Below are 57,671 nucleotides of genomic sequence, written 5' to 3' on the forward strand. Positions count from 1 at the left end.
CTTTGTCAACTGGTTTGGCTTGAATTCTTTTGTCGTCTTTGACGCTTAAACCTCTTGGTTTGCGCCCGACGACAGTTATTTATACTAGCAACTATTTCTTCCTTTTGCAAGTCTTTTTTCCGATTTTATTAGTGTGACTTAGTCTTTTTTTCGTGCTAAAGTTGTTAACAGCAAGGTTTAGAAAGGAGTTTTTAAAATTAAAAATTTTGACGTAGCTATTATTGGCGCAGGTCCTGTTGGACTTTTTTGTGCTAACTTTGCACATCTGCATGGTCTAAAGACAGTTACATTTGATTCGTTAAAAGAAGTTGGAGGGCAACCTAAATTACTTTATCCATTCAAGAAGATTTTTGATATTCCGGTTTTTGACCAGATTACTGGTGCTGAATTAGTTAAACGTCTAAAAGAATCAACTGCTGGCAAAACTACATTTGCATTAAATCACTCGGTATCAAAAATTATCAAGAATAATCAGGGCTTTCTTGTAGATAGTGAATACCAGGTCAAAAGTATTGTCTTAGCAACCGGGACCGGTTCTTTTACACCCAAGAAATTTCCACTACCCATGAATGATGAAATTAAAAAAAGAGTTCACTACTTCATAAAAGATCCAAAAACTTTTTCAAATCAAACAATTGGTATTTTTGGTGGCGGTGATTCCGCACTTGATTGGGCACTTGAACTTGCAGAGCAAAAGAATACCACAATCAAGGTGATTCATCGACGTGATGAATTTCGCGGTCTTGAGTCAACGATACAAAAACTAAAATGTTTAAAAAATGTTGAAATTCTGACACCGTATCTTCCTAAAACAATTGAGTTAAGGAATAATCAACTTAATGTTGGTCTAAAACCAATGGGAAAAAAGTCAATCACCTGCAAGCAATTTGATCAAATTGTAGTTGCTTACGGTTTTCGTGCAAATAACAACTTTGTTCGCAAATGGGGCGTTGATATAGTTAATAGCCAAATTAACGTTTCGCGGGAAATGCAAACTAATGTCCCAGGAATTTATGCCGTTGGCGACGCTGCTATTTACAATGGGCGTGTTCCAGTAATCGGTCTTGGCTTTGGTGAAGCTCAAATTGCAATCACTGCGATTATGCGATCACTTTTCCCAGAAAAAAACTTAACAATTCATTCAACCAGTATTTAGGAGAACTTTATGTCAATAATCAACTTTATTCTTCACATTGATCACCACCTGATTGAAATAGTCAACCAGTTTGGCAACTGGACCTACTTAATTATTTTCGGCATTATTTTTATCGAAACGGGATTAGTGATTTTTCCCTTTTTACCTGGAGATTCATTAATTTTTGCTGCTAGTTCAATGGCCGTTAATCCCAAGTATCACTTGAACATCTGGTTAGTTTACTTTGCTGTCGTACTCGCCGCAATATTAGGAGATGCCTGCAACTACGAAATCGGTGCACGTTCAGTTAATGCCGGAGAAAAATATTCTTGGTTTAATAGACTGATTAATCAAAAAAACCGCGTAGCGGCAGAAAAATTTTTCGATCGACATGGGCCTATCACGATTGTAATCGGCCGGTTTATTCCTTTTATTAGGACTTTCGTTCCGTTTATCTCAGGTGGTAGTAAAATGCACTACGGCAAATTTGCGATTTATAACATATTTGGTGGAGTTATCTGGAGCGGACTATTTACAATTATTGGGGCCTTTTTTGGAAACATCCCCTTTGTTAAAAACCACTTCTCAATGTTGATCCTTGGCATTATTATAATTTCGGTTTTACCAATTTTAATTGTCGCATTAAGAAAACGAATAACACAAAAAAAGGAGCTCCGTTAATGGAACTCCTTTTTTAGCGCTGTAATAACTGATTAGCAAAATAAAGTTCATAAATGATGCCAGCAACAGCAAAACATGAAGCGAAAAAGCCTTCAGTTAAAACATTGATAATTGGATCAGTTGCCGGATCAAATAGCCAAGTGTTACTGCCGGCAAAGAATAAATGATGAAAAGTGATAAAAAAGCTATCAAAATTCGCCAGCGCAAACGGCAAGATTGCTATTGGCAACAGTAGAAAAAGCAAGGCCCAAACCTTATCAAGCTTGAGAATTTTCTTTTTTTGGCTTTTATTCCAGAAGAAGATTAGCAAGCAACATAGAAATGCTAAAATTGCTAAAACGAACAATCTCTTAACATCCGCAAAGTGCTCAGCTGCAGTTTGCGAAGTTGGCAGATTACTCATCTTTAACTTCTGTTCAAACGGCCATATTAGATACCACATTAGCTGGTTGTAGTTATGCAAGACTTGTCCAACCGTTAAATTGACTGTTTTATAACTTTTTTGGACTATCATAAAAACTACTAGTAATGGCCAACTAGCTAATAAAGCGCCCACCACGCTACTAGTAATTCCAAAAATAAAATGATATATCACTGTCAAAATATTACTTTTTTTACTCATAATTCAACTCTATCCAAATTATCGACTAAGATTGTTGGCGGTCTTTTACCAATAATCTCTTTTTTCTGGGTAACTCCGGTTGTGACCATTAACTGATCAACTTGACTATTAAAACCTGCTTTAATATCAGTTTCATAATTATCGCCAACAATTAAGGTTTCATCTTTTCGATAGTGTAGTTTTGCCAGCAAAATCTCGATAATGACAGCAGATGGCTTACCTATAAAAAATGGTTCTCTCCCACTTGCTGCAGCAATCATCGCACATTGGGAACCATTACCAGGCAGCAAACCATTCTCACTTGGTAGATTCATGTCCGCATTAGTTCCAATAAAGGTTGCTCCGTTTCTAATCGCATTTGTGGCGACTTGAACTTTATGGTAGGTCAAATCAGTATCCATTCCTACTACAACATAATCAGGATTTTTGTCATTCAGTTCAAACTCCGGATGGGTTAGAAATTCGTGCCACAAACCAATTTGACCAATCAAGTAAACCCCAATTTTAGTGTTTTTGGTTTTTTCGCGTGCCAAAATATAGCTAGTTGTGGCCATACACGGTGTATATACGTGACTGACATCTGTCTTAACACCATGCTTTAATAGCTTATCCACAACCATTTGCGGAGTTCTGGTAGTATTATTAGTCAAAAAAATATAATCTTTTTTGGCTTTTTTTAGTCGATTAATAAACCGAACTCCAGATTCGATTGTATTCTTTCCAAGATAAATAGTGCCATCAAGATCAATTAAAAATAAACGGTAGTTTTTCACCTAATTACCACCCTTTCTTTTCTTGATTATAAAGGTATGGTTATTGGTCTGTTCTTTCTTTACTGCAACAGTTGGGGATTTTTTAAACTGTGCAGATTGAACGCGAGTTTTCTTAAATGAAGCGCCAGTTTCTTTGCCTTGATAACTTAGCTTAGACCGTTTAAATGACTTGTTCCATTTTTTTCGGTTACTGTTGCGATAGTGGTGAACTGGTTTTAAAAGTTGCAAAATAAAGTACGCTCCGCCCGGATTGCAATATTCCATCAGGTAATCAGCAATTGTTTGCTCTTTGCGGTCAATTGCAGTTTGCGCATTATCTTTGTAAAAGCCTTTTAACCGTAAATGCTCACTCGAAACATCACCTACCAAAAAATCATATTGATCAAGATAGGGATCATATTTTTGACTCAACATTTCTGGATCTAAAGCTTCTTGCTTGTTTACAATAATTTGATACAGCTGCTTGTTGATTTTCAGGCAATCGCCATCCAAAACCACTACTGCTAACGGATGGCGAAGTGGCTGCTCTTTTTCAAACTTATTTTCTTTATCATTATTTTTATTACTCTCAGTTTCACTGCCTTTTTCCGTCATTAGTTTCACTTCCTGTTAATTGGATACAATTTTGACAAATAATTGCCAATTACTTCACGTAAAAATTGCGGGAATAAAAATTCGTTATCGCCAACAATCGCAAGAGTTGGAAAGAATGGTACCAGAACATAGTGGTCCAGCACAGCAATTTCATATTCTTTATTCGGATTAAGTTCTTTTCCTCTTACATAAACTACTCGATTAACAGGATCAAATTTTATGCCGCGATAATGCATTTGCCCGAAAACACTGCCTCGAAAGCTCATTCCCTGTAAATGAAAGTGATCTAAATAGTGACGATTTTTTTCAACTTCCATTATCAAACGCCACAAATCATAACCCTTTAAGGAAGAACGCACTACATGCATGGAATGCGGAAGGGCTTTTTGCAAATCGTATTTTGTCAAAATCCCTTTTTTAAAGGGCTCTAAGAAAAGGCCTGTGCTTAACATTGCTAAATCTGTGCCAGCAAAATCCGCAATTGCATCCATTGAAATATTGATTGCAGCTTCCGGATCATCGTCATATTTTTCAGGTAAATAAGCTACCCGCTCTTGACTGAGAATTTCTTTTCCGCATTCAACATAACCTAAAACTGTTTCTACGTCTCCTTCATGCTCTGGCATTAACTTAGTTGGCTCAACTTGTGGCACGATCTTTTTTATACGATGCTTGTGGTCAATTTCTAAGTATATATTGCCAACATAATTACCCCACTTACCAGTTTGAGCAATCCATACGCCATTAACTTCCTTGCCATGTTTTAGTAAATCATGGGTGTGTCCCCCAATTATTATGTCGATTTGGGGATAGTTTTTAGCTAAAAAAATATCCATATTAAGACCAACATGGGTTAACAGAATCAAAATGTCATACTTACCCGCAATTTTTGGTAAAACTTCATCCATAGTTTCCCTTAACATCTTAACGTGCCAATGATTTGGTTCATAAGACAATGGATAAGCAGCCGTTAATCCAATTAAGGCAATTCTGGTGCCCTTTTTAGTCGTGAAAATTTTGTCCTGCACCGCCCAATGCGGCATCGTACCGTCTTCTTCACGCAAATTCGCTAAAATTACCGGAAACTTAGCATGATCAAATAAATGCTCAACTACCTCATGAGAATTAGAGATTCCTTCATTATTGCCAATTGTAATTGCATCATAATGAAATGAGTTCATTAATTTAATATTTGCTTGACCAAATGTCGCATCAGTCAGAGGATGCGAACGATCCATAAAATCGCCAGCATCAAAAGTAAAAACTTGGTCAACAGTTTCATCTTTTTGAGTTGCCCGCAAATAACGTCCAATCTTGGGAAAGTGTTCGAAATGGGAATGTAAATCATTGGTATGTAAAATGCGAATTTTTTCCATTTTTCCACTTTCTATCCAATTTGGTTGGATTTCAAAATCATTTGATAAGCTTCTAAAATTTTACCTTTTGGTTTTTTCCATTCAACCCATTCCGGATTTTTCCAGTCGTCTTCATTAGTCAGTGTCTCAAGGTGATAGGTTTTGTTGATATAATCTTCATAAGTAACTAGTGCTTTGGTACGCGGAATATTCAACTGAAGGATGCGTACTTTTTTAATCATGCCATGATCAACGGCCAATTCGGCAATTCCATTTTGATCAATATTGGCAATTTCGAAGTACTTACTACCATCGTTGCGAGTAATTTCTTCAATTAAATCTAATTCTTCGTTTTGTTTGTCCATTAATTTATTCCTATGAATTTAAAGCTGTGACATATAGCAAAAAATGTGCAACCATGCTATTGTAATAGACGATAGGGGTGTACACATGAAACGTAAAAGCCATTTAATTGCGGCTCTCTTTTTTAGCATAATTTTCTTAATAGCAAGTGGTTTTACTGTTGTTGGACACCGCGGTGACCCCACCAAATACCCTGAAGAAACCATACAGAGTGATAATTCAGCTTTTAACTCAGGTGCCGATTATGTTGAACTCGATCTTCATCTATCTTCAGATGGCGAGCCGATTGTCTCACATGATGATGATTTATTTCGAGTTACTCATACACATGCAATTGTATCACAAAATACTTGGCAAGCACTTGGTCAATTGACATATGATAATGGAGAGCATGTGATTAGTTTAGCTGAATTGTTTGAATATTACCAAAAGCGCCCTAATACCAAGTTTGTTTTAGAGACAAAAGTTGATCACTCAGTTGACCCATCATACGAATTAGAAGATAAGGTAGCAGCTATCATTAAAAAATATCATATGGAAAAGCGGGTCATGATCCATTCGTTTTCCGCCGCGAGTTTGTTTCACTTTCGCGAAATAATGCCGGATGCATATTTAATTTTAATTGTTGGCAGTCTTAAGCGGATCAATTTTAGTAACTTACCTCAAATTAATGCAGTTAATGTTTCGTCTGATTTAATTTTAAACCATGCTTGGCTAATTCATTGGCTTCACCAACTTAATAAACAAGTTTTTGTCTGGACGGAAATGGACGAATCGCCAGAATTGTGGCATTGGTTAATTAACAAAAACATTGATGGCGTTGTGACCAATTTCCCAAGTACTGGTTTTAAATATAAGCTAGCTAAAGAAGGTACCAAAAAGTATGATATTCACCGTAGCGGTATTTACTTTGGCAAAACCAAGACGGCAACGATGATGAATCCATACGTACGCATCAAGCAGAAAAAGTATGTCCAACCTGAGCAGAAACTAGATGTTATGTATGGGGTACGAGCTCACAATCGCCTTTATTATCAAATTGGTAATCAAACTTTTATTTCTGCTGAATTTGTTAATCTAGACTTAAAACCACACGATATTGCACCATACCAAGATAAACAGATTATTGCTAAGCCCGGCAAAAGTGTACAAATCTATAACTTTCCAGAAAATCAGGCCAAAACTGAGAAAAAACTGCCTATAAATACACTTTATAAAATTCGCAACTTTAATGGTAGTCCTAAAAGCATGTGGTTATACACTTCATTGGGCTGGGTCAAAGCTCGAGATGTTCTTTTTTATGGCTTTTTTGACGAAGGAAGTTGGAAAAACTATCAAAATTTACCACGCATGAATCAATATACCAACATTGCACTTGCCGAGTTTATTCCTCTTCAAGCACCTCAAATAGCTACATTTACTCAACAAGTTAAAACAACCGCACAGATAATGAATCATAATATTCAACCATAAAAAAGATTCGCATCAATTAATAATGCGAATCTTTTTTAGCAGTTTTTATTCGTTAGAAGTACTTTGCTTTTTTACTAATTCATATGGCAGCTCAATTTGCATGTTGTCAATTTTCTCATTATTCATCAGTTTGGTCAGCATTCTCATTGCTACCGCACCAATATCATAAAGTGGTTGGCGAATCGCCGTTAAAGCTGGCCGCACAACTGAAGCAATCTGCGTTGCACTAGCGGTAATAATTTCAAGATCTTCTGGAACACTCTTACCAGCATCAACGACAGAATTCAAAATACCTACAGCTGTGATATCACGGGTTACGACTACTCCATCAATGCCATCTTGTTGCAGTTGAGAATATAGGTTATAGCCATCCGAATGGTCTTTAATATTGCTGTATATGTGTCCCTCGCCAAGTTTGTGATCCTTCATAAACTTTTTGTAAGCCGGAATTCTGTTTTCCGCATTAACTACTGTTTCCGGATTGTCTAAAACCAAAGCCAAGTTCTTTTTACCGTCATTATAAAGTAAATTTAGCGCTTCAGTATCGGCTTTTTTGTAATCAATGGCAACGGAAGGAAATTCTTGATGGTTATCTTTAGTACCAGCCAAAACAACCGGCGTATCGGTTCTCTTAAAAGCTTCAACTGCCTCTTCTGGCAGATTATCCGACATATAAATAACTCCATCAACTTGCTTATTAAGCAGACCTTGGATTGCCTGATCTTCTCTCATTAAGCGGTTTTCAATACTGGTAATGATGATATTATATTTATACAAAAGTGCAATATCATCAATTCCTTTTGAAAGCTCGGCAAAATAAAGGTTGGTCAAGTCCGGTACAATCAAACCGACTGTAGTTGTTCTTTTAGAGGCCAGCCCTTGCGCTACTGCATTTGGCTGGTAGTGCAACCGGTTAATCACTTTCATTACACGGTCACGTGTGTCCTTGCGCACGTTAGTGTTACCATTAACAACTCGTGAAACTGTAGCCATCGAGACTTTTGCCTCGCGAGCAACATCATAAATTGTAATATCTTGTTTACGCATCTTAATTCCCCTATCTAATTTTTACTAGTATAAAATCTATCACGATTTTTTAAAAAGTGCAAACGTTTACAGCTATTCTTTCATTTTTTCAACTCCATAACATGATATACTTTTCTAATAAACACTTAATCTGAAAGGAACAGTAAATGAATTTAACAAAATTACAAGAATGGCTGCAAAGTTCAGAAAACGATGTAGCATATATTTCTAATCCAACTACTATCGCCTACTTTACCGGTTATGACATGGAACCTCATGAACGTATCTTTGCACTTTTGGCTTTCAAAGATAAAGATCCATTTGTTTTTGTTCCAGCTCTTAATGTTGAAGAGGCAAAAGACTCGGCATGGGATGGCGATGTTTTTGGTTACCTTGATTCCGAAAATCCTTGGTCGCTGATTGCTGACAAAGTCAAAAGCAGAACTTCCGACTATCAAAAATGGGCCCTAGAGAAAAATGATTTGAGCGTCTCGCATTATCAGTTAATCCACGAGCAATTTCCAAGTGCGGATTTTGAAGGTGACTTGTCCAATTTCATCGCTAAAATTCGTTTATATAAAACTCCTGCCGAAATTGAACAATTGCAAGGCGCTGGAAGAGAAGCAGACTTTGCTTTTCAAATTGGCTTTGATGCAATTAAAACTGGTGTAACTGAAAGATATATTGCGGGACAAATCGATTATCAATTGAAAGTGCAAAAAGGCGTAATGCATGAAAGCTTTGAAACAGTTGTTCAAACTGGAGCTAATGCAGCTAACCCGCACCTTGGACCAACGATGAATAAAGTTAAGCCAAATGAACTTGTACTTTTCGATCTTGGAACGATGCATAATGGTTACGCTTCTGATGCTAGCCGGACAGTTGCATATGGTGAACCATCTGCTAAGGAAAAAGAAATCTATGAAATTGACCGTGAAGCTCAACAAACAGCAATTGACGCAGTAAGACCGGGTATGACTGCATCAGAGCTTGATAGTGTTGCTCGCGACATTATTACTAAAGCAGGCTATGGCGAGTACTTTATTCACCGGCTTGGTCACGGTATTGGTAAAGAGGTGCACGAATATCCTTCAATTGTGCAAGGCAATGACCTAATTATTGAAGAAGGTATGTGTTTCTCAATTGAACCCGGGATTTATATTCCTGGTGTTGCTGGGGTTAGAATTGAAGATTGCGGTGTTGTAACTAAGAGCGGCTATGAGCCGTTTACTCACACCAGTAAAGAACTCAAATATATTCCGCTTAATGACTAATAATTTAACCAAACAAAAATGCACTAGCGGAAAGTAATTTCTGCTAGTGCAATTTTAAATCATAGATTTAATTATGGTCTTTTGAAAGGATCATCTTTTGGCAAATCTTCTGGTTCTTCAGCATTATGTAAGTCATCTACTGATTTTTCAGCGTTATCGGCCTGCAATGGATCATCATCTTTTGAATTATCGATAACAATGTCGTCAAAGTCCTTTAACTCAGAGTCATCATCGACACTCTTAGGGAATGAGGCTAATTGATTTTTAACTATTTCAGTACCGTTGTCATACTTCTTTTTCAAGTCTTGAACAGTTTCGTTATTTTTAACTTTTTTCTTTAACTCATCAATTTGATTATCAGTAACAAACAGTGAACCAGCTAAAAAGCCAGCAGCACCACCCACGATGGTGCCAAAAATAAAACTTGTGATTTTCTTCATAGTGATAACTCCTTTTTTCTAGTCTTCCCCGTTACGACGCTTACGGCGGGCAAACATCGCTGATAAAGCAGAAGACATAAACCCATTACGTTTTAAATGTAAACCGCTAACACGTTTTGCCATCCTACGCGAAGATGCATTGACGTCTGAAACACTCTCGCCTAAGTCCGCAGCTGCTTTTACAACTGGGTCCAAGGTTTTCATCTTTACATTAACGTCTTCTAGCAAAACATTGGTTTTATCAAGCAAGTCTTCGGTTTGATTAAGCAATACATCAACATCTTTTGAAATTTGCTGAATTGATTCATTAGCATTTTTGATTGTTTCGTCTGCTCGTTTAGTCGCCTTTGCGACCCGGATAAGCACAGGAATTGTAAAAAGTACTAAAATTAATAATGCAATCGCTGCAATTAAGCCTGCTAGTGCACCATATGATATATCCATCTTATACCTCCAATTCTATACCTACCAAAAAGTTTAGCATGAAAATTCTTCAATCTCAATCTATATGTAATATTTTGCTATAGTTAATATGCATATACGAAAGGCGGAAAACCATGAAACAAACGTTTCAAATTGACCAAAAAGTTTTAAAAATAAATTGGGACCAAATTGGTGAACAATTAATCACCATAATTTGGCAACTAGCTGTATCAACTTTGGCTTTTTATTTGATTGTCCATTTTGGTAAAAAAATAATTAATCATTATTTGAGTCATAGCAAACGACCACAAAATAAACGTTCTAGAACAGTTACTGCCTTAATTAACAGTATTTTTTCTTACACAGTTATTTTCTTTTATTTGTTTGCCGTGCTATCCATTCTGGGCATTCCTATCGGGACCTTGCTTGCCAGTGCTGGACTATTTTCTCTTGCTTTAGGAATGGGCGCACAAGGATTTGTCAGCGATTTAGTCAATGGATTTTTCATTTTAAGTGAAGATCAGTTTGATGTGGGCGACATTGTGCAAATTAATAACCAAACTGGGGTTGTGGTCCAGCTTGGACTGCGAACAACTCGACTTAAAGGTACCGATGGCTCAATTATCTATATTCCAAATCGAAATATTTCAATCGTTCAAAATCTTGCCCATGGCGGTATTGGACTTGATATTGAACTCCAATTAAAAGCTGACAATGATTTTAATAAAGTGCGTGAATTAATTAAACAAGTAAATTCTGAAACCGACTTAGGTAAAAAGACGCTTGTTCAAGGACCACAAATTATTGGAATTTCTTCTCAAACTGCGCAAACAATTAAATATGTCATTCATTTCCAAGTCAAACCAGGACGAGAAAAATCCGTTCAGGATGAATATTTGACTCGATATCTTAAAAAACTGCAAGAAAATCAAATCACTTTGGCCCAATAACAAAAACTGTTTAGTTCAATCATAATGAACTAAACAGTTTTATTTTTTAAAATTGCGCTAGCCAGTCAGGGAGTTCTTTTAGCAATTGCTTAATTGCTCTACCACGATGCGATACACTATTTTTTTCTTCAACATTCATTTCTGCAAATGTTTTACCCTTTTCAGGTACGTAAAATAAAGGATCATAGCCAAAACCATCTTCGCCTTGGGGAGCTATCAAAATTTGTCCCGTACATTGACCTGAAACTACTAAGTCGCAATCAAATTTACCTGGCATCGAAGCCACTATTGTAGTATTAAATTTAGCGGTTCTTTTTTTAAGTGGCACCCCGCCTAATTCTACCAGCAGCTTAGCATTATTTTTACGGTCATTATGCTCTTCGCCAGCAAAGCGAGCTGATCGAACTCCTGGTGCACCGTTGAGAGCATCAACTATTAATCCAGAGTCATCAGCAATCGTTACCATCCCGCTGAAGTCAGCCAGTTCATGAGCTTTTAATTTAGCATTTTGCTCAAACGTAGTACCGTATTCTTCAACAATAGGCGGGTTTGATAGATCCGCGCTAGTTATCAGCTTTACCGCAATTCCAGCTTGCCCAAATGCTTCAGTTAACTCTTTTACTTTCCCCTGATTCGTGGTTGCAAATAAAATTTCTTTCACCGCTTAGCTCCTTGTAAAACATGTTCAGCCGTAAAGGTTGGATCATTTAAAATTGCTTGCCCTAGTTCATTAACTTTTTTTACATCGCCCGTGGTGTAATACTCGTGCTGCCCTGCGTCTTGGCGATTACTACACAGACCACCATTCTCTAATACTTGTTTCGTATATTGTGCAACTTGATCAGCCGGATTAACAATTTTTACTGCCTGTGGCAGGCACCGGCTAAATTCAGCCCGAATAATTGGATAATGCGTGCAGCCTAAAATAAGCGTGTCAAATTTATTTTCCTTAAGTGGTTCTAGTATTGTTTTTAAAATTGGCCAATAGCTTGAACTATTGGCATTTTGCTCGATTAACGGCACCAATTTTGGTGCCGCAAGTTCAATCACTTTAACCTTAGAGTCACGCGATTCAAGTTCTTTTTGGTAAGCGTGCAAAGCAACAGTCATTTGCGTACCTACAACGGCAATTTTTTTATTTTTGGTTGCCTGTAAAGCTGCAACACTACCTGATTGAATGACTCCAATTATTGGAACATTAATTTCTTTTTGAATAGTTCTCATGGCAACTGCTGTTGCCGTGTTACATGCAATAATAATCAGTTTAACGTTTTTACTTAATAGGAACTTAACACTTTGCCTCGTTAATGCGATGATTTCTTGACTAGATTTGTCACCATAAGGAATATGAGCGTTGTCGCCAATAAAAACAGTCGATTCATTAGGCATTTTTTGAATTACTTTTTTTACTACTGTTAAACCGCCAACTCCAGAATCTAAAAGGCCAATTGGCCGATTATCCATCATACAAATCCTCCAAATACTTTCTACTTCTCACAATTTTACGGTAAAATATAAGAAAATAAAAGGGATGAAATTTTTAATGCAAGACAATAACCAGCAAAGTGAACATGTATATTTCGTTAACCAGTTATATCGTGATTTTTTGTTGCCAACCATTCTAGGAGAAGACAATGAAGCAATTCTATACTGGGGCGGCAAGCGAATTGCACGTAAATACGATTTGGCATCATTTGAAGACGTCAATAGCTTTTTTGCAACCACTGAATTCGGAATTCTAACTAAAGTGAAAGAACGCCGCAGTGAAATCATTTTTGAATTAACCGGGCAGAGTGTCACTGATCGCCTTAATGGCAACAGTCACGAATTTTCACTAGAGGCTGGAATTTTGGCTGAAGCTGTAGAAAAAGAAAGCCAACGGGCAACCGAATGCGAAATAAAAATCGATGAAAAAAGAAAAGCCGTACAAATTTCTGCTAAGTTCAGTTAAACTCGAAAAGCAGTTTTATTGAATTTCTTACCATTTTTGCAATATGATTAAAGTAAGAATGGAGGAAATAAACATGCTACAAGAATTCAAACAGTTTATTGAACGCGGAAATGTTATTGACTTGGCGGTAGGTGTAATTATTGGTGGTGCTTTCACGAGTATTGTTAATTCACTGGTAACTAACTTAATTAACCCCCTAATCGGCTTATTTGTCGGTCGCATTGACTTGTCCAATCTCGTCTTTAAAGCTGGTGGCGCAACATTTAGATATGGGGAATTTATTAACACGGTAATTAACTTCTTAATTATTGCTTTTATTGTTTTCCTACTGGTTAAAGCCGTTAATAAGATTACTAAGCCAAAGCAAGAGCAAAAACCTGCTCAACCAACTGCCGAAGACTACTTGATGCAGATTCGCGATTTGCTCAAGGAAAAAACCGTTAAGTAGTCAAACAAAAGTTAAATATCATAAAATGACACTATCAAAAAAACTTCCTGAATTTCAAGGAAGTTTTTTTATTTTAATCAGCGTATTGATCCAAAATTTGATTGAGTTTTGGCTTAGGTGTATATCCTGTAATACGATCCACAATTTCACCATTTTTCTTAATGATTAGTGTCGGAATTGCCATAACACCAAGCGAACTCGCAGTTTCTTTGTTTTGATCTACATCCATTTTTGTAAACTTAACGTCTTGACGCTCCTCAGCAAGTTCTTCAATCACCGGTGATTGCATCTTGCATGGTCCACACCAAGTTGCCCAAAAGTCAGTCAGCACAACGCCATCTTTAGTTTCTTCATCAAAGTTCTGATCCGTAAGCTCATCAACCATGAATTTACCTCCCAAATATAAATACCGTTTTTTCTATAATAAATTTCATTATAACAACTTAACTTACTTTTTCCAAGTATGAAACCCTATTTTAAATGAACAATTGTTGCTCCATTGCCACCTTCATTAGCCGGAGCATAATTAAAACTGGTAACATGCTTACTTGAACGTAAGTAATCCCAAACACCTTTTCTAATTGCGCCAGTTCCGATTCCGTGAATAATTGTAACGACATCCAGTCCAGCCAAAAGAACTGAATCAATATAGCGATCCAAGTTAGTCATGGCCTCATCATAGCGTTGACCACGCAGGTCAAGTTCACTACGGGCAGCACTTCTTCTGTTAGAGCTAATCGCGCGCACAGTCTTTTTAGTTTCCTTTTGCGGGTTACTACCAATTTTTTCAACATCGCGATCACTAACTTTAACCTTAATAATTCCTAATTGAACTTCATATTGATGTTCAGCAAGTTGTTTGGTTATTGTGCCAACTTGACCATAAGATAGTACTTTAACTTGATCTCCAATTTGGACATCGTGACGCTTTTTTTCACGCTGCAAAACCCGATTGTGCGTCAAATTTTGAGCTTGTTTTTCTAGCTGATTCAATTCTCCTTTTGCAGCTATAACTTCATTTTGCTTGACGCTGCCTTTTTGGTCTTCAAGTTGAGCAATTATTTTGGCGGCTTTTTGGCGACTTTTTGCAACCACCTCGTTGGCACGCTCTTGAGCAAATTCCAGTTGCTTTTGAACCCGCTGATTATACCAGTCTAATGCCTCTTGTAGTCTTACTTCAAGCTTTTGGCTTCGATCTAAACTACTTTCCAAATGACTACGGGCGTCATGAGCAGCCTTAGTTTGTTTAGTTAGCTCCGCAATCATCTGATTGATGTCAGCATTATCATGCGACATTAGACTTTCAGCACTTTTAACTACATCTTCACGCATTCCTAATCTGCGAGCAATCGCAAAGGCATTACTATGCCCGGGAATACCAATCTGAAGTCGGTAAGTGGGCGATAATGTTTTTAAGTCAAATTCCATTGAAGCATTAGTAACCTTTGCTCTGTTATAGCCATACAATTTTAATTCCGGATAGTGCGTGGTAACAATAATCTTGGCATTCTTTTTTCGTAAAAAGTCCAAAATACTGATAGCCAAACTAGCTCCTTCTTCTGGATCAGTACCCGCACCAATCTCATCAATTAAAACCAAGGTTTGATTGTCAACTCTTTTCATAATGTCAATAATGGCATTAATATGGGAAGAAAAAGTACTGAGCGACTGTTCGATTGACTGTTCGTCACCAATATCAGCACAAATATTCTTAAAAACGGTAGCTTTGCTGCCCTCAGCAACAGGAATAAACAATCCAGATTGAACCATTAACTGCAAAATTCCAACGGTTTTTAAAGTGATAGTCTTACCACCTGTATTTGGCCCGGTAATCAAGATTGTGTCAAAATCTTCGCCTAATTTTATATCATTGGCTACAACTGCTTTAGGATCAATTAATGGGTGTCGCGCTTGGATAAAAGACAGTGAATGATCTGGTGTCAGCTTTGGCTCAGTTGCCTGCATTTTACGGGCAAGTTTTGCTTTAGCTTGAATAAAATCTAACTCACTTAGCGCCTTGGCAATTGCGTCAAGGCAGTCAACATTTTCACGGGCTATATCAGATAAGTTGCGTAAAATTCGTTGAATCTCACGTCTTTCTTGTGCCAAAATGTTCTGTTGCCGATTGTTCAGATTAAGTACACTATTAGGTTCAATAAACAGGGTCTGCCCACTAGCACTTTGGTCATGAACAACGCCACCAAACTTGTTGCGATATTCTTGTCTTACCGGAATAACATAGCGCTCATCCCTGATTGTCACAATTTGTTCCGACAAATATTTACCCATACTCCCTTTAGTAAAGGTTTCCATGCGACTCTTAATTTCGGCATCGTTGCTTTTTAATTCATGTCGTAATTGCGCCAAGGCGGTTGAAGCACTATCAAGAACTTCTCCATCAAAATCAAGTGCTTTTTCAAGTTCTCTAAATAAAAAATCGGGTACATCAAGTTCGGAGATAATTGAGTCAAGTGCTGATAAGTCTAACTCTTCTTCCTTAACATCATCAATAAATTGGTTAACATCGTTAGCCAATGTTAAAACCAAAAGTAAATTACCTAGCTCTTCAGCGTTTAGATTCGCCTTAATTCGCAAACGTTTAGTACTTGACCGAACATCAGTAAAGTCTGTCAACGGAAACTGACCGTTAATACGTAAAATATTGGCACCGGTCAAAGTTTGTTTTAACATTAATTCCACTTGCGCAAAATCACTACTTGGTTTCAAGTCGGCAGCTTGGTTTTTGGCGGCAGCAGTAACGGTCATTGCTTGCAATTTTTCAGTAATTTTGGCAAATTCTAAGGTTTCTAGTATTTTATTATTCATTCTTTTAAAAACTTCTATTACTAAAAAAGGCTGGCTAAGCCAGTCTTTTTTATTCTTCGTTTAAGCGGTCATCATCCAAAAAAGTATTCAGAACCCCTTGAACCATATCCCATTCATCTTCTGCTTCAATTTCGTGCAAATCGCTACTGGTTACGTCGCCTTCATCATCGGCATCATAACTAAAAGCAAGAACTTCAATTTCTTCATCCTCGCTAGTTGAAGCTGGATAAAGTAAAATGTAAGACTTGTCATAGTCATCAGAATGAAAAGTGAATAAAATCTCATATAATTCTTCATTACCTTTTTCGTCAACTAAGGTAATTTGACGGTCATCGCCGTGAACTTCTTGTGTCATATTAATCCTTTCGGTTTAGATCCAAATAATTTTGTAAAATCAAAACTGCAGCCATTTGATCGATTACTTCTTTACGCTTATGCCGATCATGAATTCCAGCCTCTTCAACCAAAACTCGTTGCGACTCAATTGTGGTTAAGCGTTCATCTGAATAATAAACGGGCAACTTAAACTTATCTTCTAGCCTCTTGCCATATGCCTTACTACGGGCAACTGCGTTTCCTGAAGAACCATTCATATTTTTGGGTAAGCCTAAAACAAAGCCGTCAGCATCATATTGGCGAACAATTTTCTTTAAAGAACGCATGCCAAAATTATAACGCGTTTCGTCAATTGGAATTGTCTCAACCTTTTGAGCAGTTAAACCTAATTCATCGCTAACTGCAACTCCAACCGTCTTTGACCCAACATCCAAACCAATAAGTCGCATTACTTATCTTTACCAAGATAGCTCTTTACAAGCTCCTCAATAATCTCATCACGTTCGTGCTTCAAAATTAAGTTACGCGCATCATTATGCCGTGGAATATATGCTGGATCACCAGACAATAAGTAGCCGACAATCTGATTTACTGGATTATAGCCCTTTTCTTCAAGAGCATTGTATACATCTTGCAGAGTATCATATACGTTCTTGCCTTTGTTTTCATTAAAGTCAAAGTGCATTGTCTTATCTAGCGAACTCATAGTCATTCCTCCTAGCACAATTTTACTTGAAAAACATTACAAACTCAATCAATTAATTTTTTGAAACCGTTGAAATTACGGTCTGAATAGCTTCTTCAAGTCCTTCAGGTTTTTTACCACCAGCTTGAGCCAAATCAGGACGACCGCCGCCGCCGCCGCCAAAGATTGGTGCAACCAGCTTAATCAAGTCACCTGCCTTCAAGCCTTGAGCAAGCGCTCTTTTACCTAAACTAATAATCATATTAGCCTTACCGTCTTTTCCAGTAGCTAATACTAAAATATCTGACTTATTTTCACTCTTCCAAGTATCAGCTAATTCACGCAAGTCGTTCATACCATTAACATCAACTTTTTGAGCAATAACAGTTAAATCGCCTGCTTGTTTTACGTTATTAAAAATTGATCCAGCTTTAATTTGATTAATTCTTGAATTTAATTCTTCTACTTGTTTTTGACTATCATGTAAGTCTTTTTCAAGGCTGTCAACCTTATCTAAAATATCTTCCGGTTTAGTAGATTTAACTTCAGTTTGAATCTCGTCAAGCAATTCCGAGCGACTTGCCAAATATTCGTATGCTTTCTTTGACATTACTGCTTCAATTCTTCTAAGACCTGCCCCGATTGCAGATTCCGAAGTAATCTTGAAAATACCAATCTGGTTCGTGTTAGCACAGTGCGTACCACCACAAAATTCAATTGAAAAATCGCTCACTTGTACAACGCGGACTTTATCGCCATACTTGCCATCAAATAATGCTAAAGCACCTAGATCTTTACCACTTTCGGGATCAGTGATCGTAGTTTTAACATCAATTGCTTCCCAAATTTTTTGATTAACTAAATCTTCAACTGATTTAAGTTCTTTTGCTGTCATTGGTTCAATAGCAGTAAAGTCAAATCGCAAAAAATCAGGCTCAACTAAGCTTCCTGCCTGGTGAGTATGCTCACCCAAAACGCTTCTTAAGGCCGCGTGAAGCAAGTGAGTAGCAGTGTGCGAATGACGCAAGCCTTCGCGACGAACACGATCAATCTTTAAAGTATATTTTTCACCTTTTACTAGTGGCAAAATCACGTCAACAAAATGCATGTTTTGATCATTAGGAGCATGCTGAACATCTGTGACTTTGGCCACCAAATCGCCGTCTTGATTGTAAATATCACCATGGTCAGCCACCTGACCGCCACGTTCGGCATAAAACGGAGTCTTATCGAATATTAATGTTGCTTGCTCACCATCTGCTTGATCAACCAATTTATCGTCAACGATAATATCAATTAGTTTGGCATCATTTTCTTCGTAGACACCGTATTCAAACTCAGATTTGTCCTTTAAGTTCATTAAGGTTTCATCTTGAGCACCCATTGATTGTAAATTACCACGAGCCTCACGTGCACGTGTTTTTTGTGCTTTCATTTCGGCATCAAAGCCAGGCTTATCAACTTCCAAACCAGCATCTTGAGCAGTTTCAAAAGTTAATTCATAAGGGAAACCATAAGTATCAAATAACTTAAAGGCATCTTTACCTGAAATAGTCTTTTGCTTTGTCTTTTTGGCCTGCTCAATTAAGTCGTCAAGTAAGGTCAATCCGGAATCAAGAGTTAATTGGAACCTTTCTTCCTCATTTTTGATAACTTTAGCAATAAAGCGCTTTTGATCAGTAACTTCGGGATAGTGGCTTTCCATGATCTTACCAACCACCGGAACTAATTTATAAAGGAACGCTCCTTTAATACCTAAGCGCTGTCCATTTAAGTCAGCACGACGAATCAAGCGACGCAGAACATACCCACGACCAGTATTAGAAGGAAGCGCGCCATCAGCAATCGCAAAACTAACTGTACGAACATGATCGGCAATAATCTTGAATGCAGTTGTGTCAACAGCATCGACACCATATTGCTTGTCTTTGGTCATTTTTTCAGTTTCATGAATAATAGGCAAGAACAAGTCAGTTTCAAAGTTCGTTGGAGCATCTTGTAAGATTGATAGTACCCGCTCAAGACCCATTCCAGTATCGATATTCTTGTGCGGTTGATCAACATACTCACCATTTGCTAAATGATTGTATTGCGAAAAAACGATATTCCAAATTTCAAGATAGCGCGCATTTTCACCACCGGGGAAATTCTCCGGATCATCTTCGTCAACATCATTGTTTTCTTGACCACGATCATAAAAAATTTCCGAATCTGGACCGCAGGGACCTTCACCAATATCCCAAAAATTATCTTCTAATTTCACAATATGGTCTTCGGGCATGCCCACTTCAAGCCAAATTTTATAAGCTTCGGGATCTTTAGGATAAACTGTACAGAACAATTTTTCTTGGTCAAGAGCAAGCCAATCGGGACTGGTTAAAAATTCCCAAGCCCAACTAATAGCTTCTTTTTTGAAATAATCACCAACGGAGAAGTTTCCAAGCATTTCAAAGAAAGTTTGGTGGCGAGCTGTCTTACCAACGTTTTCAATATCATTAGTTCGAATTGATTTCTGTGAACTAGCAATTCGGTGGTTTTTAGGAACAACTGATCCATCAAAATACTTTTTCATTGTCGCCACACCGGAATTAATCCACAGCAGTGTTGGGTCATCTTGTGGAATTAACGACTGGCTTGGTAAAATCATATGACCGTGCTGCTCGAAGAAATCCAAAAACATTTGTCTAAATTCGGAACTTGTCAACTTCTTCATTAAATATATCTCCTATTTTGCCAAAATTAAAAGCACCATTGCATTACTTAAGGACGCCAATAAACGCGGTACCACCTCAATTGCAACAGTGCTTTGTTACCTCTTAATTATTTTAATTATAAAAAACGTAAGGAGCATTTTTTAAGAAACAGTAAGCCTTTCTCAGCGGTATTGGCTCTCTCTTTATACTGTCAGCTTAAAAAACATATCTTAAGTCAAAAGTAATTGTACTACTTGCTGTATCTTTGTCAATGCTAATAGCTACTTAGAGTTATCATAATTGCATAAAAACTAATTTAGTTTTTTACCAAATCTCTTCTGTTTTTTACTGCTATGATAACCTAATTTTTCGTAAAACTGATGCGCTCCAATCCGCTCTTCACCAGAGTTCAACCTGATTTCATCAATGCCCGAATTTTTGGCTCTTTGTTCAACTTCTGCCATTAATTTGGAACCAATTCCTTTTTGTTGTGCAGAACCTGCAACTGCAAGCGCCATAACGTTATACATCGGTTTAAAATAAGTTTCTTCGTACAAGTTGACATGAATATAACCTTGAACTTGCTTGGTTTGTTCATTCTCATAAACCAAAAGTAGATGGTGCTCTTGATCAGCTAGTAGTCTTGCTAAGTTAGCAGCAGTCTCTTTCACCGGATAATCATAGTTCAACTGTTCTAGATTTAACTGATAAATTGCCTTCGCATCAGTTACTTTTGCCAATCTAATCATTGGTTAACCTATCCTTTGTTAAAAGTTAATTACTTACGATAAAAATCATCAAATACGGTAACCGGCATACGCCGTTTATGCTCACTTTTGCGCCATAACGCTTCAATTCTTTCAGCAGCTGCATTCGAAACTTCGCGACCCTCTAAATAATCATCAACTTCGTCATAAGTTACACCCAATGCAACTTCGTCCGGTAAAGCAGGTTGATCTTCCTCTAAGTCAGCAGTTGGCGTTTTTAAATACAAGTGCTCAGGACAGTGCAAAGCTTTAAGCATTTGCTTACCTTGCCGTTTATCTAATCGAAAAAGTGGGGTTAAATCTGCAGCACCGTCTCCATATTTAGTGTAAAAACCACTAAAGTTCTCAGCAGCATGGTCCGTTCCAACTACTGCACCCTGGTTAGCTCCAGCAATTCCATACTGGACAACCATTCGTTCTCGAGCTTTGATGTTACCCTTGTTAAAATCCGAGATTTCTGTACCGGCTTCATTTAAACTGGCAACCATTGCTTCAACAGCCGGCTTAATGTTAACAATTAGATCTTGATCAGGCTTTTGAAAAGCAACAGCATCGGCCGCATCTTGGGCATCTGCTTGAATACCATAAGGTAAACGAACAGCGATGAACTGATATGACCCATCGCCGGTTTCTTGACGAAGTTCACTAATTGCCATTTGACAGAGCTTGCCCGTCAAAGTAGAATCCTGACCACCTGAAATTCCTAAAACATAAGATTTTAAGAATGGGTTGGCCTTTAAATAGTCCTTTAAGAAGTCTACTGAGCGTCTAATTTCTTTAGCCGGATCTATTTCCGGTAAAACATGCTCATAAGCAATTATCTGTTTTTGTAAGGGCCTCATCTGGTTTTTTCTCCTTTGTTAATTTGCCTGCGAATATCCCGAATTAAATTCATCTTACTGTCATATAAGTCTTGAGAAAGATCAACCGGATATTCTTGCGGATTCAAGCTACGCTTGTACTCATCCCACAATCCGTCCAAGTTAGCCGCACAGAACTCTTTAATTGCAAGCAATTTTGGTTTTTCGTATACTAATTCACCATTTTTGAAAATATCTTTGAGCAATGGCTCAGCAGTATAATCTCGCACCACTTTATTAATATAGTTATATTGCGGATGAAACATGTATAGCGAGTCAAATTTGCGTGGATCAACGCCCTCGCGAGCAACCCAGTCACCTTCATTTTTCTTTTCTGTATTTGCTGAAATACGCCATACCTGCTTTTTCCCAGGAGTAGATACTTTAATTGCATTAGAGGAAATCTTTAAGGTATCTCGCATTTGATGATTATCGCCTTCAATTGAGACCAACTTATAAACTGCACCAAGAGCAGGTTGATCATAGGCAGTAATATATTTGGTTCCTATACCCCAAACGTCAATTTTAGCACCTTGCATTTTCAGACTAGTAATCGTTGTTTCATCTAGATCATTAGACGCATAAATTTTAGCATTGGTATAACCAGCGTTATCAAGTTCGTGGCGTACTTGCTTTGAAATATAAGCCATGTCTCCGGAATCAATTCGGACACCGAGAAAGTTAATTCGATTGCCCATTTCATCAGCTACCTTAATTGCGTTTGGTACACCGCTTCGAACTGTATCATAAGTGTCAACTAAGAACACGCAATCTTTATGCGTTTCCGCATAAGCTTTAAATGCTTCATACTCACTACCAAACGCTTCAACTAGTGAGTGTGCATGTGTACCAGAAACAGGAATACCAAACAGTTTACCAGCCCGAACATTGCTAGTGGAATCAAAACCGCCTATGTAAGCTGCCCTGGTACCCCAAAGCGCTGCATCAGTTTCTTGAGCCCGACGCGAACCAAACTCCATTACACCGTCACCTTGAACTGCCAATTTTACTCTTGCGGCTTTTGTTGCTAACAGAGTTTGAAAATTGATAATATTTAAAATGGCCGTTTCAACCAGCTGGCACTGCGCTAGTGGTCCTTCAACCTGCAAAATCGGCTCATTAGCAAAAACGATTTCGCCTTCGTTCATTGAGCGAACGGTCAGTTTCATTTTTAATTTCCGTAAATAATCAATAAAGTCCTCATCATAACCGACTTCATTTCTTAAATAATCCAAGTCACTTGCTTTAAACTTCAAGTTTTGCAAGTACAAAATCACATGTTCTAGACCGGCAAAAACGGAATAGCCATTACCAAAAGGCTCCTCGCGATAGTAGACCTCAAAAACTGCATTGCGCTCCGCAATGCCCTTTTTAAAGTAAGTGTACATCATATTAATTTCATACAAATCCGTATGTAAAGTCAAAGAATCATCTTGATCTAGTTCTTGATAAAACATTGCATCCTCTTATTCATTTTCGGTTTTTTATTATAACTACTTATAATAGCTTAAAGACTTTAGTTAGTCTCAACTAAAGTACTATAAATACTCATAATGCTAGACAATTGATTACTTAAAGAAAAATTGTGCGAAACGTAGTCTTTTTCCTTAATAGCCATTTGTTTAAGTTCTACTGGCGTCATTCTGATTGCCTTCTTCAAAGCAGCCACAATTGATTCAATATCACCTATTTTCGCGACTAAGCCATGTTCTGAATCAGGTATCATCATTTCAATGTCACCGACATTGGTTGATAAAATCGGCAGCAAATTATCACTTGCTTCCAATAATACCAGCGGAAAGCTCTCCGAATAAGAGGTCAAAACCGCTAAATCCATTCCTCTGTATAGATGCATTAACTGTTTATGGGTCATAAAACCCTGAAAATTAACCTGCGGTCCTAATTCCAGTTTTTGTACTAGTTCTCTTAAATAGCCTAACTGCGAACCTTCACCGGCAATATACAAATGCACATTACCATTATTAAGTTCTTTTAAAGCACGCAACAGCAACTCTTGTCCCTTGATTTTTTCTGCACGAGCGACGTTTACAATATTAAAATGCAAATGTTCCGACTTAGCTGGAATTTCATTATTTTTATGGAAAAAAGTGCCATTATAGATTACGTGAACTTTATTTCTTTGTATATGTGCCTTATCAACCAGCAGATTAGCAAATTTCCGCGTTACTGCAAAAACGCAATCTGCCTTTCTTATTGCCCGCAGATTAAGCGACGTAAAGGTTTTGCCCAGTAGTCCACGGTCGCCAAAATCAAGATACGGATCAGAGTGAACCGTAACACACCATTTAGCGGTAATTCTCTTCCTAATCATTGACATAAATAGGTTAGCTCGTGGACCATGCGTATGCACAATGTCAAAATTACCTTTATTGATAAAGCTGCGCAGACGCTTAAGGCCCGTTAAATCATATCGGCCATTTATTCCTAAAACAACGCATTGCAGCTTAGCTGCTCGCGCTGCCTGTGCCACTGGACCTTCAGCTAAGCAAAGTAGCGTAAAGTCCTTACCTTCATTCTTTGCTTCCGTTAGCAGGTTGATAATGTGTGTCAAGCCACCGCCAGATTCTAGACCAGCGTTGACATGCAAAACTTTCATGCTTATTTCTTTTCCTTTTTAGATTGGTATACATCAAGCACAAATTTAGGCAAAACTTCCATTCGTTTATAACGTGATGGATCTTTTAAAAGACGATAGAACCATTCGAGGTGAGCTTTTTGCCAAACTTGGGGTGCTCTTTTAGCATTACCAGAAAAAACATCAAAACTACCACCAACACCCATCATTAGTGCCGGTAGAAGATTCTTTCGCAAAATCGACAAAAGTTGCTCTTGGCGCGGTGAACCTAAGGCAGCAAAAACTAAGTCAGGTTCAGATCGTTCAATTTGGTAGGCGATTACTTCCAAGTCTTCACTGAAATACCCATCTTCAGCACCGACTAGTTGAATATCAGCATATTCTCGGGCAATTTTGGCCTGCATAGCGTGAATCACGTTTGGTTTTGCCCCGATTAAATAAACCCTTAGTCCGCGTTCTTGAGCAAGTTTCATCAACCATGAGAACAAATCATAGCCAGTAACACGCTCTTTTAGTGGAGTACCTAATATGTTAGCAGCTTTAATAATACCTATCCCATCGGGAGTAACATAGTCAGCGTCATAGTTTAGGATTTTCATGAATTCAGGATTTTCGTTAGCTGACATCACGATTTCGGGATTAGCTGTAACAACAAAAGTAGACTGATGATTATTAATACGACCAATAAACTCGTTTTGAAATTGATTAAAGTTTTTATTGTCAAAATCAACGCCTAAAACATTTACTTTATCCATGATAATCTCCTCTCGTGATTAATTTACTTTATTTTAACAGACTATCCTACATTACAGGATAAGTTTTACCTTTTCTATAAATATGATAATATTGAATCGTCTATACAATAGGAGTACAACAAAATGAAAAAAGTTATCACATACGGGACATTCGACTTATTGCACTATGGTCACGTTCGCTTACTTAAACGCGCTCGCGAACTTGGTGACTACCTCATTGTTGGTCTATCCACCGATGAGTTTAATGAATTTCAAAAGCACAAGGAGTCATACAATAACTACGCTGAACGCAAGTTTATTTTAGAAGCCATTCGTTACGTCGATGAAGTTATTCCCGAACAAGATTGGGATCAAAAAATTACCGACATTCAAAAATATAATATTAATACTTTTGTTATGGGAAACGACTGGAATGGTAAGTTTGACTTTTTAGAGCCATATTGTGATGTAGTTTACTTGCCACGTACTCCGGGAATTTCGACTACTAAAATTAAAAAAGATTTGAAATAAAAAACTCCAAATTGACTAATTAAGTTAATTCGGAGTTTTATTTTACTTAGAAAATGTGAACTCAAAGCGATCAGCTACATAGCTTGCCCTAGTGTATTCAAATGGTTCACCTGTAGACAGCTCAGTTACCTGCAACCGCGTAATTAATGCTTCGCCTTTTTTGGCATCAAGCAAACGAGCTGAATTTTCATTGGCTACCGCCGCTGAAATGTGTTCAGTAACTCGGCCAATTTGATAGCCGTTTTGCTCAAGCGTGTGATATAAATGCGCCGAAATATCAGCTTTAGACATTTTAGCAACTAATTTATGCGGGATAGTTACAACTTCATAGCAAATCGGAATATTATCGGCATATCTAATTCGTTCCATCCGTAAAACTTCTTGATTGTTGTCCAAGTTTAACCGCTCAGTTTCCGATAGTGAGGGTTGCCCAAAACGATATGAAATCAACTTACTAGACGGTGTCTGACCATTAGCATGGGTAATTTCGGTAAAAGACATGATACCCGACATTTTTTCTTGTACCTTTTGGTTAGCAACATAAGTCCCGCTGCCAAGGCGCTGTTCCAATATTCCTTCGTCTTCAAGAGTTTTAATTGCTTGGCGAAGAGTCATACGGGAAACACCAAATTTCAGAGCTAACTGTCTCTCTGCTGGAATTCTACTGCCAACTTTATAGACATGATTTTCAATTTCACGCTTAATTTGATTATGAATCTTGATGTACATTGGTTCTTCCATTAGCGTACCTCCAAATATAATCTCTATTATAATCTAAATTGGTCTAACTTGTACAAACATAATTAAATTAATTTTTACTTGTTATTTTTTCTTAGTGGTCCACTTCATTCCCAGGAGACGGAGATTAGCTTCTTGACCACATTCAACAGAAATTGATTCATCACTACTAGCAATTACACTAGCACGCATTTTCGCCCAATCCTTTACTGCTAAGTCAGCACCGTTAGAATTGAGAATTAAATCATGTCCTTCTAAACGAGCATGATCACCAAGCGCTAAAAAATACTGATAATCATCACCACCATTATAAGTAACCCGTCTAGCAGTACATTCTGTTTTATCTTGGAAGTCAGCATGGCTCATAATCACCGAGTTAGTCATTGTGATTTTGGCATCATTAAAAGCAACGAGACGATTCATTTGACTATTTTGAATAATCACGTGCGGCTTTTTGTCTAGATAAATACCACCCTTAAAATTACTGCCAATAATACTTACCCAAGGCTCTTCAGTAATATACATACAGGTGTCATCATCTGATAAAACACTACTATTTAGCATATTTAGCCATACTTTTCCCTGAATTAGCAAAGAATCCATGACCGAGTTATTAAGATTAACTTCGGCATTGGTTTTAGAAAACGTATCAATACTTCCATAGATACGGGAATTATTAATTATTGCAGTTCCGTGTCCCTCGATGGCTAATGCACCAAATTCTTCCGAAACATGCTCGATTGAAGAATCGTTCATTTCTATTCGAAAATCAGCCTTTTCAAAAATAGAAACAGATCCGTTTAGAATCATCGTTGAATATAATTCAAGAGTTACTTTTCCGTTTATTGCAACTGCAGCAGTGTCACTGCCAAATCCTTTAATCACACAATTGCGAAGTGTTAAATATGTGTTGGCTTCAGCTGGCACAAATAAGCTATTAGAGTCATCATTAGTGTTAATACATAAGTTTTCTAGATTAACAAATTGGCTGTCAACCGAAATATTAACGTGCCCCAGAATTGTTGTGTCTTCTGGCAAACTGCCAGTCCCTTTAACCGTAACATCACAAAGATCTCGGTTTGGTGGTAATTCGTAAAAACCTGGCTCCAGAAACAAAACATCGTCAGCACGCAAGTCATTTAGCGCTTCATGCCAGCCAACTTCGCCTCCCCCGGCGCCTACTTTAACTAGTCTAGACATAAAATTCCCTTTCTTAAAATGAAAAGTTGACTAGCTACTATTGTACTATTTTTCTACACATAGTAGTTAATTCAGCCTCTATTTATTGACATTTATTAAAAAGGACTTCTGCCAATACTCTTATGTCAATAATATTCAACTTGCTGTTTTATTCCGTAGTTTCTTATAAAATACGTAAAAAGGCAACTAATCAGCTGCCTTTTACTTGTAATTATAGTCAATTTTAATTGGGTTAGCTGGATTCGAACCAGCGCATACTAGTACCAAAAACTAGTGCCTTACCACTTGGCTATAACCCAATAATAATGGAGGAGGGTGGATTCGAACCGCCGAACTCAGGGAGAGCGGTTTTACAGACCGCCGCGTTTAGCCACTTCGCTACTCCTCCGTTACGCACGTTAACTATCTTATCTAAAAACATGCGTAATTGCAAGGGGAAATTGTCCAATTCTTACAGCTTATTTTTGGTACTTTTTAACATACTTTTCAATTCGTTTCAGACCTTCTTCGATTTGGTTCATTGCCACGGCATATGAGAAACGAATATAGCCTTTGCCAGAGGCGCCAAAGCTAGAACCACTTGTTACAGCTACTTTAGCCTTATCAACTAAATCATAAATAAATTTAGTGTCATCTTGTTCTAAGCCTTCTGGTATTTTGGCAAAAACATAAAATGCGCCTTGCGGCTGTACACAATCAAACCCGATTTTAGTTAAACCATTAAACAAGATATCACGTCGTTTTTGAAACTCTTTTTTCATCGGCTGTGAATCATCCATACCATTCTTGAAGGCTTCTTCAGCAGCATCCTGCATTGGGGTTGGTTCAGTAGTAACGATTGTTTGGTGAACCTTGGCAATTTGTTCTAAGATTTCTTGAGGTGCACAAACTATTCCAATCCGATATCCTGTCATTGCCCAGGCCTTTGAAACTCCGTTCATTAAAACAACTTGATCATGAAGCGATTTTTCCATTGAAGCATGAGGCTGATCGTAATTCAACTCACTGTATATTTCGTCGCACAAAGCAAAAATTGGTTTATCCCGAATAACATCAGCGAGTTTATCTAATTCATCCTGATTGTACATTACGCCAGTTGGATTAGTTGGGTAGTTCATAATTAGCATCCGAACTCGATCACCATAGTCGTCAATCACTTTTTGCAATTTTGCCGGGGTCAGCTTAAATCCATCAGCAGAAGTGTCTACCCTAACTATTTCAACTCCTTCATTAAGAATATTGGCGTCCGACATATAAAGCGGAAAAATTGGAGTGGGAACCACCATTACATCCCCAGGATTTAAACATGCCATAACCGTATCAAAAATAGACTCAGTAACTCCATTGGTAACTAAAACTTCTGTTTCAGGATCATATTTTTGATCATATTTGTCAGCTAAAAACTGAGCAGCCGCTCTACGTAAACCGATTGTTCCATTAGAAGGTGCATAATGAGAATGATTCTCATCTATCCCTTTTTTCCCGGCTTCTTTAATATGATCCGGAGTATTAAAATCAGGCTCACCCAAGGTAAACTTGACAACGTCAGGAATCTTGCTAGCATAGTCAGAAAACTTCAGAATTGGATTTGAAGGAGCATCAGCCAAGCCTTTTCTCGTGTATTTAATTAAATTAACCATTTATTTCACCAAACTTTCCTTTTCGCTTTAGTAGATTATACATTTAATAAAATTATATTTCTACCATATTTTTTTAATTACTCGCTAATTTTAAGAAGTTTGGTAATTAATCTACTTTAAGCGCGCTTATTTTTGAATCTGATCTCGCAACTTAATCATTTCTGGATAGTTATTTGTAAAAATGCCTGCAACGTGGTCTTGAAAACACTCTTGCGCTGTCTTTGGGTCGTCAACCGTCCAAACGCGCTGAATTACTGGCTTTTCAGTAGTGATCAATTTCCCAGGATGAATACCATTAAAGTGGTTTTCTTCGACTACTTTAAGCGCATTATCTAAATCAGTGTCTGCCAATAAACAATAAACTTGGTTAGGATCGATTTTTTGACATCTTTTTAAAGTATTATAATCAAACGAAGAAAAAATAAGCGGATGGAGAAAATTAAACTGTTGAGTCAGATCTAAAACAATTTGTTCAATACCTGGATAGTGAACTATCCCAGTTTTAAACTCCAGGTTAATCAAGATGTTTTGATTATCTAGTAAGGCCAGTACAGTTTCTAGTTCGGGGACCTGTTCACCATTTGCCAGACGCAACTGTTGTAGTTCTTTGAACGTAAAATCCTTAATATAACCTGTTCCATTTGTAGTGCGATCAACTTGTTCATCGTGCATAACTACAGGAACATTATCCTTGGTTAAGTGAACATCAAACTCGACGCCTTCTGCGTGATTATTCACCGCGAATTTGAAGCCCTCAAGAGAGTTCTCAGCGAACTTACAAGGATACCCACGATGACCAAATATAATCGTTTTATCTTTTGAAATATTCAACACTTTTTGCTTAATTCTCCATTAATTTTGCCTTGGTTACTCAATTATACTAAAACTTAGCAATAAAATTTAAAAAAGAAAAAAAGACAATTCAATTATGAACTGTCTTTTTCCGGGTTGGGTGTTCGTAAGAACAATTGGGTTAGCTGGATTCGAACCAGCGCATACTAGTACCAAAAACTAGTGCCTTACCACTTGGCTATAACCCAATATACTTGAGCTATTACATGATTGCTCAACATTAAATAGTATAAAAAACAGAATCACTCAAGTCAAGCAAAAAAGTGGTTTTTCTTATTACAAATTAAGCTCGTATGCAAAGCGAGCTCCGTTTTCAGTATTATCAATGTGAATTATTCCGCAATACGCAAAACCGGCTGCTTTTATTAAACCTTGCATACGCTTATTGATAGCATGAGTGTCTATACGGAAATTATTGATGCCTAAGGCTACTCCACGTGAAAGCAAATTAGAAATAAAAATTAAGCCTAAATGTTGACCGCGAAACTTACTTGACAGTGCTATTCGGTGGATTGTAGCATATTGATCCGTATCATTATGCCAATGCCCAGCAATTTGCTTATATGTTAGCTCAGGTGCAGTTTGTAAAACAGCAATTCCGGCGATTTCTTGATTGACTACTAAACAATAGGCTTGCCCTTTGTTGATGTCGTTTTTTAAGATTTCTGCATTCGGACGACCGTTTTGCCATTGTGGATTGCCATCTTTTTTCATTAGTAACTTTGCGTCATCAATAATGGACATGATTTTATTTAAATCATTGAGTTCAGCGGAACGAAGATAAACAGACATGGTTATAACCTTTCTATTTCATAATAAGATTAATTTTACATTTTACACTTCTTTTCCGCAAAAAAGCAGCCCAGTTCGGACTGCTTTTGTTTAACCATTAATTAAGGTTGGAAATTAACATTATATTTTTTGTTATTTACAATATATGTTGGCACACTTATGAAGTGCATTGAACAAATATCATTTGTATGGGAAATACTAAAACCAAAGTAGTTGTAATCACCATCATGCAAAGATCCTTGCGTATTGAATAAATCACCAGCATGTTCCCATTCACGGTAATTGCTACGGTCTTTACGGCCGCCTTCACCACTTCCAGTATATCCAAAAATCATCTGCTTCAGGCCAAAGTAAACGCTCTTTTTCAATTCAGTCATGGTCATGATTTGACTTTGGTTATAGAAACCAGCCATATCTTCAACATAGTTGTCTTCTAAATTAAGCCCATTTGCCTTACAAGCGTTGATAATTCCAGGCACATAATGACTGTCTTTAATCGTCTTGTTATTTTTAGTGTACTCAGTTGCAATATCTTCAGCTAACTTTTTCGCGCCAGCACTGTCTTGCCAAGGATCAAGTCCTAAGTCACTTCTTGCTTCATTAATCAAACGTAAAGAAAAAGCAGTTAAGGTATCAACTTGTTTAGGAGTTAAATGTCCTAAATCTACCTGAGTCTGATTATCCTCTTCATTTTCTCCGTCGACGATTTGGCTAAAAGTATTGATATTCATACCTTTCATCGAAGCATTAACAAAGGCTTTGCTTGGACTACCTTGATATGCTTTTAGCAGCTCCGCTTTAGTGTATCCAGCTGGTAATTTCATTTTTGCTTGTGCGTAGCCGTTAGAACTTAAGTTTTTAACTATCTTTGCATCTTTAGCCAAAATCCAGTGAGAATTATTACCGATTTTGTATGCCGGCAACTTTTTGCTACCGATTTTCTTCTTGGTACTATACGGATAATAGCGCTCCGGACTAGCATAATAGTTTGAGTGTTTGCCTGAAGCTTTATACAGACGAACCTTTTTGCTCTTCTTAGTTTTTACATAACCTTGAATTGTAGCTGCAGCAACTTCGTGAGACTCAGCAACACTTAGAACAGGAAATGATACTAAAAAAACAACATTAATTATAGCGATAGCTAATTTGCTTTTCTTCATTTATCTTCCTCAAGAGTACTTTAACCGATTGGCTCTTTCCGGTTTAATGCAATCTCAAAACTAATTAGTTTTCTGGCTAATTACTTCGGCTTTTGCATATATTTCCATATTAACATTATTGGTTGATGAATTTCATTAAATTTGTATAACATGACAAAAATTGAAAATAAAAAAGCAGGAATTAATTAAATAGCTCCTGCTTTTTTCTATTAAAATGTTATTTACTTTTTAAAATGCGTTTAGATTAGTACCAACCGTTTGCTTGCCAAAATGACTTGGCAGCAACCCAAGAGCCATAGCGTTGCATAACGTAGTTGTTGGCAACGCGTTCTTGGTTAGCAGCGGAATAATCGCCGTTTAAATATGAGGCCGAAAGCTGGTACTTTCCAATGTACTGGCCATTTTGTGCACTGTATGAGCCGCCAGATTCACGACTGGCAATCCAAGCTTGAGCTTCTGCTTCAGAAGCAGAAGAAGCTCCGTAACTTTGATTATTGGTGTTGTAATTTACATTGCTTTCAATTGCACCACCAGCACCATTATTAGTTCCTACACCAGCATTTTCAGGATAGTAACCTTTGTTGACATACTTAGCTTTTACCCATTGGTTTTTGCCTAAGTCATACCATTTGTGGCCTTTTTTGTCGTAAGCTGTCTTGATTACTTTCCAAGAAGAATCACTTGGTAAAACTTGTTTGGTAGCTTCAGGATGTTTATAACTGTTCCAAACGCGAATTGAATTGCCTTCAACGTAATTCACAGTTACAACTTTCGTATCGTTCTTAACTGTTGCTGCTTGAACTGAATCAGCCTTTGCAGCATTCACAGCAAGCAAGCCTGAAACGGCTAATACCGTAACTATGGCTTTAGCTAAGATAGACTTTACCTTCAAAAAATCTCTCCTTAAATAAAATTCCCTATTCTTTTTTCTAAGTCAAACTGTAAAAATAAAAAACTATGATCAATTTGACTGAATATATACTACTGCGAAAGAATTTCAATATTATAACAAGATGGTCTCTTGAACTTTAAGAAAAAATTACCTAGATAAATATACTTGTCACATTTGTAACATAGCTTTTACAAATGACTAGGGTTTATCAAATCCTTTTGTTATAATGTTTTTAATTTGATTTGTTATATGCAAGAACTAATGTTTGTATTTAGCAAATGGTCTAGACAAAAGCATCTTCTGTAATAAAAATGTAAAATAACATTACAACCTTATCTACTTTTTCTAAAAAGTGCTATAGTAAAAATATATTTTTTGTGAGAGGATGAACTATTATGACGAAATACCAAGTTGAATTAGACGAAAAAGACCTACAAATGATTAAAGACTGCCATACGAAGAATCCATCAATTATGAAGGCTATGGAAAATGCAAAAAAGGTAGAAGAATAATCTTCTACCTTTTTATTTTTAATGCTCTTTAAATAGTGTCAAAATCTCCTGAGAATTATTTGCCGCTCTCAATTTTTTAACAAGTTCTTCGTGAGTTAACAGTTTCGCTGTATTTGATAGATAATTCAAATGCGAATCGCTATCAACTTCGGGAATTAAAAATGAAACGGCTGATTTTCTTTCCACCTAACAACTTCATTCGACTTTATATGAAAGTGCGTAAAAAGCTGCCTATATTATTATAGACAACTTTTTTCATAAAATATTTAATTATTTTACATCTAGTTTATTGCGCCAAGACTTTGCACCACCAAGCGCTTGGTTTAGATTTTCAATATTTTCTTTACCCCTAGTTGAAAGCCACTTTCTTCCTGCTGCTTCGCTTTCACCAGCAAATGGTTTAATTGCTGGTTTCCAAGTTGCTCGGCCACATAGAACACCATTAAAATTAGCACCAGCTTCTTCAGCCATTTTTATTTCGGCAATAAACTCTTCACTAGTTACACCAGCTGATAAGAAAATATATGGTAAATCAGTTATATCCGATTGCTTCTTTAATAAACTTTTGGCTTCTTCTTGGCTATATACAACTTCGTTGCTGCCATTAAAGCCTTCAACATACTTTATATTAAAAGGAATTTCTACTTTTAATACAGTAACACCATATTCAGGTTTTGAAAACTCCTTCATTGTTTGCAAAACTTTGTCTGGTTTAACTTTAGCAAATTCGGCGCCTTTAGCATCTTCAATTCCAGCATCATAAGTCAACACTTCTAAAAAGAATGGTAAACCATTAGCCTTAGATTCAGCTCCAACTCTCTCAACAAAAGCTTGTTTTTTATCATTAATTTCTTTTCCTTCGTCAGGGTCATAGTAGACCAAGAACTTAATGGCATCTCCGCCCTCTTTTTTAATCCGCAAACCAGATTGATTAGCAATTAAGTCAGGCATTCTGCCAGGTTCAGTGGTATCATAACCGGTTTTTTCATAAGAAAGAAGCAAACCACAGTTTTGGTCTCTAACTTTCGTGGCCGGAAGGCCATACTCCGGATCAGTTAAAATTGATGAAGCATAAGGGGTTAATTCACTTGAAACAGCTTTTTTAAAATCAACAATTGTTGTTTCATCTGCAGGCTTATTTGCAGCCTCCGCTAGCATTGTCTTTAGTGAACCTCGTTGGTCAATTGCTAAAGCACTGATTATTCCATCATCTGTAGACAAATTTTCCATGTGTTTTGCAACTTCGGAAGAAATTGTTCTCATTATAAATCTCCTTTAACATTCTCTCTAATCGCACAATGTTATTATATACCCATATCAAGTGCTTTTAAAGAACAGTAGTGTATAAGTAAATCTTTTCGTAATGATAGCTTGCTTTGAAAAGCTTTACTTAATATCGATAGCTTTAATAACAGATTTACTCAAAGTCACTCAAGGAAACGATTATTTCGCTTTTCGTCACATCCATATCTGCAAGTTTAATTCGCAAAAATGATTGACCAAGTTCATTACTAAATTCAGCTAAATATGGATTGACCAAATATTTTTGATCCAAAAAATATGCATTTGTTGATTTCTGAAAATCCTTTACATCATTTGCACGTCGCAACTGAATGTTGCTTGTACCACATTTTACATTTAGTGTACTAGGATATTTTTTGCCTCTAATGATCAACTCGGTTGACTTAACTTTTTCCATTCCTTTATATGAACCCGAAGTTGGTAGAACTGCAATTTCCAAATCTGAATTATTTTTAACGCTCTTTACAATTGTTTGGGCGAATTCTCCTTCCCGATATTTAGCCGAAATACCATCATCCTCATAAACAGTAAAGTCACTTGTTCCATCTGGGTAAAATAGGAACTTGCGCATTTTTTGACTCGACAAATATTCTTGTGGAGTATTTGTAGCCGTCGTCATTGGAATAATTGCTCCTGCTTTTACAAATACAGGGAGTTTCCATAATGGAGCAGAAAAACTATTTAAAATTTGACCGCCTTGATATTCCTGACCGGTATAAAAATCAATCCATATTTGGTTCTTATCTGGTAAATAAATGCCATTACGAATGTCATTGCCATTTTGATCCATCGCGGTTTCTTCATAAATTGGAGCAATCAAAAAGTTATCACCCCACAAATATTGGTATTTAGCTATTTCTGTATAAGCTTGCGGAAGATCAGGATATTCAAGAAACATTGCACGAATCATTGGTTTGCCCGCAAATGTTGCAATAAACGCAATACTATAAATATATGGCAACAACATAGTTTTTTGCTTAAGATAAGCACGATTTAGTTTTGTTGTCGTCTCATCAAATGCAAATGGGTTTTTAGGATTGTCACCCCAGCCATCCATATTAAGCTGAATAGGCGTAAAAGCTTTCCATTGGTAATCTCTCGTATTAATTATTTGATTTTTCCCACCAAAAATGCCGTCCATATCTGAAGCAGAGTTTGGCTGTCCTGAAAGACCATTTCCAATATATGTAGGAATCTGGAAACGAATGTATTCCCACTCACCGCCAGCTTCATCTCCAGTCCAAACAGCGGCAGTGTTTTGGGTACCAGCCCAACCATCGACGGTAACAATAAATGGACGAAGCTCATTACCCTTAATTTTAGCAATCATCTTCGCAGCCGTTTGGGTAGCATTAAGACCAAAAGAATAACCATCGCCTACCCAGGCGACATCAGTCTTTAAAGCAACTACACCGGCTTCTATTTCTTTTTCAAAGTCACGATCGTCCGGTTTGGGATTGGCAGGATCAACCGGTTCAAGATTTTGTTGCGTCCATAAACCAACTTCAACTCCCTTAGAATTTGCATATTCAACAAATTGCGCTAGATTTTCCAAATTGCCATTAAGAGTATCAGTCTGACCGTATCCCGCTCCATAACCATCATTTGGTAAAAACCAGCCAATTGGCATGTCATGAGCTAAATACTGATCAATCATTGCCCGCGCACTTAATAGATAACTCACACCTCCATTTTCACCATTTAAAGTTTCACGAATAGATTTATCTTTCAACTCAGCTGGTAAATCTTTTGGTTGATATTCTTTATAATATTTTCCATTAGGATATTTAATGGCTTTTTCAGTATTTGCAGAAACCTCCACCCAGTAATCGCGATTATATGCGTTTAAGTGAGCTTGGTAAAAGCCAAAAATTGGCATAAGAATCGGCTCACCAGTCAGCTCATGATAATCATGAATCAAATCATAGTATGAACTGTCAAAGAAATAAATTGCATCAAATCTATTTTCCTGATGAGATGTTTTGATGGTTCCATCACCGTTATTATTAAAAAGATATTTTCCTGGCGTAAATGTGTTACGCACCACTCCATATCCTTTGGAAGACCAGTAAAAAGGGCTTGGAGAAGCTACACCCTGATCTACCCAATCATTGGTATTAACAATCTTTATTTCCGCACCTGTCAAGTCAAATCGTCCATTTTGCGTACCGCCGCCATAGTAGTAGCTATCGGCATCAGTCTTAAGCGTCTGCGTAGTTTCTTGGGCAGTGCATTTTACTGGTTCAGTTTCTTGCATCACTGCTTGACCATGTTTAATGACACTCATCGTGCCATTTTCTTGATCAAAATCTATTTCAATTGACTTTGTATTAATTTGCCAACCTAATTTTGTTTGTTCCAACTTAGCCCCAGTCATACCATTATAGCCGTAGATATCTTGAGTGAAAATTTGGGCATTTAGTCCTGGTTGAGATTGCTCTGGATCTATGAACTTGTTAGTTGGATCGATATAATAACGAATAGTTTTCGAGTTTAGTATGTATAAACGAGCAACCAGATTATTAGAAAATACAATTTCGAAGTACTCTCTTTGTTTGACTACATTCTTTATGGTTTGCTTTTCTGGCCGATTAGTTATGTTTTGAGCTAAAGAGCCATTATTTTTGTTGTTAATTGTACTGTCCTCCTTATTTTGAATTACTTTTTTAACAGTGCTTGATAAATTGATTATATTCTTTTTCGACTGACCAATAAACACTTTAAGAGAAATTACGTAAAGAATTAGTTTACTTGATTGATATTTCGAAAGGAAAATTTGTGCTAAACTTTGTTGTGAACGATATCATAATTATTAATATAGGATATTTACTATGGGTTTTATATATACATTACGTTACATGCTAGATCCGCGTACAAACACACCGGAAAAAGATCAAAAGTTATTAGAATTTGTTAAAAAAGGCCAAATTGACGATGTTGCTTTTTTCATTAATGGAGAAGAGCTTAACCATAGTCATCTGACCCAAGAAGAAACTCAAACTTGGCTGGCCGCAATTAAACCGTTGCAACAGAAACTAAAACAGATTGGTGTTACCACAAGCTTAAATCCTTGGACAACAATCATGCACTCTGATCGGGGATATCAAGTTAACCCTGCCATTGGTTTCAACACCTTTGTCGATCTTGACGGCAAAAAGGCAGAAGATATGGCTTGTCCGGCTGACCCAAAATGGCGCCGCTATATTACCGGAATATATGCTGAATATGCCAGCATTCATCCCCGTCGCTTATGGCTTGAAGATGATTTTAGACATTATAATCACACTCCATTAAAATTGATGTGTTTCTGCGATTATCACATGCAGCTTTATGAACAAAAACTTGGGCGAAAAGAGTCACGCGCAGAATTTGTGCAGAAACTTTTGCAGCCTGGAGAAGTTACCAAAGAGCGCAAGGTATATTTGGATCAAGCTCGCAAAGAAATGATTGAAACTGAACATTTAATTGAGCAGGCTGTACACAAAATTAGCCCTGAAACTGATTTAGCCCAAATGACTTCATACCCTGATTGGCACGCACTGGAAGGTAGAGACTGGGATGCACTATTTAAAGCCCAAGCTGGGCCAGGCCATCCTAAAGTCGCTCGCCCACATCTACCTGCGTATAACGAAGTTGCACCATTAAAATATGGACGTGATTTTGAAGAATATACTCGCATTACCGCTGCCTTTTTAAAAGAAGATGCTGAACTTTATCCAGAACTTGAAAATTACATGTACTCACCATTTGCTAAGTCTTTGTCTTTTACTAAGTTCCAAATTATTACCGCCGTCTTAGTCGGTAGTAAGGGGATCCTACTGAATTTGTTTGATATGATGGGAAATGGGATTAATCCTTCTTGGCAATATGCAGATATGTTAGCGGAAATAAAACCATTTGTTAATCGTTTGACCGAAAACCGACTTAAAGTTAACCATTTGCGTGGTATTAATATTTTAGTTGATCAAGATTCAAGCTATCATCTTCAAACAACTACTGGTCACGACGTTACTGAATTGTTGCCTCACGAAAAAAATTGGGCCAGTTTGCTTGGCTCTTTTGGATTTGCTACAACTATCTTACCTGTTAATGCCAAAACTGAATTAAAGCATCAGGTGCTTGCAATTTCAGGCCAATTATTGCGTAATTTTACCAACAAACAAATTACCAAACTCATTCAAGACAATTTTGTCTTACTTGATGGCGAAAGCATACAAGTTCTGATTGATCGTAATTTAGCTGGGTTACTTCATATTAAAAAAAGTGAATGGCATAAATGCCGAACGGCTTTTCAATCGTTTGAACAAGCTGATGGGTATATCGTTGAAGGTGTTCAAAATCCTAGAATTACGATGTTGCAACACACTGGCGATTATTTAAAGTTAAGTTATGAAGTTAATAGTGACTGTAAAATTTGGTCCTCTGCATACAATTCTATCGATGAAAAAGTTGGCAACTTCATGGCAATTATCGACCAGAAGACACTAGTATTACCAATGGGACAGGATCCTCGACACGAGTGGGAGTCGCAATATACCAGCTACAAGCAGGGCTTATTGCAACAAATGCTAGATACACTTAAGCCACTTGATTATTTAGTTCAAATGCCCAACGTTAAATTACTTGTTCAAGACGATGGTAAAGCTGCCTGGATAGCCAACTTTACTTTAGATAGCTATCCCGAAATCAGGTGGCACTTAAAAGACGACTTGCAATCAAGAGAATTAACAATAATTAGAAAAACTGGTAAAAAATGCCTAGCTAAAAAATGCAAAGTAATTATAGAAAATGGCGTAGCTACTATTAACCAAAAGCTGAATCCACTTGAAGTAATTCAGATACTTTTTTAGTTCTAATAAAGCAAAATAAAAAACCTAACCCCAGAAAGTCACTACTAAGATTAGGTTTTTTTATTTTTTAAATTTAATTTTTCATGTTGGCTAGCATTTCATTAATATCAACCATGCCTGCTTTTCCAGCCGTAATATAATCAGAATCCATACCACTCATTTGACTGTTAAGCCATTCAATTACTAGAGGTAAATTCATCCCCGAAATTAGGTGTATTTTTTTACCGTCCATAATCAATCTGCTTACTACATTGGCTGGTGTACCACCCATCAAGTCAGCAAAAACAGTAATGTCCTCATCGCTAGTTCCGACTATTTCGTCTTCAAATTTCTTTTTGAAATCATCAGGACCCTCAGAAGGAAGCAAGCATACTGCACGAACATTTTCTTGTTCACCCATAATTAACTCGGCACTCGCCTTCAATCCTTCTGCCATAGAACCATGACTAATTAAAATTAATTTTTTCTCTGCCATTAGAATCTTTTTCCTTATAACACAATGTGATACTAGTTTTTAGGAATCACAGCCTAAATTTTGGCAATGATTCCTGTACCTCCTAGAATAACACAAAGTACTAAAACAATTAAGATTGCTTTTGTAGAAGTCATGCCCTTTTTACCTAAAAGCCAGTAAACAAAGCCAACAACTGCAGCAGGCAGCAATTTTGGAATAATCAGATCTAAGTTATTTTGGATATTCATCGATACCTTACCAATTTGAGGTACCCAAGCAAACTTAATGTTCACCATTGTGGCTACTAAAGCACCAACCATGAATACACCCAGTACAGTAGCTGAATCAGTCAGTGCATTAAGGCGGTCACGCATGTCAGTTACAAGCGAAACCCCTTGTTCATAAGCAAAATGTAATTGTTGCCAACGGAATACACAAATTAACAAGCAGGCTACTACCCAAATGACTACACCAATCGGATTTCCTTGGGTAGCCATTGAAGCAGCCAAAGCACCGAAAATTGTTGGAATCAATGATGCAAAAATTGAGTCACCAATCGCAGCAAATGGACCCATCAAGCCGACCTTCATACTTGTAACGGTGTCCTTACCTTCAATACCTTCGTTTTCTTCAACTGCAAGGTCTATACCGGTAATGATCGTATTGAAAAAGTTAGAAGTGTTAAAGAACTGCATATGTGTCTTCATCATTTCTTTTAATTCAGGAGTATCGTCACCGTATATTTTCCGTAACTGAGGCAAAATCGTGTATAAATACCCACTATTCTGCATTCTCTCATAGTTCCAACCTAGCTGATAACCAAACAAAGATCTACGGTTAATTTGCTTAAAGTCCTTATCAGTTAATTGATATTTTGGTTTAGAGTTCGTCATCAGTGATCTCTCCTTCATTATTATCATTTACACTTGCATTATTACTTTGTTCTGCCGAACTTTGAGCTGATCCTTTAGTAATTGGAATACTCTTATAATGCAAAATTGCTAAAGCCAGACCAATCATCGCAATTGCTAACATTGGCAAACCATTGAAGATTGCCGAAAAGCTCTTGTTAACTGCTGCAATACCAGTGCCCAAAGTTTGAATACTCGTAAATAGTACCGAGAAAAGCGTTGTAACGGTAAACCCAAGAATTAGGTAAGCCGCATGTTTTTTAACTGGTAAGTAACGTAGTAAAATTGCAAAGCCGACTGCTGGAAGTGTAGCTCCAGCTACAGTCAGTCCTTGACCTAACCATAGGAAGTCTCCATTTAAGGCGTTAGCAATTGTCTGAACTAGTCCTTGACCAAATGCTAAAGCGATAAATACCGGAATTGCACGTGACAGTGACCACGGAAGTGCTCCGTAAAGAACATTTCTTTCAACTGCCTTATAATTAATTTTATCTTGATCAATTAAGTGATCAATTCGGTGTGAAAAGTATGTATTAGCGAATCTTGCTAAGACATCCAATTCAACCATAATTGCAGCAACCGGGACAGCAATTGACGAAATAGCTGCCTGAGGACTCATACCCTTGACAGTTGTTGAAAACGCAGTTGCCAAAACAGTACCGGTTGTTGCATCAATTCTTGAAGCACCACCAAAAGTACCTACACCTAAGACCATCAGCTGCATTGAAGCACCGATGACCAACCCGGTTTGCATGTCTCCCATAATTAGACCAGCAATCAAGCCAGCCCCAACAGGAGTGTTTAAAGATGAATAAATTTGTAATTCATCAAGAATTTCTAAACCTGCATACAATGTAAGCAGTAATATTTGCCACCAAGCCATTTTGTTCCTCCTACTTTATTTTTTCATCAATTAGTTTCATTACATCAGCTGCATCAACACTTGGATTCAACTGCGCAATTATTTCGACACCTTGATTGGCGATTTCCTTAAGGGTTTTAACATCATCGGCATTAACACTTACTTGTTTAGTTAATTCGGTAGTATCATCCTTTTTTGACATATTACCAACATTTAAAGTGTCAAATTTAATGCCAAGATTAAGAAGATCTAAAAACGGTTTAGGCTTTTTAGCCACAAGGAAAACCCTTTGTTTGCCGTAGCGATTATTTCTTAAATGATCAGCAGCAACTTCGGTTGATAAAACACTTAATTTGGTTGTCATTGGTGTAGCCATTCTCAGGCCGCTTTTTTGGATATCATCCTTAGCTGCTTTTTCATCAAGAACGATAATACGCTCCACCTGCAACTTTGGTGTCCATAAATTTGCAACTTGACCATGAACTAAGCGTTCGTCAACTCTTGCACCCACAATATTCATATAATCTTCCTCCATATCTTACAAAGATATCTAGACTTTATATTAAAACGCTTTCACTATTATGATAAGGTACCTACCAGTTTTTGTCAATTAACTATTTAAATTTAACCGCTTTTTTTGCAAGGGCACTTTTATTACTTAGTTAAATTCGTGAATTGTCACGCCTTTAACCACGCGGTTGACCGTCCCAGTTGGTGAAGGAGTATCAGGCTTATTGTTCACCTTGATAGATGTCAAAAGCGCAACTGTTTGACCAAACATGACATCAGGTAGAGCTAAATAAGCGTCAGGCAAAAGCTTCTTTTCAGAAAAGGTAAATGAAGCGCCTGAATAGTTTTGGCCTTCCTTTTCTTGACCTACCGCCATTACTAATGGGACAATCTGATCATCTTTAATTTCATTTAAGATATCAAGATCATATTGTCTGGTATATGAATTGTTAGATACATAGTCAAAAACAATCGTATTGCTATTTAAAAATGACTTAGGGCCGTGCCGCAAGCCCATCGAAGTGTCAAACAGTGCTGCAACTTCACCAGCAGTCAATTCCAAAATTTTTAGACGAGTTTCCTCAGCCAAGCCGCCAAGACATCCGCTTCCGATATACACAATTCGATTAAAATCAGTGTCAACTAGTGATTGGATTTCAGCTTCACGATTAATTACACTCTGACCCATTTCAGCTATTTGATCAATAATTTCTTTTTTCTCGTGATCAGTTAGTGTATCAAAGACAAGCAAGGCTGCAAGACTCATACATGAAAATGAACCTGTCATCGCAAAGCCTTGATCTAATGACTTTTCGGGCATTAATAATACCAGACCAGTAGCATCTCCTTTTAAGTCTTGAGCTAATTTTCCTTCAGGGGCACAAGTAATCGCAACTTGGTACAAATTTGTGACCATTTTTTTAGCTAATTCGACAGTTGCTACTGATTCTGGAGAATTACCACTACGCGCAAACGAAACTAAGATAGTTGGTGTGCTTTTTTCCAGATAGTCTTCAGGCGTTGATACAATTTTGGTTGTATCGATAGCTTCAAAATTGTATTTACTTCTATCTCCATGTTTTTGTAAATATGGTGTTATGGTATTGCCAACATAAGCACTAGTACCTGCACCCGTGAAGATAACTCTAACTTTTCCCCATTTTTGGTTAATTGTAGCTAAAAACTCATCTATTTCAGACTTTTTTTCTTGATAAATAGACCATGTTTGTTGCCATAATTCTGGTTGCTGTTCTATTTCGCGTGTAGTGATTTTTGCTCCCAGCTGTTCTAATTCTTTATTTGTTTTTGAAAACACTTTTTAGCCTCCTAGAAATTAAATTAAATTATTGTATTGTTTCGAGCGATAGATAAACTTGTCTCCACGTGCAAACGAAATCGTAAACTCAATGGGAATATTTTTATCATTGATAGTTTTACGAAAAATTTTCAGACTCGGAGATCCAACTTTTTCGCTTAAAAATTTGCTTTCCTCTTCATTCAAACTGACTGCTTGCACGTCTTCAAACGCCATTACACTAGTCTGATCATACTTGCTTTTCAATACACCATATAAAGTTGTCTTTTCTAAATCATTAATGTTTAGTTCTGGAAAAAGTTTTTCTGGCAAATACGTCGTACTATAAATGTGAGGCTCATTATCAGCCAAGCGAAGTCTGATTAGCTTATAAGCTTTTTCATTAGACTTTAAGTTCAGTTGATCAGCAATATGTTGATCGGGAATGATTAAATCGAGACTGCAATTCTGAGTAGATGCCTTTTTTCCCTCTCGGGTCATTTCTTCTGAGAAAGAGTACATTCCTCCAATGTTAGTCTGACTAAGAAAAATGCTTGATACAAAAGTTCCTTTGCCATGTAGCCGATAAATTAACCCGCGTCCTTCCAAGTCTTGCAACGCTAGTCTGATAGTGTTTCTACTGACTCCATACTTGACTAATAATTGGCGTTCGCTGGGCAACTTCTCATTTGGCTTCATTTCTTTTATTTGCGTCTCTAAGTTGTTAATTACCTGTTGGTAAAGTGGCTTGCCCATTGCATCTCCTCCTTTTGTAACTGGTTGATACCACTTATGAGTTTAGCAAAGAAAGCGGTTAATTGCAATTCTAATTGAGTTCATATGTCATTTTTAAATAATAACTATATCGATTATTCTAAAACAGGTTCTAGTCGTTTCATTTTAAAAAACCACCAGAATATTGATTCTGGTGGCTTTTCTTAAGTCTTTTTGTGTTACTTCTCCAATCTAGGCTTCTAAACTTCATATATTGATTTAGTATGGATGTTTTAAAAACTACTTAGTAATAATTATTTCAGTTTCATTGAAATAACAATACTACCGTTATTAATATGCTTTTCAACAGGATCAATTTTAGATGCTAATTTATCTGTTGATGTAACTAGTGTAATCACAATTGGGTCTTTATCTGCGGCTTTTATTTGATTGATGTTCATTGTTCCTAGTTGTTGTCCTGCTTTCACAAGATCATTTTCTTTTACCATAATATCAAATGGTTTGCCTTCAAGTTCGACCGTATCTATACCCAAATGAAGTAGTACCTCTAAACCATTACTAGTTCTAAAACCTACTGCATGCTTTGTACTAAAAACCGCTTCTACTACTCCGCTAACAGGTGAATATATGTTGCCATTGTCTGGAATGATAGCAAAACCTTCGCCTAGATTTTTTTTAGCGATTAACTCGTCATTTACTTTTTCAAGTGGAACAACTTTACCCGTAGCTGGAGCATAAATATACTCAAGATTGTCTCTATCAACTTTTTCGTTATCTTTTGATTCTTCATTTGATGTGGAAATGCTATCTTGGAATAAAACATTTTGTTCCCTGCTTTTATCCGATTTAAGCAAAATTGTGGTAATAACAAAGCTAGCTATTATTCCTGTTAGCCAAGTAATAACACCACAGGTAAAATTCGTAGTAGGATTCTTACCTACAAAATATGAAATCAATGAAATAAACCCAGGAGCCATCAAGGCTCCTTGTTTAATATGAAGTAAACCACCAACTAGTCCACCAATTGCACCCCCTGAAATTGCTCCAATTAATGCGCGACGGTATGGAAGCAAAAATCCGAAAATAGACGGTTCAGTAATTCCCATCAAACCAGTGAAACCTGCAGAAAACCCTTCACCTTTAGTAATTTTCTTTTTACTAAATACTGCGACAGCAAGCGCCGCAGCACCCATTGCAGCATTACTTGGCAGAGCCGCTGGATAAATTAATGTATCATAACCAAACTCCGCAACGTTATTCATTGCTATTGGAACAAATCCTTTATCAATGCCAAACATAACAAGGATTGGATTTAACGCACTATATAAAGCAAAAGCTAGCCAGTTGGCCTTGGCACTAAGCCAATTAAAGCATCCAGCAATACCGAAACTAATCGAATTACTGATTGGTCCGATAATAACTAAAGTAAGCGGTGCAGCGACTAAAATTGAAATCAGTGGAGTAAAAAAGTATGTTATTTCTTTTGGCATAATTTTATCAACTAATTTATAAATAAATGCAAGCAATAATACACCTAATATGGAAGTCAATAACGTTCCGTTATACTGCATTTTGGGCAACTCAATTCCTAGAAAGCTCAAGCCTGCAACATTATTTATATCTCCAAAAGTTAGAATTGCACCTAAAAATGCACCCATTGCGGCTGGGATTTTTAATTTAGCAGCAGTTTGAAAACCTACAAAAATTGGGATGTAGTAAAAGCCGGCAGATGCAATGCTAGTTAAAACAATCGCAGTTCCACTTTTTGGATTCAAACCGAAGAAGGTTTTGCACATATTAAGAATTGCTAATAAAAACCCAGCTGCCACAATTACCGGCATAATTGGCAGAACTACTCCGCTAATAAAGTCAAGTACTTTGGATAAGACACTTTTAATAGTTATTTTTTCATTTACCGCTTTCTCTTGATTAGTTTCCTTTTTTAAGTGCAAATAAGGTATTAAGTCGTTATAGAAACTGTCCACTTTAGTTCCAATAAAGCTCTGAACCTCATTTCCTTTAATTACAACGCCTTTAATTCCATCAACTTTTTCTAAACTATTTTTATTGACTAAAGATGCATCAATTACCACAATTCGTAACCTAGTTGCACAGTGATAAACATCAGAAATATTTTCTTTGCCACCAACCGAATTCAGTATGTCACTGGCAATTTGCTTAAAGTCTCTTTTCTCAGTCATTTTTTGAACTCCTATCAAAATACATGTCAATGAAGTTGCGGTACCAGTAGTAGCTCTTTTTTGGCTTTAAAACTAGATCATTGTCAAAATCCACTCTAATCAAACCGTATCGCTTTTCATATCCATTAATCCAACTGTATAAATCCATTGCGGACCAATGGTAATAGCCACGCACATTAACCCCTTCTTCCTTAGCCTTCAGTAAATATTGCAAAAATTCCAAAGTTAACTCAATACGGTTATTGTCTTCAACATATCCACTTCCATCAGCCTTTTCATAACCACCATGTCCATTTTCTGTAATCATGATTAGTGAAGGATTATATTTTTCTTGTACTTCTTTTAAAGCAGTGTACATTACTCTAGGAATTTCTTCGCGTCCCCACTCATTTCTTTTAGCATCAGGATCAAATGAAGACTTAAAAATATTTTTTATTCTAATTCCTTCTTTTATCTTGCTCCGATTGCCTTTATTGTTATGAAAAACTTTTGTTTCATCGTCCGTTCCATCTGTTAAATATTGTCGGTTATATACATTTAGTCCTAAGAAATCAGCTTTACCTGTAGTTAAAATATCCTCATCTTTGTCTTCACTATACAAAATGCAATTGAAGTAATTAAGTACCTCGTTAGTTTCTTCTGGCATTCTCCCCTGTAAAGCTGGGCATAATATTTGTCGATTATAAAAAAAATCACCAATTAATTGAATTTTTTCCTTGTTTTTAGTTACGGGATCTATTTCTACATTCCCATTATCATGAACAACTCCAATGATTCCATCAATTTTTAAATCGTGAAAAACTTTAACAGCCTTAGCACTTCCAATCATTAAATTATATTGATACTGAAAATATGATTGAAAATCTAGGTGACGATTTGGCGGATAGTTGCCCACTATATTGACACAATAACTGTAATATCTAGGCTCGTTTATTGTTGACCAAACTTTCACACGATCGCCAAAACTTTCAAAACAAACTTTTGCAAAATCTGCAAAATAATCCGTCATTTTTCGGTTTAGCCACCCCCCCTGAAGAGCTAATTTATACGGTAAGTCATAATGAAATAAAGAAACATTTGGCTCTAGCCCTTTTTTTATTGCATAATCGATTACATGATTATAAAAACTTATTCCTTTTTGATTTACTGTCCCTGTTCCTTCTGGTAGGATTCGATCCCAGGCTATTGAAAATCTGATTGTATTTTGGTGACCAGCTGATAACAAATCAATGTATTCTTTATATTTATGATAAAAATCGGAAGCAATATCTCCATTTACATTATTAACATTTAAATTGCTGTAGTGATTAAAGTAATCCCATTCGCCGAGACCTTTGCCATCTTCATTCCAAGCACCCTCGCATTGATACGCAGCAGTTCCAGCTCCCCACAAAAAGTCTTTATCTTTATATACCTCCGCAAATTTTCTCATTAATGTTCCTCCTTGCTTTTGTTTAAATTAATTAATAGCGCTATCTACATTGCTATATTAACAACTTAAAAAAAAGCAAGTAGTTCAAAAAATGAACTACTTGCTTTTTAAACAAAATGCTTACTTAAATAATGAAACGTAACGTAGAAAAATCTGGTCAAACAAATACGTAATTCCGTATTTTCCATATATACCAAGATAATCTTCCGAAAAGCTCTTTTTACTAATATAGAAAATATGATCATAACTTTTCGTCAATTCTTCATTTTTGTTTCCAGTAATAATTATCTTCTCTCCTGGAAGCACTCGTATGACGTCATTCATTATTTCAGCATACTTACCTGATGTAGAAACTGTGATTAACAAAGAACTAGGTTCTACTGATTCTAAGTACTTATTAGTGCGATATTTTTGATCCAAAACAACAACTACTTTATTTGCATAAATCATTTCTTGCTGAAATTTGATTAGTGTACTACTTGTATTGTTAGCACATAACAAGATAATCTTATTATGTGCTTTTATTTTCTTTACAATCTCATCTAAAGATTTGCCAGTAAAAGTTGAGTTAATGTCATCAAGCATTTCTTTAATCATTTTTGTCAATTGTAAATTATTTATTTGGTAATCTTCAATAGTGCGGTGCCGAATATCACTTGGGAAAATTATTTTTGAAAAAGAGGATTTCAAATCAACCAAACTTGAATACCCTAATTTTTCGCAAAACCTCCGGACTGCCGAACGCGAAACAAAAGCATTATCAACGATTTCGTTAACAGTAACTTTATCTAGACGAGAAATATTTTTTACTAAATAAGATGCAATTGCATGGTTTCCACTATCATAATGAGAATTAATTAGTTCACTAAGTGAGTTCAGTAACCCTAAATTATTAACATTGGTCATTTTCTATCTCCATAATTTCTTTGCTTAAGTATATCCTATTTTTAAACATATCTAGGCAAAAATTTATACTAAAGAATTCCTTTAATGTAGTTTATACTTGGGATAAAATCATCTTACTAAATAAGGAATAGATAAATGCTCCATAAATCACACATTACGCTTAAAGCTAAAACTATTTTTTTGGTTCTTTTAACGGTACTTATTTTTGTCTTAGCCGCAGGCGGTATCGCATCATATAATGTTGAACAAAATCAGAAAAAAACTATTAAAGAGGAAATCAACAGTATTGCTAAGATAGTTTCCAGTAGTCAGAACGTTAAAACAGCACTATCGAATAAGAAAAAACCCACAAAAAGTAATTCCATTCAAAAATATGCTACGCAAATTACCACTGCTACACATGTTGATTTTATCGTGGTTTTAGACCAGAACTTTGTTCGATACTCTCATCCTGCTCAAAGTTATATTGGCAAAAAGTTTAGTTCACCAAGCGATGCTAAAAAATCCAGTAACGGAAAGGTTCACTATTCTCATCGTAAAGGAATATTGGGCTCCGGTTATCGCGTTTTTCGTCCAATTTTTGATAATCAGCGACAAGTTGGCATGGTTTGTGTAGGCCTAACTGATAAATCAATTAACCAAGCAATTTTATCCGCACAGAAATCAGTTATCATTGGTTCCTTTGTTGCTTTAATAGTAGGTATTGTTTTTGCTCTCTTTTTAGCAGAACGAATTAAAAAGTCTCTGTTTGAAATGGAACCAGACGAAATTGCCACTAGGTTAACCGAGCTTTATGCTATTATGGATAGTATTGATGAAGCCTTGATTGCAATTAATAATCAAGGAATTGTGATTACAGCAAATTATCTAGCTAAAAAGACTTTTTCAGCCGTTAAAGTAGGCAGTCAAATTGACAGCACTCTAACTAACTTGATATTCTCTAGTGACCAATCAACCACTAAAACAAATGAACCGGTTTTAATTAACGCAAAAGAGTTTATTGTTTCAACCAATCAGCTAATTTACGAAAAGAAAAATTATGGACAAATTGCGCTTTTACAGGACCAGTCTAAATATCAAAAGCTGTCCGAACAACTCGCTGGGAGTGAGCAATATATTCAAGCATTGCGGGCACAATCACACGAGTTTTTAAATAAATTGCAAGCCATATATGGCATGATTGAATTAAAACAATACGATAACGTAGCCAACTTTATTGACCAAGTTAATCAAAATTATCAACAAGAATTTGGTCAATTAAACCACCAGATTGAATCACCTGCTTTAGTTGGTTTTTTAACGGGTAAAATAAACCAAGCTAGAGAGCAAAAAGTCGCCTTAATCGTAACCCGCGATTCTCATCTCCCGCAAGCAGTAGTTTCGGATCAGCTAAATCTTGATTTGATCAAGATTCTGGGTAACTTGATTGATAATGCCTTAGCTGCAATCAAAGATACTGGTCAAATAACCTTAGGAATTAATTATGATTACGAGAGCTCTACCCTTATTATTGAAGTCACAGATGACGGAAATGGTATTTCGTCTGAAGCTAAAAAGCATTTATTTAAGCAAAAATACTCAACTAAAGGCACAAACCACGGATATGGCTTGATATTAATAAAACAAATTATCAATAATTATCAAGGATACATAGAAATATCTGCTAATCAGCCTCACGGTAGCTGTTTTTATATTGAATTACCATTAAAAGAGAGGAAGTAAGCATGTTAAAATTCTTAATTGTTGAAGATGACCCTATGGTTAGCTCAATCAATAAGCAATACTTGCAAAAAATAGTACCTGCGAAAGACTTGAAAGTTTACCAAGCTGAAACTGCAAGTCAAGCACTTTCAATCACTAAACATGATTTTCTTGATTTAGTATTACTCGACATATACTTGCCCAAAACATCAGGAACTGACTTGCTTACCCTGTTTATTAAAAATGATCTTCATCCTAATGTTATCATGCTGTCAGCAGCAAAGGACAGTAATAATATTAACCAAGCGCTTAACTACGGCGTACTCGATTATCTGGTTAAACCTTTTTCTTTTGACCGCTTTCAAAAAGCCATCAATCATTTTTTAAACTGTAATACCGTTTTAACTCAAAACCGACAGCTCTCGCAAAACCAACTGGATCAAATTTTTGTGACTGGAAATGTTGATACAAAAACTAATTTTGACGACTTACCTAAGGGGCTCTCAGCCTTTTCATTAAATAAGATAAAAGCAATCATTGCTGAGCTACCCGAATATTTTTCTAATCAAGACGTCGCGCGCAAATCTAAACTGTCTCGCATTACTACCAAGAAGTACTTAGATTATCTTGAAGAAAACAACCGATTAACTTCAAAGACCCAGTATTTAAAAGTTGGACGGCCAACGAAGATATATAAATCAAACATTTAAAAAAGCAAGCTATTTTTATGAATAGCTTGCCTTTCTACTTTGATTATTTAATTATCCTAGTTTAACGTCATTATCAGTTTTGCCTGTCTCAAGTACTTGGTGAAAATTCTCGTAACTAACAGCAATCATGTCAGTTAATGCTGGACTGGTATATGAACCGATATGTGGCGTTAATATTACTTTGGGATATAAGTCTACTAATTTTCTAGTCAACTCGTTTGTAATATTACCTTTAAAGTCGTGACCTAGTACTTCAGCTTCATCTGGCAGGACATCACTGGCAAAACCGGCAATCTCTTCTTCCTTAATAGCAGAAATAATTGCCGAATAATCGGCTAGCTCTGTTCTAGCGGTATTGACTAAAACTGCAGATTTTTGCATTTTTCCCAAAAAATCAGCATTGATCAAATTATCATTTTGACCTGGGAAATATGGTACATGGACTGATACAATGTTGGACTTTGCTAGCAGCTCATCTTGATCAACAAACTCCACATACTTTTTTGCAAAATCACTTGGATAAGGATCATAGCCTAAAACTTTAGCACCCATTCCTTGATACAGTTGTGCTTCTGTTGCACCAATCCGACCGGTTCCGATAATTCCTATTGTACTAGAATGGACTTCTCCTGAAAAAGTTGCAGTTGAAACAGTAAAATCGCCTTGTTTAGTATGGCTAGTTGCCAAAGCAGTGTGCCTAAAAAGCATCATGCCTAAAGTCATTGCCAATTCCGCCACCGCGTACGGTGAGTATGCTGGTACGCGAGCAACTTTCATATCAAACCTTGCTGCAGCTTCTAAATCAATGTGATTAAAACCAACAGTTCTAGTGAAAACATATTTAATGCCCCACTCATTTAACTTAGCTAAATTTTGCGCATCAGCTTTGCAGTTAGCCCGTAATAATACTCCATCAGCTCCTTTAGCCGTTGCAATATTTTCATGAGTCAAAAGCTCAGGCTCTAACTGCAGATCATAATCATATTTATTCAGCTTTTTGAAGTAATCTACTTCATTTTCACGTACACCATAAGCAACAATCTTAAACATAATAAAACCTCCTAGTTAATGGAATAAGCCAATTTGGCTAAGAACACCAAGCAGTGCAATCCAAAATGGCATGGCAATCACAGCCAAAATCGTTGAAACGAACGAAGCGTTTGATGACAAAACCGCTTCTCGGTCAAAACTGATTGCATAAGATGAAGCAACTGCAGCGGTCGGCGTAGCCATCATAATGATGATAGTTCCTAAAGCAACATAGCTTACTGGCAAAATATTTGTTGCATCTAGAACTAACAGAATAAATAAATTTAATAATGGAACCAAAATTACCTTATTGAAACTATAGTACCATGAAGTCTTATTCGAAGCAGCCTGTTTAAACGAGGTTGAGCCCAAGGTTGAACCTATCGACAACCAAGCTAACGGAGAAGCCAAGTTAGCTAAGTACTGCATTGGTTTATATAGCCAAATAGCAGTTTGATCAATTCGATAAAATGCAACCTTAATCAACGGCGCATCAGAACTAATTACCCCGTTAACAGCTTGTTTTACAGTTATTTGCGGCATATAATTTTGCGCAAGCCACATAATTAAGCCCAAGAAAGTAGCAATTACTACTGGATTAAGAAACATCTTTTTAATATTGCTTGCTTTCATTTTTAACCCAGACATTTTAATATAGGCATAAGAATAAAGAAAAATTCGGTAGCCAATATTAAAAATGGAACTATACATAATTCCCTTGTCACCAAATACAGCTCCTACAATTGGTATACCAAAGAAAGTTGTAGAACCAAAGGTAGTCAAAATCGCTAAAACATCACGTTTATCTTTAGGATACTTAGCATAGGAAATGGGCGTTACTATGATTAGAATAATATAAATTACAATTCCCCAAATTAGAACATTCATCCCTTGTGAAAAAGTTTCAGTATTAATTGGCTGCATAAATGAGTTAAAGGCCAGCGCTGGTAAGGCAACGGTTAAAACAACTTTGGACAAAGTCTTGCCAAATTTTTCCGTAAAAATATTTCGCTTACGTAAATAAAAACCTAGCAGAATAATAAAAATAGTCGAAGTAATTGAACTGACTATTGCCGAATTAGAAAATGTTACTTGGATCGCTTTCGCAATGCTCATTGTATTCCTCCTACAAATTACGTTTTTCACAAATAATTTTAGTTTATATTTGTGATATTGATAACATTAGTAAACTAATGTAACCTTTTGTAACTTATGAAAATGGAATACGTTTTTAATTTAAAGAAAAAGCGTGTCGTTACCGACGCGCTTTTTCGCCTTAATTATTGTACTTTTTATCACTGATGATCTTTCCATTACCAATTGACTTAATCAGCTGTGAACTACTATCTTCATCTTCTTCGCTATCCTGACGGAAAATTCCGCCTGAATATAGCAAGACTTGCTTATGCTCATAGTCTTCATGCTCAAAAGTATAAGTTATCTTATAGATAACATTACTACAGTTGTTAGGTGCCGGTGTTATCGAAACAATCGAGCACTCCATGTTGTAGTCGATTATTTCATCATTGTCATTAAAGTTACCTATTTGTTCATGGAGCTCTTGATAGCCTTTATTTTCAGCTCCTCCTACGAAAGCATCTTCATCCGGAGAATTAAAATTGTCTTGCAACAAACGTTCGGCATCTTCATGAGAAATTAGTCCAGGCCATTCAGGTTTAATCAAATTACTGCTACTGTCGTTATCATCATTAAAGCCCAGATCATCATAATCAATTACTTTAGACTTGATTGCTTTACCATTAACTTTAATAACGACATAAATTTTCATATCATCAGTTGCAGGGTATTCTTTAAAAGTTTCAGTGCCTTTCTTATTCAATGTACCAACCTTGTTTTCATTAATAAAAACAGAAGCACCAGGGACACTTTTTATCATGAAATTAGTTGTCCTAATGTTCATACTAATTGCATCGTTAGAAAAAATATTCGCATTTTTATCAGCGGACAATTTGTGTCCTGATGCAGTTGATTTCACTATAATATGGTATTTTCCCGGAAAAAGTGGAGCCGTCTTTTTGTAATATTCCTGTCCACTTCCGTCAACCCCGCCAACTTTTTTACCGTTAACATAAATTGTTGAATCAGCATGATTAGTTTTAATTTGCGGACTAAAAGTCTTAAAGCGTAAAGTGTATTTAGGGAAAAACAACAAATAACGGCCCGATTTGACTAAGGAAATATCATCATAATTATCTCCATATTTGAGAGCTTCTGCTATTTTATCTGCTTCACCACTGTGTTCATAGTAATAATTTTGTGTTGGCTTCAAAGCCGTGTTAGTCACGCGAACAGCAGGATTATCTGATGTGACATATTGTGCTAAATTTTGGCGCGGGTTTTTTAAGTATGCCGTAATTTGGTCAACCTGGTTTTTTCTTTGATAGTGGTTAGATCCCCAAGCATAAAAGGCAATAAATACAGCAACTAAAACCCCAAGACAAACAAGAATAATCTTAGTTCGCTTTTTCATCGGTTGGTGATTATTTGCTGTACCCGTTGTACTTGTTGCTACAACTTCTTTTTGATCTTGATCCGCACGGTATTTTTCTCGGCTTTTTTTAGGTTTAGTTATCTTGGTACCACAATTTGCACAAAAATCTTCATTCGGTTTAATTGGTTTTCCACAATTGGGACAAAATTCAGTTTTACTCATTTTTTCACACTATTCTACATTACGCTATTAATTAAAAGAACTACTGGTTAATATATGCGCGGATAAAGGAATTAAAAATAATTGAATTCATGATTGCAATGCAAACAAAAATAATGGCAAAAGCAATTAACGCGCCAAATACTCTATCGCGCATAGCTTTCGAGTCTGATAATAAAGTCACTGACTGTCCAATTAAAAACAAGGTTAGCATCACAAAAATTAAAATCAAAGTGAATCTAATACTGTTAAGACCCAACATCATTAGTACGAAAAAAACTGCTGATAAAATCAAGTTTAAGTTACTGGCATGAACACTATGATTAACAAAAGCAAGCACCTTGGGCTGACCACCGTAAATAAATTTGTATGCCACAAAATTACTGCCAATAACTATAACTTCAAAGATTAAGATAATCATGAACACCCGGAAAATAATACTAAATGAAATATCGTAATTTCCTATGCTTCGTATGTCTGCACCAAATTGGTTTGCAAAACCAGCTGCTCCCGTAATCAGTGATTTGGCAAAGAAATATAATCCCAAAATAAACAAAAAATCTTCTATTAAAATAGTTACCCAGCCATACCAACTCTCAGCACCTGAACCGCTTTGAGCAGGGTTTTTCCATGATTCAACTAGCCATTGCCAGTAACTTTGAAAATTACTGCCAGAGTTTGTTTGGATGTTGGCATTTTGAACTTCAACTGGGGTTTCTTGAACTTGAACGTTTTCGCCCTTACTGGTTTCTTGTTCAACAATTACTTCACGTAAATCAGTTCCACACTTAGTGCAAAAATTAACACTTTTTTCCATTAAAGCGCCGCACTGAGGACATTTTTTCATTCCTAACTCCTTCTTTACTTAACTGAGGTATTCAGCTTTTTTTGCTGCTTAATTAATTATAAAAATTTCCCACTTTTTCTTTTTTATAAAATATTAACTATACATAAACTAGTCAAAATAGCAACATACTAAATAATTGTAGAATTATTCATAAACACTGTCAATTGCAATATCTCGTTGATTATATTGCTACAAACGTCTTTTGTTCTTTTAAATATGTAGTAAACTAGAAAGCAAGAAAGTTAAGTATATGAGGCTAATAAAATGAAAATTGTGAATTTAGACAGCTACGCTTTAAACCCAGGCGATTTAGAATGGACACCCCTTAAAAAATTAGGTAATTGTACCTTCTATGACCGAACACCCATTGATGATGACAAAGAGATTTTAAAACGAATTGGTGACGCTGAAATTGTATTAACTAATAAGACACCATTAGATAAAAAGACAATTATCTCGGCTCCAAATTTGAAATATATTGGCGTCACCGCAACCGGCTACAACATTGTCGATATCAATGCAGCTCGTGAAGCTGGCATCCCTGTTACAAACATTCCCACTTATGGCACCGATGCTGTAGCCCAGTTTACATTTGCGCTTTTATTAGAAATTACCAGTCAAGTTGGCTTACACAACAATCTTGTTCATGAAGGACGCTGGACAACAAACCCTGATTTTACTTTTTGGGTAAAGCCATTAATGGAACTGAAAGGTAAAACTATAGGCCTGATTGGTTTTGGTAGCATTGCTAGAAAAGTTGCCGAAATTGCCTGCGCATTTTCGATGAACGTGATTTTTTACAACCACCGACCGAAAACTGGAATTCCAGACTATGTAAAGCAGGTTAGTCTTGATGAACTTTATCAGAATGCCGACATTATTAGTCTGCATGTGCCACAAGTTCCTGAAACAACCGGAATAATCTGCCGAGAATCAATTGCCAAAATGAAAGACGGTGTCATTCTAATTAATACTGCTCGTGGTGGTTTAATAAATGAAGAAGATGTTGCGCAAGCTTTAAACAATGGCAAAATTTCAGCTGCTGGCATCGATGTTGCACAAAAAGAGCCTATTCCTGCTGACAGTCTATTATTAACAGCTAAAAATTGTTATATTACGCCTCACATCGCTTGGGCACCGCGCGAAACACGGAATCGGCTATTAGAAATTGCAATTGATAACTTAAAAGCTTTTCTGAATGGCAACGAGATAAACGTTGTAAATTAACCACAAAAAAGCCACATCTTTATTGATGTGGCTTTTTGCTGTTAAAAATTACTTCTTTTCTTTGCCATGCACTATAAACTTATAGACTGCAAAGTAAAGTCCAACCATTAGGCCAGCCTGGATTATTCCAGTAATAAGAAATATAGGGTTTAAAATTGAAAAAGCGGTTCGGGTATAGTAAAGCAAAAGTAAGGGGCCAAAAATAATCAGAAAAGCTGCTGGTAATACAAACTTATTAATCTGTTTAAGGTAATCTTTTTCTTCAAATTCAATCAGTGCCAACAACAAAAGCAGTATTAAATAAATCCAAATCATAGCTGTTTCCTCCTTGAATTAAATCATACTACCTATTCATTGCTAATGATACGTAATTATCAATTAATTTGCTCTGAAATAACTACAATGCCAAAAATAACCTTGACTATTTTCCACAAAAAACAGATAAATCAAGGTTAGTGAATTTGAATAATTCTTCTAAATGCTGATTGCCAGAATCGAACTGGCGACCTTTTCTTTACGAGGGAAACGCTCTACCAACTGAGCTAAATCAGCAATTTTTGCAACATTCAAATTATACCAAAACTCAAAAAGTCATGCAATGAATGCATGGCTCTCCTCCATTTATTTTATTAAATAAGCGCATATTTTTAGCTTATTTCCAATCTAAGCACAATTCTTGTTGATGTAAAACTTTCGTTAGCTGGTCT

At 36.5% G+C, this 57,671-nt stretch carries 57 protein-coding genes, 4 tRNA genes and 1 pseudogene (1 of these 62 running past the window's edge); 12 read left to right on the forward strand and 50 right to left on the reverse strand.

What is annotated here, in order from left to right:
• Positions 1–196 precede the first annotated feature (196 nt).
• A complete protein-coding gene (locus tag AC2JF9_RS07565; RefSeq protein ID WP_500726712.1) occupies positions 197–1,156 on the forward strand; it encodes an NAD(P)/FAD-dependent oxidoreductase in 960 nt (319 codons plus the stop codon).
• 9 nt (positions 1,157–1,165) lie between these two features.
• On the forward strand, positions 1,166–1,816 hold the full coding sequence (locus tag AC2JF9_RS07570) for a VTT domain-containing protein (RefSeq protein WP_500726601.1): 651 nt from the start codon (positions 1,166–1,168) through the stop codon (positions 1,814–1,816).
• Positions 1,817–1,829: 13 nt separating this feature from the next.
• On the opposite strand, the gene AC2JF9_RS07575 is transcribed toward AC2JF9_RS07570, so the two are convergent.
• From AC2JF9_RS07575 to AC2JF9_RS07595, 5 genes are read right to left on the reverse strand one after another with little or no spacing between them, the layout of a single operon-like run.
• Positions 1,830–2,438: a TIGR01906 family membrane protein gene (locus tag AC2JF9_RS07575; RefSeq protein ID WP_500726603.1), complete on the reverse strand. Its 609-nt coding sequence runs from the start codon at positions 2,436–2,438 to the stop codon at positions 1,830–1,832.
• On the reverse strand, positions 2,435–3,211 hold the full coding sequence (locus AC2JF9_RS07580; protein ID WP_500726605.1) for a TIGR01457 family HAD-type hydrolase: 777 nt from the start codon (positions 3,209–3,211) through the stop codon (positions 2,435–2,437). The genes AC2JF9_RS07575 and AC2JF9_RS07580 overlap by 4 nt, the downstream gene beginning before the upstream one ends.
• Complete coding sequence (locus tag AC2JF9_RS07585) at positions 3,212–3,805, reverse strand: YutD family protein (protein WP_500726607.1); 594 nt, start codon at positions 3,803–3,805, stop codon at positions 3,212–3,214. It lies immediately after the preceding gene.
• Positions 3,806–3,810: 5 nt separating this feature from the next.
• Positions 3,811–5,181, reverse strand: a complete 1,371-nt coding sequence (locus AC2JF9_RS07590) for a bifunctional metallophosphatase/5'-nucleotidase (protein ID WP_500726609.1) — start codon at positions 5,179–5,181, stop codon at positions 3,811–3,813.
• An 11-nt stretch (positions 5,182–5,192) separates the two neighbouring features.
• Entirely contained in the window at positions 5,193–5,525 is a 333-nt protein-coding gene (locus AC2JF9_RS07595; RefSeq protein ID WP_500726610.1) for a hypothetical protein, read from the reverse strand.
• A gap of 85 nt (positions 5,526–5,610) precedes the next feature.
• On the opposite strand from AC2JF9_RS07595, the gene AC2JF9_RS07600 reads away from it, so the two are divergent.
• Positions 5,611–6,996, forward strand: a complete 1,386-nt coding sequence (locus AC2JF9_RS07600) for a glycerophosphodiester phosphodiesterase (protein WP_500726611.1) — start codon at positions 5,611–5,613, stop codon at positions 6,994–6,996.
• A 45-nt stretch (positions 6,997–7,041) separates the two neighbouring features.
• Here the strand turns inward: AC2JF9_RS07600 and AC2JF9_RS07605 are convergent, their stop codons facing one another.
• Positions 7,042–8,043 (reverse strand): substrate-binding domain-containing protein, encoded by a 1,002-nt coding sequence (locus AC2JF9_RS07605; protein ID WP_500726613.1) that lies wholly within the window; start codon positions 8,041–8,043, stop codon positions 7,042–7,044.
• Between the two features lie 146 nt (positions 8,044–8,189).
• Between AC2JF9_RS07605 and AC2JF9_RS07610 the strand changes: the two genes are divergently transcribed.
• A complete protein-coding gene (locus tag AC2JF9_RS07610) occupies positions 8,190–9,296 on the forward strand; it encodes an aminopeptidase P family protein (protein ID WP_500726615.1) in 1,107 nt (368 codons plus the stop codon).
• A 71-nt stretch (positions 9,297–9,367) separates the two neighbouring features.
• Here the strand turns inward: AC2JF9_RS07610 and AC2JF9_RS07615 are convergent, their stop codons facing one another.
• Together AC2JF9_RS07615 and AC2JF9_RS07620 are read right to left on the reverse strand one after the other, a co-directional pair.
• The gene (locus AC2JF9_RS07615; RefSeq protein ID WP_500726617.1) at positions 9,368–9,736 is read right to left on the reverse strand and encodes a DUF1269 domain-containing family protein; all 369 of its coding nucleotides are present in this window, start codon (positions 9,734–9,736) and stop codon (positions 9,368–9,370) included.
• Between the two features lie 18 nt (positions 9,737–9,754).
• On the reverse strand, positions 9,755–10,180 hold the full coding sequence (locus AC2JF9_RS07620; protein WP_500726619.1) for a DUF948 domain-containing protein: 426 nt from the start codon (positions 10,178–10,180) through the stop codon (positions 9,755–9,757).
• 113 nt (positions 10,181–10,293) lie between these two features.
• On the opposite strand from AC2JF9_RS07620, the gene AC2JF9_RS07625 reads away from it, so the two are divergent.
• Positions 10,294–11,109, forward strand: coding sequence for a mechanosensitive ion channel family protein (locus AC2JF9_RS07625; protein ID WP_500726620.1), 816 nt, complete (start codon positions 10,294–10,296; stop codon positions 11,107–11,109).
• 46 nt (positions 11,110–11,155) lie between these two features.
• Here the strand turns inward: AC2JF9_RS07625 and AC2JF9_RS07630 are convergent, their stop codons facing one another.
• Together AC2JF9_RS07630 and murI are read right to left on the reverse strand one after the other, a co-directional pair.
• A complete protein-coding gene (locus AC2JF9_RS07630; RefSeq protein ID WP_500726622.1) occupies positions 11,156–11,770 on the reverse strand; it encodes an XTP/dITP diphosphatase in 615 nt (204 codons plus the stop codon).
• A complete protein-coding gene (murI, locus tag AC2JF9_RS07635; RefSeq protein ID WP_500726714.1) occupies positions 11,767–12,573 on the reverse strand; it encodes a glutamate racemase in 807 nt (268 codons plus the stop codon). Before murI ends, AC2JF9_RS07630 begins: the two co-directional genes overlap by 4 nt.
• 67 nt (positions 12,574–12,640) lie before the next feature.
• Here murI and AC2JF9_RS07640 point away from each other — a divergent pair, with 67 nt between their 5' ends.
• Positions 12,641–13,060, forward strand: coding sequence for a YslB family protein (locus tag AC2JF9_RS07640; RefSeq protein WP_500726624.1), 420 nt, complete (start codon positions 12,641–12,643; stop codon positions 13,058–13,060).
• Between the two features lie 73 nt (positions 13,061–13,133).
• Complete coding sequence (mscL, locus tag AC2JF9_RS07645; RefSeq protein WP_500726626.1) at positions 13,134–13,508, forward strand: large-conductance mechanosensitive channel protein MscL; 375 nt, start codon at positions 13,134–13,136, stop codon at positions 13,506–13,508.
• A 73-nt stretch (positions 13,509–13,581) separates the two neighbouring features.
• On the opposite strand, the gene trxA is transcribed toward mscL, so the two are convergent.
• The 11 genes from trxA to AC2JF9_RS07700 form a co-directional block, all read right to left on the reverse strand.
• On the reverse strand, positions 13,582–13,893 hold the full coding sequence (trxA, locus tag AC2JF9_RS07650; RefSeq protein WP_500726627.1) for a thioredoxin: 312 nt from the start codon (positions 13,891–13,893) through the stop codon (positions 13,582–13,584).
• Between the two features lie 86 nt (positions 13,894–13,979).
• Entirely contained in the window at positions 13,980–16,334 is a 2,355-nt protein-coding gene (locus tag AC2JF9_RS07655; protein ID WP_500726629.1) for an endonuclease MutS2, read from the reverse strand.
• A gap of 49 nt (positions 16,335–16,383) precedes the next feature.
• On the reverse strand, positions 16,384–16,689 hold the full coding sequence (locus AC2JF9_RS07660) for a DUF1292 domain-containing protein (RefSeq protein WP_500726631.1): 306 nt from the start codon (positions 16,687–16,689) through the stop codon (positions 16,384–16,386).
• 1 nt (position 16,690) lies between these two features.
• Positions 16,691–17,119: a Holliday junction resolvase RuvX gene (gene ruvX / locus AC2JF9_RS07665; RefSeq protein WP_500726633.1), complete on the reverse strand. Its 429-nt coding sequence runs from the start codon at positions 17,117–17,119 to the stop codon at positions 16,691–16,693.
• A complete protein-coding gene (locus AC2JF9_RS07670; protein ID WP_500726635.1) occupies positions 17,119–17,376 on the reverse strand; it encodes an IreB family regulatory phosphoprotein in 258 nt (85 codons plus the stop codon). The genes ruvX and AC2JF9_RS07670 overlap by 1 nt, the downstream gene beginning before the upstream one ends.
• A gap of 52 nt (positions 17,377–17,428) precedes the next feature.
• Complete coding sequence (alaS, locus tag AC2JF9_RS07675) at positions 17,429–20,068, reverse strand: alanine--tRNA ligase (protein WP_500726636.1); 2,640 nt, start codon at positions 20,066–20,068, stop codon at positions 17,429–17,431.
• 291 nt (positions 20,069–20,359) lie between these two features.
• A complete protein-coding gene (locus AC2JF9_RS07680) occupies positions 20,360–20,797 on the reverse strand; it encodes a GNAT family N-acetyltransferase (RefSeq protein ID WP_500726638.1) in 438 nt (145 codons plus the stop codon).
• A 29-nt stretch (positions 20,798–20,826) separates the two neighbouring features.
• Positions 20,827–21,657, reverse strand: a complete 831-nt coding sequence (gene nadE, locus AC2JF9_RS07685) for an NAD(+) synthase (RefSeq protein WP_500726640.1) — start codon at positions 21,655–21,657, stop codon at positions 20,827–20,829.
• Complete coding sequence (locus AC2JF9_RS07690) at positions 21,654–23,132, reverse strand: nicotinate phosphoribosyltransferase (protein ID WP_500726641.1); 1,479 nt, start codon at positions 23,130–23,132, stop codon at positions 21,654–21,656. The genes nadE and AC2JF9_RS07690 overlap by 4 nt, the downstream gene beginning before the upstream one ends.
• 59 nt (positions 23,133–23,191) lie before the next feature.
• Positions 23,192–24,292 carry a glycosyltransferase gene (locus AC2JF9_RS07695; protein ID WP_500726643.1) on the reverse strand — a complete coding sequence of 367 codons (1,101 nt, stop codon included), beginning with the start codon at positions 24,290–24,292 and terminating at the stop codon, positions 23,192–23,194.
• Positions 24,293–24,294: 2 nt separating this feature from the next.
• Positions 24,295–25,026 (reverse strand): WecB/TagA/CpsF family glycosyltransferase, encoded by a 732-nt coding sequence (locus AC2JF9_RS07700; RefSeq protein ID WP_500726645.1) that lies wholly within the window; start codon positions 25,024–25,026, stop codon positions 24,295–24,297.
• Between the two features lie 123 nt (positions 25,027–25,149).
• Here AC2JF9_RS07700 and tagD point away from each other — a divergent pair, with 123 nt between their 5' ends.
• Complete coding sequence (gene tagD / locus AC2JF9_RS07705; protein WP_500726647.1) at positions 25,150–25,536, forward strand: glycerol-3-phosphate cytidylyltransferase; 387 nt, start codon at positions 25,150–25,152, stop codon at positions 25,534–25,536.
• Between the two features lie 42 nt (positions 25,537–25,578).
• Here tagD and AC2JF9_RS07710 read toward each other — a convergent pair whose 3' ends face one another.
• The 13 genes and pseudogenes from AC2JF9_RS07710 to AC2JF9_RS07770 form a co-directional block, all read right to left on the reverse strand.
• Positions 25,579–26,277 carry a GntR family transcriptional regulator gene (locus AC2JF9_RS07710; protein ID WP_500726649.1) on the reverse strand — a complete coding sequence of 233 codons (699 nt, stop codon included), beginning with the start codon at positions 26,275–26,277 and terminating at the stop codon, positions 25,579–25,581.
• Between the two features lie 81 nt (positions 26,278–26,358).
• The gene (locus AC2JF9_RS07715) at positions 26,359–27,474 is read right to left on the reverse strand and encodes a hypothetical protein (protein WP_500726651.1); all 1,116 of its coding nucleotides are present in this window, start codon (positions 27,472–27,474) and stop codon (positions 26,359–26,361) included.
• 227 nt (positions 27,475–27,701) lie between these two features.
• A tRNA-Gln gene (locus tag AC2JF9_RS07720) sits at positions 27,702–27,773 on the reverse strand.
• Positions 27,774–27,780: 7 nt separating this feature from the next.
• Positions 27,781–27,862, reverse strand: a tRNA-Tyr gene (locus AC2JF9_RS07725).
• 70 nt (positions 27,863–27,932) lie between these two features.
• On the reverse strand, positions 27,933–29,114 hold the full coding sequence (locus tag AC2JF9_RS07730) for an aminotransferase class I/II-fold pyridoxal phosphate-dependent enzyme (RefSeq protein WP_500726653.1): 1,182 nt from the start codon (positions 29,112–29,114) through the stop codon (positions 27,933–27,935).
• Positions 29,115–29,240: 126 nt separating this feature from the next.
• Complete coding sequence (locus AC2JF9_RS07735; RefSeq protein ID WP_500726716.1) at positions 29,241–29,939, reverse strand: glycerophosphodiester phosphodiesterase family protein; 699 nt, start codon at positions 29,937–29,939, stop codon at positions 29,241–29,243.
• Between the two features lie 143 nt (positions 29,940–30,082).
• Positions 30,083–30,154, reverse strand: a tRNA-Gln gene (locus tag AC2JF9_RS07740).
• An 88-nt stretch (positions 30,155–30,242) separates the two neighbouring features.
• Positions 30,243–30,758 (reverse strand): GNAT family N-acetyltransferase, encoded by a 516-nt coding sequence (locus tag AC2JF9_RS07745; protein ID WP_500726655.1) that lies wholly within the window; start codon positions 30,756–30,758, stop codon positions 30,243–30,245.
• A gap of 101 nt (positions 30,759–30,859) precedes the next feature.
• Positions 30,860–31,918, reverse strand: a complete 1,059-nt coding sequence (locus AC2JF9_RS07750; RefSeq protein ID WP_500726657.1) for an SEC10/PgrA surface exclusion domain-containing protein — start codon at positions 31,916–31,918, stop codon at positions 30,860–30,862.
• A 244-nt stretch (positions 31,919–32,162) separates the two neighbouring features.
• Positions 32,163–32,810 (reverse strand): aggregation-promoting factor, encoded by a 648-nt coding sequence (gene apf / locus AC2JF9_RS07755; protein ID WP_500726659.1) that lies wholly within the window; start codon positions 32,808–32,810, stop codon positions 32,163–32,165.
• Positions 32,811–33,340: 530 nt separating this feature from the next.
• Positions 33,341–33,496, reverse strand: a pseudogene (locus AC2JF9_RS07760) (PTS sugar transporter subunit IIA); the annotation flags it as partial.
• A 96-nt stretch (positions 33,497–33,592) separates the two neighbouring features.
• Entirely contained in the window at positions 33,593–34,585 is a 993-nt protein-coding gene (locus tag AC2JF9_RS07765) for a tagatose 1,6-diphosphate aldolase (protein WP_500726661.1), read from the reverse strand.
• 154 nt (positions 34,586–34,739) lie between these two features.
• Positions 34,740–37,343, reverse strand: coding sequence for a TIM-barrel domain-containing protein (locus AC2JF9_RS07770; protein WP_500726662.1), 2,604 nt, complete (start codon positions 37,341–37,343; stop codon positions 34,740–34,742).
• A gap of 112 nt (positions 37,344–37,455) precedes the next feature.
• Between AC2JF9_RS07770 and AC2JF9_RS07775 the strand changes: the two genes are divergently transcribed.
• Positions 37,456–39,474, forward strand: coding sequence for a hypothetical protein (locus AC2JF9_RS07775; protein ID WP_500726664.1), 2,019 nt, complete (start codon positions 37,456–37,458; stop codon positions 39,472–39,474).
• A 73-nt stretch (positions 39,475–39,547) separates the two neighbouring features.
• On the opposite strand, the gene AC2JF9_RS07780 is transcribed toward AC2JF9_RS07775, so the two are convergent.
• The 9 genes from AC2JF9_RS07780 to AC2JF9_RS07820 form a co-directional block, all read right to left on the reverse strand.
• Entirely contained in the window at positions 39,548–39,949 is a 402-nt protein-coding gene (locus tag AC2JF9_RS07780; RefSeq protein ID WP_500726666.1) for a PTS sugar transporter subunit IIA, read from the reverse strand.
• Between the two features lie 53 nt (positions 39,950–40,002).
• Positions 40,003–40,821, reverse strand: coding sequence for a PTS system mannose/fructose/sorbose family transporter subunit IID (locus AC2JF9_RS07785; RefSeq protein WP_500726668.1), 819 nt, complete (start codon positions 40,819–40,821; stop codon positions 40,003–40,005).
• Entirely contained in the window at positions 40,808–41,722 is a 915-nt protein-coding gene (locus AC2JF9_RS07790) for a PTS mannose/fructose/sorbose/N-acetylgalactosamine transporter subunit IIC (RefSeq protein ID WP_500726670.1), read from the reverse strand. Before AC2JF9_RS07790 ends, AC2JF9_RS07785 begins: the two co-directional genes overlap by 14 nt.
• Before the next feature lie 10 nt (positions 41,723–41,732).
• Positions 41,733–42,221, reverse strand: a complete 489-nt coding sequence (locus tag AC2JF9_RS07795) for a PTS sugar transporter subunit IIB (RefSeq protein WP_500726672.1) — start codon at positions 42,219–42,221, stop codon at positions 41,733–41,735.
• A 138-nt stretch (positions 42,222–42,359) separates the two neighbouring features.
• Positions 42,360–43,526, reverse strand: a complete 1,167-nt coding sequence (locus AC2JF9_RS07800) for an SIS domain-containing protein (RefSeq protein ID WP_500726674.1) — start codon at positions 43,524–43,526, stop codon at positions 42,360–42,362.
• Positions 43,527–43,544: 18 nt separating this feature from the next.
• On the reverse strand, positions 43,545–44,261 hold the full coding sequence (locus AC2JF9_RS07805) for a GntR family transcriptional regulator (RefSeq protein ID WP_500726676.1): 717 nt from the start codon (positions 44,259–44,261) through the stop codon (positions 43,545–43,547).
• Between the two features lie 272 nt (positions 44,262–44,533).
• A complete protein-coding gene (locus tag AC2JF9_RS07810; RefSeq protein ID WP_500726678.1) occupies positions 44,534–46,441 on the reverse strand; it encodes a glucose PTS transporter subunit IIA in 1,908 nt (635 codons plus the stop codon).
• Positions 46,434–47,873, reverse strand: a complete 1,440-nt coding sequence (locus tag AC2JF9_RS07815; protein ID WP_500726679.1) for a glycoside hydrolase family 1 protein — start codon at positions 47,871–47,873, stop codon at positions 46,434–46,436. The genes AC2JF9_RS07810 and AC2JF9_RS07815 overlap by 8 nt, the downstream gene beginning before the upstream one ends.
• A 120-nt stretch (positions 47,874–47,993) precedes the next feature.
• Positions 47,994–48,779: a MurR/RpiR family transcriptional regulator gene (locus AC2JF9_RS07820; RefSeq protein WP_500726681.1), complete on the reverse strand. Its 786-nt coding sequence runs from the start codon at positions 48,777–48,779 to the stop codon at positions 47,994–47,996.
• A gap of 135 nt (positions 48,780–48,914) precedes the next feature.
• Between AC2JF9_RS07820 and AC2JF9_RS07825 the strand changes: the two genes are divergently transcribed.
• Positions 48,915–50,501, forward strand: coding sequence for an ATP-binding protein (locus AC2JF9_RS07825; protein ID WP_500726682.1), 1,587 nt, complete (start codon positions 48,915–48,917; stop codon positions 50,499–50,501).
• Positions 50,502–50,503: 2 nt separating this feature from the next.
• The gene (locus AC2JF9_RS07830; RefSeq protein WP_500726684.1) at positions 50,504–51,190 is read left to right on the forward strand and encodes a response regulator; all 687 of its coding nucleotides are present in this window, start codon (positions 50,504–50,506) and stop codon (positions 51,188–51,190) included.
• A gap of 51 nt (positions 51,191–51,241) precedes the next feature.
• Here the strand turns inward: AC2JF9_RS07830 and AC2JF9_RS07835 are convergent, their stop codons facing one another.
• The 4 genes from AC2JF9_RS07835 to AC2JF9_RS07850 all read right to left on the reverse strand — a co-directional run bounded on the left by AC2JF9_RS07835 (position 51,242) and on the right by AC2JF9_RS07850 (position 55,737).
• Positions 51,242–52,240, reverse strand: coding sequence for an NAD(P)-dependent oxidoreductase (locus tag AC2JF9_RS07835; RefSeq protein WP_500726686.1), 999 nt, complete (start codon positions 52,238–52,240; stop codon positions 51,242–51,244).
• A gap of 15 nt (positions 52,241–52,255) precedes the next feature.
• The gene (locus tag AC2JF9_RS07840) at positions 52,256–53,335 is read right to left on the reverse strand and encodes an AEC family transporter (protein WP_500726688.1); all 1,080 of its coding nucleotides are present in this window, start codon (positions 53,333–53,335) and stop codon (positions 52,256–52,258) included.
• A gap of 160 nt (positions 53,336–53,495) precedes the next feature.
• Positions 53,496–54,893: a zinc ribbon domain-containing protein gene (locus AC2JF9_RS07845; RefSeq protein WP_500726689.1), complete on the reverse strand. Its 1,398-nt coding sequence runs from the start codon at positions 54,891–54,893 to the stop codon at positions 53,496–53,498.
• Between the two features lie 40 nt (positions 54,894–54,933).
• Complete coding sequence (locus AC2JF9_RS07850; protein ID WP_500726692.1) at positions 54,934–55,737, reverse strand: DUF6574 domain-containing protein; 804 nt, start codon at positions 55,735–55,737, stop codon at positions 54,934–54,936.
• A 264-nt stretch (positions 55,738–56,001) separates the two neighbouring features.
• Between AC2JF9_RS07850 and AC2JF9_RS07855 the strand changes: the two genes are divergently transcribed.
• Positions 56,002–56,964, forward strand: coding sequence for a D-2-hydroxyacid dehydrogenase (locus AC2JF9_RS07855; RefSeq protein ID WP_500726693.1), 963 nt, complete (start codon positions 56,002–56,004; stop codon positions 56,962–56,964).
• A gap of 48 nt (positions 56,965–57,012) precedes the next feature.
• Here AC2JF9_RS07855 and AC2JF9_RS07860 read toward each other — a convergent pair whose 3' ends face one another.
• The 3 genes from AC2JF9_RS07860 to AC2JF9_RS07870 all read right to left on the reverse strand — a co-directional run.
• A complete protein-coding gene (locus AC2JF9_RS07860) occupies positions 57,013–57,279 on the reverse strand; it encodes a hypothetical protein (RefSeq protein ID WP_500726695.1) in 267 nt (88 codons plus the stop codon).
• Between the two features lie 164 nt (positions 57,280–57,443).
• Positions 57,444–57,516 (reverse strand) — tRNA-Thr (locus AC2JF9_RS07865).
• A 100-nt stretch (positions 57,517–57,616) separates the two neighbouring features.
• A protein-coding gene (locus AC2JF9_RS07870; RefSeq protein WP_500726697.1) for an NADPH-dependent oxidoreductase crosses the window boundary here: on the reverse strand, positions 57,617–57,671 show its 3' end. The gene runs 704 nt beyond the window's last position; only the last 55 of its 759 coding nucleotides appear in the window; its start codon lies off the right edge, out of view — the gene reads right to left on this strand; it ends in the stop codon at positions 57,617–57,619.

The sequence above is a fragment of the Lactobacillus sp. C449L genome (assembly GCF_059900815.1).

Excerpts from the sequence above, each read along its gene's own strand:
- AC2JF9_RS07570 (WP_500726601.1), top strand. The coding sequence starts at position 1,166 with ATGTCAATAATCAACTTTATTCTTCACATTGATCACCACCTGATTGAA.
- AC2JF9_RS07575 (WP_500726603.1), bottom strand. The coding sequence starts at position 2,438 with ATGAGTAAAAAAAGTAATATTTTGACAGTGATATATCATTTTATTTTT.
- AC2JF9_RS07585 (WP_500726607.1), bottom strand. The coding sequence starts at position 3,805 with ATGACGGAAAAAGGCAGTGAAACTGAGAGTAATAAAAATAATGATAAA.
- AC2JF9_RS07590 (WP_500726609.1), bottom strand. The coding sequence starts at position 5,181 with ATGGAAAAAATTCGCATTTTACATACCAATGATTTACATTCCCATTTC.
- AC2JF9_RS07595 (WP_500726610.1), bottom strand. The coding sequence starts at position 5,525 with ATGGACAAACAAAACGAAGAATTAGATTTAATTGAAGAAATTACTCGC.
- AC2JF9_RS07600 (WP_500726611.1), top strand. The coding sequence starts at position 5,611 with ATGAAACGTAAAAGCCATTTAATTGCGGCTCTCTTTTTTAGCATAATT.
- AC2JF9_RS07605 (WP_500726613.1), bottom strand. The coding sequence starts at position 8,043 with ATGCGTAAACAAGATATTACAATTTATGATGTTGCTCGCGAGGCAAAA.
- AC2JF9_RS07610 (WP_500726615.1), top strand. The coding sequence starts at position 8,190 with ATGAATTTAACAAAATTACAAGAATGGCTGCAAAGTTCAGAAAACGAT.
- AC2JF9_RS07615 (WP_500726617.1), bottom strand. The coding sequence starts at position 9,736 with ATGAAGAAAATCACAAGTTTTATTTTTGGCACCATCGTGGGTGGTGCT.
- AC2JF9_RS07620 (WP_500726619.1), bottom strand. The coding sequence starts at position 10,180 with ATGGATATATCATATGGTGCACTAGCAGGCTTAATTGCAGCGATTGCA.
- AC2JF9_RS07625 (WP_500726620.1), top strand. The coding sequence starts at position 10,294 with ATGAAACAAACGTTTCAAATTGACCAAAAAGTTTTAAAAATAAATTGG.
- murI (WP_500726714.1), bottom strand. The coding sequence starts at position 12,573 with ATGGATAATCGGCCAATTGGCCTTTTAGATTCTGGAGTTGGCGGTTTA.
- AC2JF9_RS07640 (WP_500726624.1), top strand. The coding sequence starts at position 12,641 with ATGAAATTTTTAATGCAAGACAATAACCAGCAAAGTGAACATGTATAT.
- mscL (WP_500726626.1), top strand. The coding sequence starts at position 13,134 with ATGCTACAAGAATTCAAACAGTTTATTGAACGCGGAAATGTTATTGAC.
- trxA (WP_500726627.1), bottom strand. The coding sequence starts at position 13,893 with ATGGTTGATGAGCTTACGGATCAGAACTTTGATGAAGAAACTAAAGAT.
- AC2JF9_RS07655 (WP_500726629.1), bottom strand. The coding sequence starts at position 16,334 with ATGAATAATAAAATACTAGAAACCTTAGAATTTGCCAAAATTACTGAA.
- AC2JF9_RS07660 (WP_500726631.1), bottom strand. The coding sequence starts at position 16,689 with ATGACACAAGAAGTTCACGGCGATGACCGTCAAATTACCTTAGTTGAC.
- ruvX (WP_500726633.1), bottom strand. The coding sequence starts at position 17,119 with ATGCGACTTATTGGTTTGGATGTTGGGTCAAAGACGGTTGGAGTTGCA.
- AC2JF9_RS07670 (WP_500726635.1), bottom strand. The coding sequence starts at position 17,376 with ATGAGTTCGCTAGATAAGACAATGCACTTTGACTTTAATGAAAACAAA.
- alaS (WP_500726636.1), bottom strand. The coding sequence starts at position 20,068 with ATGAAGAAGTTGACAAGTTCCGAATTTAGACAAATGTTTTTGGATTTC.
- AC2JF9_RS07680 (WP_500726638.1), bottom strand. The coding sequence starts at position 20,797 with ATGATTAGATTGGCAAAAGTAACTGATGCGAAGGCAATTTATCAGTTA.
- nadE (WP_500726640.1), bottom strand. The coding sequence starts at position 21,657 with ATGAGGCCCTTACAAAAACAGATAATTGCTTATGAGCATGTTTTACCG.
- AC2JF9_RS07690 (WP_500726641.1), bottom strand. The coding sequence starts at position 23,132 with ATGTTTTATCAAGAACTAGATCAAGATGATTCTTTGACTTTACATACG.
- AC2JF9_RS07695 (WP_500726643.1), bottom strand. The coding sequence starts at position 24,292 with ATGAAAGTTTTGCATGTCAACGCTGGTCTAGAATCTGGCGGTGGCTTG.
- AC2JF9_RS07700 (WP_500726645.1), bottom strand. The coding sequence starts at position 25,026 with ATGGATAAAGTAAATGTTTTAGGCGTTGATTTTGACAATAAAAACTTT.
- tagD (WP_500726647.1), top strand. The coding sequence starts at position 25,150 with ATGAAAAAAGTTATCACATACGGGACATTCGACTTATTGCACTATGGT.
- AC2JF9_RS07710 (WP_500726649.1), bottom strand. The coding sequence starts at position 26,277 with ATGGAAGAACCAATGTACATCAAGATTCATAATCAAATTAAGCGTGAA.
- AC2JF9_RS07715 (WP_500726651.1), bottom strand. The coding sequence starts at position 27,474 with ATGTCTAGACTAGTTAAAGTAGGCGCCGGGGGAGGCGAAGTTGGCTGG.
- AC2JF9_RS07730 (WP_500726653.1), bottom strand. The coding sequence starts at position 29,114 with ATGGTTAATTTAATTAAATACACGAGAAAAGGCTTGGCTGATGCTCCT.
- AC2JF9_RS07745 (WP_500726655.1), bottom strand. The coding sequence starts at position 30,758 with ATGTCTGTTTATCTTCGTTCCGCTGAACTCAATGATTTAAATAAAATC.
- AC2JF9_RS07750 (WP_500726657.1), bottom strand. The coding sequence starts at position 31,918 with ATGAAGAAAAGCAAATTAGCTATCGCTATAATTAATGTTGTTTTTTTA.
- AC2JF9_RS07765 (WP_500726661.1), bottom strand. The coding sequence starts at position 34,585 with ATGAGAACAATTTCTTCCGAAGTTGCAAAACACATGGAAAATTTGTCT.
- AC2JF9_RS07775 (WP_500726664.1), top strand. The coding sequence starts at position 37,456 with ATGGGTTTTATATATACATTACGTTACATGCTAGATCCGCGTACAAAC.
- AC2JF9_RS07780 (WP_500726666.1), bottom strand. The coding sequence starts at position 39,949 with ATGGCAGAGAAAAAATTAATTTTAATTAGTCATGGTTCTATGGCAGAA.
- AC2JF9_RS07785 (WP_500726668.1), bottom strand. The coding sequence starts at position 40,821 with ATGACGAACTCTAAACCAAAATATCAATTAACTGATAAGGACTTTAAG.
- AC2JF9_RS07790 (WP_500726670.1), bottom strand. The coding sequence starts at position 41,722 with ATGGCTTGGTGGCAAATATTACTGCTTACATTGTATGCAGGTTTAGAA.
- AC2JF9_RS07795 (WP_500726672.1), bottom strand. The coding sequence starts at position 42,221 with ATGAATATTGTGGGTGCAAGAGTTGACGAACGCTTAGTTCATGGTCAA.
- AC2JF9_RS07805 (WP_500726676.1), bottom strand. The coding sequence starts at position 44,261 with ATGGGCAAGCCACTTTACCAACAGGTAATTAACAACTTAGAGACGCAA.
- AC2JF9_RS07810 (WP_500726678.1), bottom strand. The coding sequence starts at position 46,441 with ATGACTGAGAAAAGAGACTTTAAGCAAATTGCCAGTGACATACTGAAT.
- AC2JF9_RS07815 (WP_500726679.1), bottom strand. The coding sequence starts at position 47,873 with ATGAGAAAATTTGCGGAGGTATATAAAGATAAAGACTTTTTGTGGGGA.
- AC2JF9_RS07820 (WP_500726681.1), bottom strand. The coding sequence starts at position 48,779 with ATGACCAATGTTAATAATTTAGGGTTACTGAACTCACTTAGTGAACTA.
- AC2JF9_RS07825 (WP_500726682.1), top strand. The coding sequence starts at position 48,915 with ATGCTCCATAAATCACACATTACGCTTAAAGCTAAAACTATTTTTTTG.
- AC2JF9_RS07830 (WP_500726684.1), top strand. The coding sequence starts at position 50,504 with ATGTTAAAATTCTTAATTGTTGAAGATGACCCTATGGTTAGCTCAATC.
- AC2JF9_RS07835 (WP_500726686.1), bottom strand. The coding sequence starts at position 52,240 with ATGTTTAAGATTGTTGCTTATGGTGTACGTGAAAATGAAGTAGATTAC.
- AC2JF9_RS07840 (WP_500726688.1), bottom strand. The coding sequence starts at position 53,335 with ATGAGCATTGCGAAAGCGATCCAAGTAACATTTTCTAATTCGGCAATA.
- AC2JF9_RS07845 (WP_500726689.1), bottom strand. The coding sequence starts at position 54,893 with ATGAGTAAAACTGAATTTTGTCCCAATTGTGGAAAACCAATTAAACCG.
- AC2JF9_RS07850 (WP_500726692.1), bottom strand. The coding sequence starts at position 55,737 with ATGAAAAAATGTCCTCAGTGCGGCGCTTTAATGGAAAAAAGTGTTAAT.
- AC2JF9_RS07855 (WP_500726693.1), top strand. The coding sequence starts at position 56,002 with ATGAAAATTGTGAATTTAGACAGCTACGCTTTAAACCCAGGCGATTTA.
- AC2JF9_RS07860 (WP_500726695.1), bottom strand. The coding sequence starts at position 57,279 with ATGATTTGGATTTATTTAATACTGCTTTTGTTGTTGGCACTGATTGAA.